Genomic DNA, 56,997 nt, shown 5'->3' with positions numbered 1-56,997 from the left:
ACTCTCCCTCGCATCAGATGGAGCGGCACCGCTGGCGCGCGCCGGACGTCTCCATATCACTCACCTGCATAACAGAGGTCGGGAGCCTGCCGACAACCCAAAACTCAGGTCGGCCACAATGCTGCTGCCATAGGCAGCGCCCGTGGTGATATTCAACAAAGGCGGAAAAAGTGGTGAGCCGTTCCGGGTTCGAACCGGAGACCTACTGATTAAAAGTCAGTTGCTCTACCAACTGAGCTAACGGCCCACTTTTTCGAAGCGATCGGATCGCTTCCGTGTCGCTCTTTAAGCCAATTGATCTAAGAAGATCAAGAGCTTAATTCGCTCCCAAGTCAGCTTGAAGATCTCATTCAAACCGTCCTGATAGGCGCTTCTCTAGGGCTAGCTAGGCAAGCGGTCAAGCGCTTTCTTCAACTTTTTCGGGCCAAGGGTAGATTCATTCCGGGGGCGGGGCTATATGCCCGACATGAGCACCAATTCCATCACCGAACTGCCGTTTATGAAGATGCACGGGCTGGGCAATGACTTTGTCGTTGTCGATGCCCGTGCGAATCCCGTGGTTATCACCCCTGCGCTGGCGCGCGGCATTGGCCACCGCCGGTTTGGGGTTGGCTTTGATCAGCTTGCGGTGATCGAACGGGGGCCCGGTGATGCCCATCTGACCTTTTACAACTCAGACGGCTCGACCTCGGCGGCCTGCGGCAACGCCACCCGCTGCATCGCCCGCTGGCTGATGGAGGAAAGTGGCAACAGCGAGCTGCACCTGACCACCGACCGCGGCGATCTGTTCGCGCGTGATGCAGGCAACGGGCTGACCTCGGTCAACATGGGACAGCCGCAATTGCTGTGGCACCAGATTCCGCTGGCCGAGGAATTGGACACGCTGGAACTGCCAATCGAGGGCGCTCCGACGGCAACCGGTATGGGCAATCCCCATTGCACCTTTTTCGTCGAGGATGCCGAGCAGGTGCGGCTGGAAGAATTTGGCAGCCGCTGCGAGCATCACCCGCTATACCCCGAGCGCACCAATGTGCAGGTGGCGCATCTGGTGGCCCCTGATCGCCTGCGCATGCGGGTCTGGGAGCGCGGTGTGGGCATCACCCTTGCCTCAGGCTCGTCGTCCTGCGCTACCGCTGTGGCGGCGGCCCGTCGTGGACTGACAGGGCGCAAGGTGCAGATCGATCTGGACGGCGGCAGCTTGTGGATTGACTGGCGCGACGACGGCGTCTGGATGACCGGCGCCACCAAACATGTGCTGAGCGGCGTATTGACCCGTGACTTCCTGGAAGGCCTGACATGAATACTCCCAAATTCGCGACCCTCGGCTGTCGGCTGAACGCCTATGAAACCGAAGCCATGAAGGAATTGTCGCAACAGGCTGGGCTGGAAAACGCCGTGGTGGTCAACACCTGTGCGGTCACCGCCGAGGCGGTGCGCAAGGCGCGCCAGGAGATCCGCAAGCTGCGCCGGGAACACCCGGACGCCCGGCTGATCGTCACCGGCTGCGCGGCGCAGACAGAGCCCGAAACCTTTGCCGCCATGGCCGAGGTAGACGTGGTCATCGGCAATACCGAAAAGATGCGCCCCGAGACCTGGAATGGCATGGCGGCTGACTTTATCGGCGACAGCGAAGCGGTGCAGGTGGATGACATCATGTCCGTCACCGAGACCGCAGGCCATCTGATCGACGGCTTCGGCAGCCGCAGCCGCGCCTATGTGCAGGTACAGAACGGCTGCGACCACCGCTGCACCTTTTGCATCATCCCCTATGGCCGCGGCAACTCGCGCTCAGTTCCGGCCGGCGTGGTGGTGGACCAGATCAAACGCCTGGTCGATAAGGGCTATAACGAGGTGGTGCTGACCGGAGTTGACCTGACCTCCTGGGGCGCTGATCTGCCTGCGGCGCCCAAATTTGGTGATCTGGTGATGCGGATCCTGCGGCTGGTGCCGGACCTGCCCCGGCTGCGGATCTCATCTATCGATTCGATCGAGGTGGACGACAACCTGATGCGGGCCATCGCCAGTGAGCCGCGGCTGATGCCGCACCTGCACCTCAGCCTGCAGCACGGCGACGACCTGATTCTGAAACGCATGAAACGCCGCCATCTGCGTGATGACGCCATCCGCTTTACGGAAGAGGCCAAAAAGCTGCGCCCGGACATAACCTTTGGCGCCGATATCATCGCTGGCTTCCCAACCGAAACCGAAGCGCATTTTGACAACTCGCTGAAACTGGTGAGGGATTGCCAGCTGACCTGGCTGCATGTTTTCCCCTACTCCAAGCGAGAGGGCACCCCGGCCGCCAAGATCCCGGATCAGGTGAATGGCAAGGTGATCAAGGACCGCGCCGCCCGCCTGCGTGCAGCAGGCGCGGACCAGGTGCAGCGGCACCTGCAGGCGCAAATTGGTCAGATACATCACATCCTGATGGAAAACGCCCATATGGGCCGCACCGAACAGTTCACCGAAGTGCAATTTGCCGCGCCGCAAAGCGAAGGCGAGATTGTCACAGCTAAAATCACTGGCTCCGTAAACAATCAGTTGACCGCCTGATCGTTACTGTCGATTCAATCGAGCGCCTAACGGCGCACCTGTTTGTCTCACCACCGGTCGTGACCGGTGCCTCAGGATGCCTCCGGCGGGAGTAGTTTAAGCAAAAAGAAACCTGGCGCGGCCCTGCTGCTTCTTTTTGCTCAAACTACTCCGGGGGAAGCGTGCAGACCTGCACGCTGGGGGCTGGCCCCCAAACACCGCTTCTGGCAAAGAAAAACCCCCGCGCCAAAGCACGGGGGTTTTCATTTTTTCAATCACACCAGCGTTCAGCTGTTTTTGCGGCCCTTGATCGGCGCCCAGATGCGTTTGTTGGTCAGATACAACAAAACCGACAGGATCGTCAGCATCAGCACACCGACAAATCCAACCTGTTTGCGCGCCATCATCTTGGGCTCGGCGCTCCACATCAGATAGGCTGAAACGTCCTGTGACATACTGTGCAGGCTAGTGTCGTGGCCATCGGCAAACTCTACGTAGTCATCTTCCAGTGGCGGCGCCATTGAGATCCAGCCGCCCGGAAAGGCGGTGTTCTCGTAGTAGGTGCTGCCAGCCTCTTCTTTTTCTTCACCGGTATAGCCGTTCAGCAGCGAGGCGATATAGTCGGGACCGCCTTTGCGGGCCTTGGCCATCAGGCTCAGGTCAGGCGCGCCAGCTGCGGTATTGGCGGGGAAGTGATCCACCGGTTTGGCGGGCACGTCCTCGTCCAGTTCTGCGTCATAGACGGTAAAGTTTTCAGCCGCATATGCGACCACCTGCTCGGGTGACAGGCCGGGGCCTCCCGCGTCAGCCAGGGTGCGCAGAGGCACAAACTTCAGCCCATGACAGGACGAGCAGACCTCGGTGTAGATCTGCAAGCCGCGTTGCAGCTGGTTCTGATCGTAGGTGCCAAAGGCACCGTTGAACGAGAAGTCGTACGACTCGATGTGCTGCTCGCCACCCGCCGCCAATGCGGCGACGGGGGCCAAAGCAAGAGCGGCACCGATTACAAGTTTCTTCAACATGGTTTTTCGGTCCCTTTTCTTATTCAGCCGCTGTGGCATCAGTCGAAGCATCGTCCGATTTGCCATAGTGCGCGTTGAAGTCATCTTCGATGGTGTCAGGCGTAGCGACTGGCTTTTCGATCACACCCAGAAGCGGCAGGATCACCAGGAAGTAGCCAAACCAGTAAGCCGAGGCGATCAGTGCGAAGGAGGCATAGGGCTCCTCGGCGGGTTTTGCGCCCAGCCAGGTCAGGACAAAGAAGTCGACGACCAGTAGCAGGAACCACCACTTGAACATTGGCCGGTACAGACCCGAACGCACGCGGCTGGTGTCCAGCCATGGTGCCAGAGCCATCACAGCGATAGCGCCAAACATCGCCATCACACCAAAGAACTTAGCGTCGATGATGCCACCGGTGATGAAAGAGGTGAACTGAACCACCCAGACTTCGGCAGTGAAGGCCCGCAGGATTGCGTAGAACGGCAGGAAGTACCACTCGGGAACGATGTGGGCTGGGGTGACCAGCGGGTTCGCCTCGATGTAGTTATCCGGTTCGCCCAGCATGTTTGGCAGGAAGCCAACAATCGCCCAGAAGATCACCAGCACAATTGCGAGACCGAGGAAATCCTTGATCACGAAGTAAGGCCAGAACGGCAGGGTGTCTTTCTTGACTTCTTCTTTCGACCCTTTGCGCACATCAACACCGGTTGGGTTGTTGTTGCCCGTGGTGTGGAAGGCCCAGATGTGCACGATAACCAGCGCCGCGATGATAAACGGCAGCAGATAGTGCAGCGAGAAGAAGCGGTTCAGTGTGGCGTTGCCCACTGCAGGTCCGCCCAGCAGCCAAGTTTGCAGCGCTTCACCGATAAAGGGAATTGCACCAAACAGGCCGGTGATCACGGTGGCCCCCCAGAAGGACATCTGGCCCCAGGGCAGAACATAGCCCATGAAACCGGCGCCCATCATCATCAGGAAGATCAGCATGCCGACGATCCAGGTGATTTCACGTGGTGCCTTGTAAGAGCCGTAGAACAAGCCGCGGAAGATGTGGATATAGACGGCGACAAAGAACAGCGAGGCGCCGTTGGCGTGCAGATACCGCAGCATATAGCCGCCGTTGACGTCGCGCATGATGTGTTCAACGCTGGCAAAGGCCAGGTCCACATGCGGCGTGTAATGCATCGCCAGGATAATACCGGTGACAATTTGCAGCACCAGGCAGAACGCCAGTACAATGCCCCAGATCCACCACCAGTTGAGGTTCTTGGGGGTGGGAATCATAATTGTGTCATACAGCAACCCAACAATTGGCAGGCGGCTGTGCAGCCACTTTTCGGCACCAGTTTTGGGTTCGTAATGATCGTGCGGAATTCCGGACATACGTCGCTTCCTTATCCCAGTTTGATCGTTGTTGCGTCGAGGAACTCGGCCATGGGAACCGGCAGGTTCTCAGGCGCGGGACCTTTGCGGATACGACCGGCAGTGTCGTAGTGCGATCCGTGGCAGGGGCAGAACCAGCCTTCGAAATCGCCAGCGCCGTCACCCAATGGCACACAGCCAAGGTGGGTACAGACACCCATCATCACCAGCCATTCGCCAGCGTCATCCATGGTCCGGTTTTCATCCGAAGCATCCAGGCCAGGCTTGTTGGCGTTGCGGACCAGCTGATCTGGCAGATCGTCCAGTACCACGGCGCGCGCCTTGTCGATCTCTTCCTGGCTGCGGCGGCGAATGAACACCGGCTTGCCCAGGAACATGACCCGCAACTGCGTGCCAACTTCGACGCCGCTGATGTCGACGGTAATCGACGACAGGGCTTTTACGTCCGCCGAGGGATTCATCTGATTGACCAGCGGCCAGACTGCGGCCCCTGTAACGACGACACCGGCACCGCCGGTGGCATAGTAGAGGAAGTCTCTCCGGGTGCCTTCGTTGTCTTCTGCGTGGGACACGAGGTTTTCTCCAATTCCAGCGCCCGTTTCGGGCAAACATGCGCATGCTACCGCGAAAATTCGTGGTGGCTCAGGCGGGTATCTACCGAGGAGAATGGCTTACGTCCAGCGGTCAAAGCCGCGCATAAGGCCGCATGGACCTTTTTTCTGGCAGGCGGCGCTCGCAAAGCAAGTCACATATAGGGGGCGCCGCCCGATTTTCAAGAGTTTGGTTACCCGGCAGGAGGCTGGGTTGCCAGCATGCTGGGCCGCGATTCGAAATCAGCGAACCAATCCGCAAGCGCCTCGTTGCCGTGACGCCAGTTGCTGTCTGGCTGACGGAAATCAACATAACCCAAGGCACAGCCGACGGCGATGTGACCGATATCCAGCGGCCCCTTCAGGTGGCTGATCCAGCGCGCATTCAGCGCCGCACAGGCGCCCAGAACCTTGCCCATCTGCGCTGCTTCCCAATCGTCCCACTGTTTGTCCAGCGGGCGCATCCGGCGTTCATAGACGGCTGACACGGCGGCATCCATGATGCCATCTGCGGTTGCTTCCAGCACTTTGCTGTCCCAGCCGCCAGCGTAGAGCCCGCTGCCCGCTCGGTCATCCAGATAGGCACAGATCACCCGACTGTCATACAGCGCTGGACCATCATCACGGACCAGCGCCGGGATCTTGGCCAATGGATTGGCGGTTTTTGCATCGTCGGCGGGCGATAGCGGTGTGGTGGCCACCGGCTGGATCTCAACATCGTCCAACTGGCCAGTTTCATGCAAAAGCACCATTACCTTGCGCACAAAGGGCGAGGTCGGGGCGTAAATCAGTTTCATGATATTCTCCTCTTTGTTGCACCTTAGGTATCGGACCCACAAAGAAAAGGCGGAAATGACCGCGCCGTGTCCGGCTTTGCGCAGGAAACGGGTCGCGCCCATGGGGCTGCGGCAGTTATGGGTCGGCCATTCAACAGGATGCCCCCATGACCCAGATCAGCCTCGCACTCATCGTGTTTCTGTTTCCCCTCGCCTACAGCCCCGGCCCCGGCAATATGTTCTTTGCCGCCAATGGCGCCCGTTTTGGGCTGATGGCGACCCTAAGGGCGAATTTAGGCTATCATCTGGCAACATGGCTGGTGACGCTGGCCATTGGGCTGGGCTTTGTGACGGCACTGGACCGCTACCCCAATGGCTTTTTAATCCTGAAGGCCGCCGGGTCGCTCTATGTTCTGTGGCTGGCGTGGAAACTGTTCCGGTCGGGCATCTTGCAGGACAGTGAGACCGCCCGCCCTGCCAGCTTTTGGGATGGCGCTACCTTGCTGGTGCTAAACCCCAAGGCCTATGTGATCATTGCGCTGATGTTCACCCAGTTTCTGCCCAAGAGCGATACCACCAAGATGATTGCGGTGCTGCTGATCACCACTGTGTTTACCCTGAACAATTTCATCGCCTTTCTGGTCTGGACGCTGATTGGTGACCAGATCGCCAGCCGGTTTAGGTCGCCAGACAGCGCCAGGCGGCTGAACACTCTGTTTGGCGCCATGCTGGCGCTGGTGGCCCTGTGGATGCTGGTGAATTGAGCCCCTTGCAAAGCGCAGCTAGTTTTGCCAATGTCCGCGCGTTCTCAGGGCGGGGCGAGATTCCCCACCGGCGGTAAGCAGGTCTATCCTGTAAGCCCGCGAGCGGCCCCAGTTAAACGGGGTGTCAGCAGATCTGGTGAGACTCCAGAGCCGACGGTCATAGTCCGGATGGAAGAGAACGTGCGATTTTGGGCTTGGGGAAACCTGCGCGCTCAATCGTTCGTTATCGCCTTGGGTGACGTGTCAGTAACCAAGGAGAGACCCATGACACCCACCCGCTATGCCTTTATCAAGGCGCAATGGCATGCCGATATCGTCGACCGCGCGCTCGACGGTTTTTTACAGCTTATCCCAGCAGATCAGGTTGACGTCTATGACGTGCCCGGTGCCTTTGAGATGCCGCTGCTGGCCCGCGATCTGGCGGCAACCGGACGCTATGGCGCCGTGACCTGCGCCGCCTTTGTCGTCGATGGCGGCATTTACCGGCATGATTTTGTCGCTCAGGCGGTGGTTGACGGATTGATGCGCGCCGGACTGGACACCGGGGTGCCGGTGCTGTCGGTGTCACTGACGCCGCATCACTATCAGGAAACCGATCACCACAACGCCATCTACCGCGAGCATTTTGTCGAAAAAGGCCGTGAGGCAGCAAATGCTGCGCTGATGATCAGCAAAACACGATCTGAGGTGCGCCAAGCGGCCTAGTGATCTGGGCTGCATCTGCCTGTATAGGTGCAGCCCGACGCAAGACCCCTAGCCTAAATAGGCCTTTAGCGCCGGCGGTGGATTGTCCAGCAGCGATGCGGTGTCCATTGGCGGATGCGCCTGCCCGTCAGCGACCAGCACCACCTGATCGGCAATCCGGCGGGCATCATTGGGGTCGTGGCTGACCATCAGCAGGGTGGCGCCACTCTCACCCACCAGTTCTGCCACCAGATCCAGCATCTCGGCCTTCAGGGCCGGCCCAAGTGCGGCAAAAGGCTCGTCCAGCAGCAGCAGATCCCGCCCCTGCACCAGCACCCGCGCCAGCGCCACCCGGCTTTGCTGCCCCCCCGACAGCGCGGCGGGTTTGCGGTCGGCCATACTATCCAACCCAACCCGGACCAAAGCGGCCTGCACCTGGGCACGCTGCGACGCATCCAGCCGTAGATTGGCGCGGATACCCAGGCCCACGTTCTGCGCCACGGTCAGATGGGGAAACAGATTGCCATCCTGAAACAGCATCGCCACCGGGCGCTTGCCCGGCTCGATCTGCGCCAGCGCGGCTTCACTCCAAAACATAGCCCCACGGCGCAGCGGGCGAAACCCGGCCACAGCCTCAATCAGGGTGGACTTGCCCGCGCCGGAGGGACCGATCACCGCAACCCGGCTGCCGGTGGCGATGGTCAGGTCGGCGTGCAAAGAGAAGCCGCCGTTCTCGATCAGACAGTTCTCAAGCCTCAGCATGCCAGCGGCCTCCACGATCCAAAATCCAAAACGCCGCCATCGACAGCGCCAGCAGCAGTAGCGCCGCCCCGGCCGCTGCCTCCATCCGGTAGGCGCCCATCAAGCGGTAAACCTGCAGTGGCAGGGTGGCAAATTCGGGGTCGGCGAACAGGGCAATCACCCCGAGGTCGCCCATCGACAGCGCCGCCGCCAGTCCAGCGGCAAAGCCAATCTGCGGGCGCATCCGTGGCAGCAGCACCCGCCAGACAAAGGCCAAGCCTCGCATATCAAGCGACAGCGCCAGGCGGCCATAACGCCCCACCACGGCCCGCGCCCGAGGCACCAGTATGCGCAGCGCAAAAGGCAACGCCATCACCGCATTGACCAGCGCCGTCACCGGCAGCGCCAGCGCAAACGGATCGGCAATGGGGTAGATCACGATGAACAGCCCGGTGCCGATCACTAGGGGCGAGGCCGCGAGGCCCAGGATGCCCGCCACCTCGATCATACCGCCGCGGCCCAGCGCCACGGCGGTGGCCATCGGTAGAGCCAGCAGTAGCAACACAACCGTGCTCAGCGCCGCCACCATGATCGAATTCAGCGCCGCCATCCAGACCGCCCCGGTCAAGGTCAGTATCCCCGGCAGCCCCGCCAGCACGATGGCCGACAAAGGGAGCAGCAGGAACCCGGCAGCCAGCACAATCCACAGCCCATCCACAAGACGCGCCGCAGCAGTGCTGCCATCCCAGCGTTGCAATGGGCGGTCCAGCCCGGTGCCAAACCCCTCACCCGCCGCGACCCTGACCGCCACCAGCGCCGCCGCGCCGGTCAGGATCAGTTGCAGGCCCGACAGCAGCGCGGCGCGGCCAAGGTCAAAGTCAAACCGAAACGCCTGATAGATTGCCAGCTCGATGGTGGTGGCCCGTGGCCCGCCACCCAGGGTCAGCGCCACCGCAAAGCTGGACAGGCAGATGGCAAACACCACCGCCAAAGCGCCGGGCACAATACGTTTCAGCATCGGATATTCCAACAGCTGCCGCATCGCCCGCGCATCGGCGCCCAGTTGCGCCGCCAGCCGGAACCGTTCGGCGGGGATTTCCTGCCAGCCCTGCAACACCAGCCGGGTTGCCAGTGGCAGGTTGAAAAACACATGTGCCAGAACCACACCGTGCAACCCGTAGATCTGCACCGGCTCCAGCCCCAGCAGCGCCAGCCCGCTGCTAAACCAGCCTGCCCGACCAAACACTGTCAACAGACCGAGGATCGCAACAATAACCGGCAGGATGAACGGCGCGCCCAGCAGTGATATCAGCAGCCGGCGACCCCTAAAGCGGCGCCGTGCCAGGGCGCGTGCAACCGGGATCGCCAGCGCCACACTCAGCCCTGCCGACAGGCAAGCCTGGATCAGGGTGAAGCGCAACGCCGCCCAATCACTGCTGCCCAAGCCGCGACCGGGTTCGGCGCGCAGGGCGACAGCCGCCAGAGTCCCAAGGATCAGCGCTGCCACCAAAATGGCGGCGCCAATCCCCAGTCTCGGGCTTACTGGCTGAGCGCAGTCAGCCATTCGTCCAATGCAACATCCCGAAGGGAGGCCGCCTCGTCTTCACTCAGCAGCAGTGATTTGCCCGGCTGCACCAGGGTTTCAAAACCAGCAGGCAGGCCCGCCGCAGGGGTCACCGCCGGATACATCCAGTTGGTGGTCGGGATGATCGACTGGAACGCATCGGAGACCATGAAGTCCAGGAACTGATCGGCCAGCTCGGGCTGATCACTGGCGGCCAGCTTACCGGCAACCTCAACCTGCACGTAATGCCCTTCGTCAAACAGCGCCGCAGCCTTGGAGGCGTCCTCCTCGGCGATCAGGTGATAGGCTGGCGAAGTGGTATAAGACAGCACCATGTCGGCCTCGCCCTCCAAGAACAGCCCATAGGCTTCGGACCAGCCTTTGGTGACGGTGACGATATTGTCCGACAGATCAGCCCAGATCGCCGGTGCATCGTCACCATAAGCCGCCTTGACCCACATCAGCAGGCCCAGACCAGGGGTGGAGGAGCGTGGATCCTGAATGACGATTTTCGCGTCACTTGCGGCAAGATCCTTGAAATTTGCAGGTGCGGCCGCATCGGCGTTATGCACAAATGAGAAATAGCCCCAGTCATAGGGCGCAAAGGTTTTGTCGTTCCACTCGATCGGCAACGTGTAGTCGGCGCTCACCGCATGGTCGGCAAACAGACCTGTTGCCTTGGCGGCGGCGGTCAGATTGGTATCCAGCCCCAGAACCACATCGGCATCCGAACGTGCGCCTTCCAGCCTGATCCGCGCCAGCAGGGCGGCGCCATCGCCGGCCCCGACCAGTTTCAAATCACAGCCACAGATCTTTTCAAAGGCCTCTTCCACCGCCGGGCCGGGGCCCCAATCGGAAACAAAGCTGTCATAGGTATAAACGGTCAGTTCGGGCACGTCGGCATTTGCCGCTGTGGTGCTCAACAGTCCCGCTGCAAGTACAAGATACTTCATGGCATCCTCCATTGCGGCGTTGGGCAAGGGGGATGTGTTCCCAGACCTTCCCTCCGCCGGTGTTAGCCGGTTCAGGTTCAACGGGTTTGATCTCAGCAGGTCTGACCTGCACCCCGAGGTGGGGCGAGACCTAGGCGGCATGGGGCATAAAGGCAAGCGGGATCACACGACAGACCACAAGACTTTGCCACCGGGCCGGACGGGGCCGTGACGGGGCAAAACCGCTTGGGTTTCGGTGATGGGGCGCAAGGGTCAGCCTCCGGATCGCCAAAACGGCGGATCTCAAACCGGGGAGAAAAAAATTGATGGTGGGGAATTCAATAGCTTGCCAATGATGTCCATACATCCTAATTGCCGTGGAGCAAAAAATTAAGAAAGCTCAATGATTAACAAGACCTTACTGGCTGTTGCCATCATCGGTTCCTCCAGTGGCCTTAGCGCCGCTGAGTTCAATGGCGCCGAGTTTACACTTGGTTACAGCCGCCTGTCCGAGGGTGGTTATTCTCTCAACACCAATGATCTCGGCGCATCTGGCAGCCTGTCATTCGGCGAAACATTCGTGCTGGATGGCGGTATTGCCTATTCCCGCGTGGGGTCTGGTTCGGATGATTTAGACCTGACCGTTCTGTCACTGTCTGGCGACTACACGGGCTTTGAAAATGCAACCGCCGGTGCGTTCCTGGATGTCTCCCGCCTGTCTGGTGATGGGGGTTCCTATGGGATTTATCACTACGGTGTGCAGGGAAGCTACAACGTTCAGAATGTTGTCTTCAGCGGATACCTGGGCCGCGGCGATTCAAGCGATATGGGTCTGAAAAGCACAGTTGGTGGCGTGACCGCCAACTACGCTTTTGCCAACGGGCTCGACATAGGCGCATATTTTGACCGTGAATACATTGATGACATTTTCGGCCTCAGCGACTATGGTGTTTCCTTTGGCTATGACCTGTCGGCAAATACCCCAGTCCCAGCATATCTGAATGCCAGCTTTGGACGGTATGAACTTGACGGCTACCCCAGGGATCAAATGCGCCTGTCGCTGACTGTTCCGCTGGGCCGCGAAGCCAGCAAGGGCCGCAAGCCCCTACACGGCCACTCGACCTTTTCGACTGTTATTGGCTCTTTGATGGGCGCTCTGACGATGGACCCTCCGCCCCCCCCCCCTTAATCCCGGTCCTTTCTTCAAAAACCATTTCCCCCGGCTTTCGGATGACCGCTTCTGTTCTTTCAGGAGCGGCCATTTTTTTGTGCAGGGTCCAGACTAGAATCGGAGGGTCAGCCAATACCCCTTGAGACAGCAGCGCAGCGAGGCTAAGCACGTCGGACAAAGGAGCCTGCCCCATGTCGATGAATAGCTTTGGCCATCTCTTCCGTTTCACCACCTGGGGCGAAAGCCACGGCCCGGCGCTGGGGGCCACGGTTGACGGATGCCCGCCCAATGTGCCGCTGGAGCCGGACATGCTGCAGGCATGGCTGGACAAGCGCCGCCCCGGTCAGAACAAGAACATGACCCAGCGCAACGAGCCCGATGCGGTGAAAATCCTGTCGGGGGTGTTTGAGGGCAAGACAACCGGCACCCCGATCCAGCTGATGATCGAAAACACCGACCAGCGCTCCAAGGATTATGGCGATATCGCCAATACCTTTCGGCCCGGCCACGCCGATATCACCTATTACCAGAAATACGGCAACCGCGACTATCGCGGTGGCGGCCGCAGCTCGGCCCGTGAAACAGCAGCCCGGGTTGCGGCTGGCGGGATTGCCCGCGAGGCAATCAAAGCCCTGATCCCCGGACTGGAGATCAAGGGCTATATGGTGGCGATGGGAGAGATGGAGATCGACCGCTCGCGGTTCGACTGGGACGCCATCGACAAAAACGATTTCTGGATCCCCGATGCGGCTGCGGTGCAGGGTTGGGAGGATTATCTGCAAGATCTGCGCAAGGACCATGATTCTGTCGGTGCCATTGTCGAGATTGTAGCCCGCGGCGTGCCTGCCGGCATCGGTGCGCCGATCTATAGCAAGCTCGACACTGAACTGGCGGCAGCGATGATGTCGATCAACGCTGTCAAAGGCGTCGAGATTGGCGAAGGCATGAATGCCGCGCGGCTGAAGGGCTCAGAAAACGCCGATGAAATCTTTCGTGGCAACGATGGCTCACCGGTCTATTCCTCGAACCATTCGGGCGGCATCCTGGGCGGGATCTCCAGCGGTCAGGACATTGTGGTGCGGTTTGCCGTCAAGCCAACCTCGTCGATCCTGACCCCGCGCCAGTCGATCCGCAAGGACGGCTCCTCGGCCGAGGTGATCACCAAGGGCCGCCACGACCCCTGCGTCGGCATCCGCGCGGTGCCGGTGGGAGAGGCGATGATGGCCTGTGTCATTCTGGACCATCTGTTGTTGCACCGGGGACAGATCGGCGAAAACCAAGGGGTAATCGGCTAGTCATGGCAACCATTCTGGCGATTACGTTCCCGATCTATGCCACCATCGGATTGGGCTACCTGATTGTCTATAAGGGATGGTTCAGCGCCGCTGAAATGCGCAGTTTCGGGCAATATGTGATGAATATTGCCCTGCCGGCGCTGCTGTTCAATGCGGTATCGTCGCGCGACATAAGCGACATATTTCAACCGGATTACATGCTGGTCTATGGCCTCGGCGGGCTGGCGACCATTGGGTTTTCCTATGCGCTGTTCAGCCTGGGAAACCTCGACCCAAAGCGGCGAGCACTTGGGGTCATGGGATCGACCTGCCCAAACAGTGCCTTCATCGGATTTCCAATCATGCTGTTGCTGTTTCCCGATCTGGCCAGCAGCGTCCTGACCCTGAACTTTCTGGTCGAAACCCTGCTGTTGGTTCCGATCTGCCTGGTGCTGATGGAGCTGGCCGACAGCGACAACACCCAGCCGGCGTACCAACAGTTTGGCACTGCCCTGCTGAAACTGCTCCGTATGCCGCTGATGATCGGTCTGTTGCTTGGGCTGGCGGCGTCGCTGATTGATCTGTCACTGCCCGCCCCGGTTGGCCGGTTTATCCAAATGCTGGCGGCCTCGGCCGGAGCGCTGTCACTGGTGGTCATCGGAGGGTCACTGGTTGGGCTGCCACTGCATGGCAACCGAAGTCTGGCGGCGCAGATCACCGGCATCAAACTCATTCTGCATCCGGCTCTGGTGGGGCTTGCGGTGATCATTCTGACGTTCTTTGGGCTGATCCAGCTTAGCCCGGAGATGCGCAGCGCGGTGATCATATCGGCCGCGATGCCAATGTTTGGCTCTTATACGGTGTTTGCCCAGAAGCTGAAACTGCAGGGGGCGGCCAGCCTTGCAGTGCTGGGCGCCACCACAGGCGCCTTTGTCACGCTCAGCCTGTTTCTACTCTGGCTGACCTGAGCCACGCCACAGTCTAGTCATGGGCGCTGGTGCATTGGCTGTGATCGCCCAGCGCCGTCAGCACCCGACACTGGCCACCGTTGCCACCGTCACACAGGTGACTGATCCGCTCCAGTTCAGTCGCCAATTGTTGCAGCTTGGCAATTCGGGCCTGAACATTGACCAACTGGCTGGCCGCAATACGGTCGGCCTCGGCGCAATCTGTGCCCAGATCGCCATTCAGCCGCATCAGAGCCCGGATATCGTCCAGCCCAAAACCCAGATCTCGGGCGTGTTTGATGAACCCCAATGTCTCTTTGCCGTGCTGATCATAGCGCCGCTGATTGCCCGCATTGCGCCCCGGAGCACGCAGCAAACCGATGTCTTCGTAATAGCGGATGGTCGGCACCTTAACCCCGGTGGCCTTGGACATTGCGCCAATGGAATACATTATTAAACCTCTTGAACCTCTAGGGACTAGAGCAATTACATTGACCTCGAATCAGACAAAAGGACAAGTGAAATGGCAGGATGCTGCGGCCATAACGCCCAATTTGATGGGGTTTCGGCGGATTATAAACGAAGGTTATGGCTGGTGATCGCCATCAATGCGGCCATGTTTGGGGTCGAGATGAGTGCCGGTCAGATGTCCGGCAGTCAGGCGCTCAAGGCGGATGCGCTGGATTTTCTCGGCGACGCGCTGACCTATGGTATTTCGCTGGCGGTGATCGGCGCCACCCTGCGCACCCGCTCGCTGGCCGCGATGGGCAAGGGCATCAGCCTGCTGCTGATGGGGCTGTGGGTGTTTGGCTCCACCGTCTATTCGGTGTTCTACATTGGGGTGCCGCAGGCGCAGATCATGGGCTCGATTGGCTTTATGGCACTCACCGCCAACCTTGCCTCGGTGATGATTCTAGCGCGCTACAAAGACGGTGACGCCAATGTGCGGTCGGTCTGGCTGTGTTCGCGCAATGACGCCATCGGCAACGTCGCGGTGATGATCGCGGCGCTGGGGGTCTGGGGCACCGCCTCTGGCTGGCCGGACCTGATAGTGGCCGGTATCATGGCTGGATTGTTCCTCAGTTCCGCCTTCCAAATTCTGCTGCAAGCGCTCAGGGAACAAAAGACAGAGGCCGCTCACGCCCATTAATCAGGCTCTAATAAGGTGATATCGTATATCAGAAGGGATCAATGGGATGAGCAGGCCCGGCTTATCGGGGTGAATTCAGCCCATTGATCTTTGCCGCCGCGGGGCGCAGGGTCGCGGCATGGTAAAATCGTTAACATCGCATCGACCACTGCTGGCCGTTGGCCTTAAGGTCGCCGCCATCGGGCTGTTCACCACCATGGCAGCGATCATCAAAGCCACCGCCGAACATGTCACCGCCGGTGAGGCGGTTTTCTTTCGGTCGCTGTTTGCTATTCCGATCATCGTGATCTGGCTGATGATGCGCGGGGAGTTGCGCCACGGGCTGATTGCGAAAAACCCTATGGGCCATGTCTGGCGCGGGGTGCTGGGGACATCTGCGATGGGCCTGACCTTTACCGGGTTGGGGATGCTGCCGCTGCCCGAAGTCACCGCAATCGGATTTGCAACACCCATTTTCACCCTGATCCTGGCGGCGGTGTTTCTCGGCGAGACCATCCGCCTGATCCGCATCAGCGCCGTTATCGTTGGTCTGGCCGGGGTGCTGGTGATGATCTGGCCACGGCTAAGCGGCGGAGTGGACACCGGCGACACCGCCACGCTGGGCGCTATTTTGATCCTGATTGCCACCATCGCGCGGGCCATGGTGCAGATCCATATCCGGCAATTGGTGCAGACCGAGCACACCGCCGCCATCGTGTTCTATTTTTCGATCACCGCCACCGGCCTGTCGCTGCTGACCCTGCCGTTTGGCTGGCAGGTGCCAAACTGGACCGTTCTTTCGATGCTGGTTGCCAGCGGATTTATCGGTGGAGTGGCGCAGATCCTGGTGACCTCGTCTTACCGCTTTGCCCCGGCGTCAATGCTGGCACCCTATGATTATGCCTCGATGCTGTTTGCCATCATCATCGGCTATGTCTGGTTCGCCGAGCTGCCAACTCTGGTGATGCTGGCCGGCGCCACATTGGTCATTGCGGGCAATGGGCTGGTGATCTGGCGCGAAAGCCGTCTGGGAGTGGTGCGTGGCAAAGCCCGGCCAATGATCGACCCCAAGGGGGGATAATCGGCTCTAATAAGGCCTAATGCAAAACGGGCACCACACCGGGCGCCCGTTTTCTATCTCTATTTCGACCAGGAATCAGGCCCGAACCAAAGCCTCGTAGGCCTCGGCGATCTCGCGGGTCAGGGTGCCAACCTCAAACATATACTCACCGATCTGCCCCACCGGGGTAACCTCGGCGGCGGTGCCGGTCAGCCAGCACTGCTCAAACCCGGCCATTTCCTCGGGCATGATGTGACGCTCGTGTACGGTGATGCCACGATCCTTGAGCATACCAATCACCGTCTGACGGGTGATGCCGTTGAGAAAGCAATCCGGCAGCGGTGTGTGCACTTCGCCGTCTTTGACGAAGAAGATATTGGCGCCGGTCGCCTCGGCCACATAGCCGCGGTAATCCATGAACAGAGCATCCGAGCAGCCCTTGGCCTCGGCCTTGTGCTTGGAGATGGTGCAGATCATGTAGAGACCCGCCGCCTTGGCGTGGACCGGAATGGTCGCCGGGCTGGGCCGTTGGTATTCAGCGATATCCAATTTGGCACCCTGCATTTTGGCGTCACCGTAATAGGCCCCCCAACCCCAAACCGCGATCGCCATGCGCACCGGGTTCTTGGCCGAGGCAACACCCATGTCCTCGCCGGAACCACGCCAGACCAATGCACGCACATATGCGTCCTGCAGCCCGCTGGCCTTCAGCGCCTCTTCCTTGGCCGCCTCGATCTGATCAACACTGTACGGCATCGGCATATCCAGCGCCTCGGCAGATTTGATCAACCGTTCCGAATGCAGCCGACTTTTGAAGATCTTACCGTTATAGGCGCGCTCGCCCTCAAAAACCGAGGAGGCATAATGCATAGCATGAGACAGCACATGCACCTGTGCGTCGCGCCACGGAACCATTTCGCCATCCAACCAGATCACGCCATCGCGATCATCATATCCCGACATGCTGTATCCTCCTAAGCACCATCATCTTTTCATTTATTGCGCCAATAATGACCGTATCGGACAGATTATTGCGCCAAAACTTAGATTCGATACCTCTTCACCCTTGGAATGTCAATAACGCTGACTTAAACTGGCGCAGCTGAGTTAAGGAGGCATATCATGTCGGACGGACGTTCAGGTCAGAGTTTTAGCGGCGAAAGCCTGCTTTTTCTAACTGACGAGCAGCTGCGGCAAGGGATTGAGGCGATGTTTTTTGCCTATCGCGGATTTACCGCCGACCCGGATCGCATTCTGTCAGAAATGGCCTATGGCCGCGCCCATCACCGCGCTGTCCATTTCATCAACCGCGCACCGGGCACCACGGTCAACAATCTGCTGACCATTCTGGGCGTCACCAAACAATCGCTGAACCGCGTCCTGCGGACATTGATCGGCGACGGGCTGGTCGAAAGCCGGGTGGGGACAGTTGATAAGCGCGAGCGGCATCTGTTCCTCACCGAACACGGGCATGCGCTTGAGGCCACCCTGTCGGACGCCCAGCGGGCGCGGATGCGGTCGGCCTATAAGGACGCAGGCCCAGAAGCGGTGCAGGGGTTCAAGCGGGTGCTGGAGGCGATGATGGATGCTGATATGCGCCGCGCCTATGGCAAAATGAGGGACACAGGGTCATGAGCCAGTTTGATGCCCATCTGTTGATTGTCGACGACGACGAGCGCATTCGCGATCTGCTGAAGAAGTTTCTGATGCGGGCCGGGTTTCTGGTCACCGCCGCCCGGGACGCCGCCCATGCGCGCCGAGTGCTTGCCGGATTGGATTTTGACCTGATTGTGATGGATGTAATGATGCCCGGCGAAGACGGGGTGTCCCTGACAAAACACCTGCGCGAAACCCGCAGCACGCCGATCATGTTGCTGACCGCGCGGGGGGACATCGAACATCGCATTGCCGGGCTGGAAGCCGGGGCGGACGACTACCTGTCCAAGCCGTTTGAGCCCAAAGAGCTATTGCTCAGAATCAACGCCATCCTGCGGCGGATGCCGGAAACTCCGGCCCGCGAAGCGGCGCCCAAAGTTCTGCATCTGGGGCCAATCCGCTATGATATGGACCGGGGAGAGATGTGGCGAGGCGATGAGTTGATCCGTTTGACCGGCACTGAAAGCCAGCTGATGAAGATATTCTCGGCCTGCCCCGGCGAACCGGTCAGCCGCTCTAAGCTGGTCGAAGATCTGGGCCGCGATCGGGGGCAGGCGCAGGAACGTGCGGTGGATGTGCAGATCACCCGCCTGCGCCGCAAGATCGAGCCGAACCCAAAACAGCCGCAATATCTGCAAACGGTGCGCGGTGCGGGGTATATGCTGGCCCCTGACTAAGTTTTGCAAAACCGGTCTCTCGGGCGATGCCCCGGACATCGGGAAACCGATGGGGCGCCTCGGCGAACGCCGCCTTGCGGCCTGTGCGGCTGGCGTCCTAAGGTCATGCCAAACATCCATTGAGTGAGTGCCCATGACCACAGCCCTGATCACCCATGCCGATTGCCTGACCCATGTAACCCCCGAAGGCCACCCCGAGCGGGTGGCCCGGCTGGAACACGTCCTGCACGCATTGGAACCGCTGGATCTGTTGCGGGTCGGGGCGCCGATGGCAGCCGAGGATGACATCCTGCGCATCCATCCGGCATCTTATGTGGCGGAGCTCCGCAAGGCCCGACCAAATGAGGGCTTTGGCCAGCTGGACGGAGACACGTTTCTGTCGCCCGGTTCGCTGGACGCCGCATTCAGGGGCGCCGGCGCCGTGCTGCGCGGCGTCGATATGGTGCTGAGCGGCGAGGCGCAGAACGTCTTTGCCGCCATCCGCCCGCCGGGGCATCACGCCGAAAGGGACACCGCCATGGGGTTTTGCCTGTTTGGCAACGCAGCGCTGGCGGCAAAACATGCGCTGGATCACCACGGGCTAAGCCGGGTGGCGGTGGTTGATTTTGATGTTCACCACGGCAATGGCACTCAGGATCTTCTGTGGGATGAAAAACGCGCGCTGCTGATCACCTCGCAGCAAATGCCGCTGTGGCCCGGATCTGGCCGCGCGGACGAGGATGGCGCCTTTGGCAACATCCTCAATATGCCGCTGCCACCTGAAAGTGGCGGAGTTGAAATGCGGGCGGCCTATCAGACCCAGGCCTTCCCGCGGCTGCGCGCCTTTAAACCCGAGTTGATCATCCTTTCGGCTGGCTTTGACGCCCACCGCGACGACCCTCTGGCCAACCTGAACTGGACGACCCAGGATTTCGCCTGGCTGACCGCCGAACTCTGTGCCCTTGCGCAGGATTTATGCGGCGGCCGTATCGTCTCGACTTTGGAAGGCGGGTATGATCTGAACGCGCTGAGCAGTGCCTGCAAGGCACACGTAGACGAATTGATAAAGGCATCGGCATGACCCAGACACCCGTTGAAGACATGAGCTTTGAGCTGGCGATGAAAGAGCTGGAAACCGTGGTGAGCAAACTGGAACGCGGTGACGTGGCACTGGATGCCTCGATTGCATTGTACGAACGGGGCGCGCTGTTGAAGAAACGCTGCGAGGACGAGCTGAAGCGGGCCGAGGAAAAGGTCGCGGCGATCACCCTGGACGCAGGCGGCACCGCAACCGGCACCACGCCGCTGGACGCGGGTTAAGACATTGGCCACCACAACTGCCGTCAAACCCCGGCCCTTTGCCGCGGCAATGGCCCGAACTCAGGATCTGATCTCTAACCGTGTGGACTGGGTTCTGGCGGGCGAAGACACATTGTCGGATGCGATGCGCTATGCCCTGACCGGCGGCAAGATGCTGCGTGGGTTTCTGGTTCTGGAGAGCGCCCGGCTGCACGGGGTCGATGAACAGGTGGCGCTGGACGCCGCACTGGCCATCGAATGCCTGCACGCCTATTCGCTGGTGCATGACGACCTGCCCTGCATGGATAATGACGACCTGCGCCGTGGCATGCCAACCCTGCACCGCCAATGGGACGAAGGCCTAGCCGTTCTGGCTGGCGACGCCCTGCAGTCGCTGGCGTTTGAGCTGCTGGCGGATGCAAAATTTGGGCCGCATGCGCTGGACTTGATCCGGGCGCTGGCACAGGCCGCCGGCAAAGAGGGCATGGTTTCAGGGCAGATGCTGGATATCGCCGCCGAATCCAGCCCCGAACCGCTGACTCTGGCGCAGATCATCCAGCTACAGAGCCGCAAGACCGGCTGCCTGATCTCGTGGTCTGCCATGGCCGGGGCGGTAATTGCCGGTGCCGACACCACGCCGTTGCGGCATTATGCCGATGCCCTCGGCCTTGCCTTTCAGATCGCCGATGACATTTTGGATGTTGAGGGCGACGCCGAAACGGTGGGCAAACGGGTGCGCAAAGATGCCGCGGCCGGTAAGGCCACGTTTGTCTCTCTGTTAGGGCTAGAGGCCGCCAAGGCCCGCGCCGTTGAACTCTGCGATCAGGCCTGCGCCGCGCTGGATGTTTACGGGGATCAGGGCGACACCTTGCGCGAAGCGGCCCGGTTCGTTATTTCGCGCGACAGCTAATTGCCGCCAAGGGAGGCGCCGCATGCCCGACCAGACCACAGATAGACCAAACACCCCGTTGCTGGATCAGATCAACCGCCCGGCGGACCTGAAAACGCTGAGCGATAGCCAGCTGACCCAGCTGGCCAGCGAATTGCGCTCGGAGACCATTTCGGCGGTCTCTGTCACCGGCGGCCATCTGGGCGCCGGTCTGGGCGTGGTCGAGCTGACAGTGGCGCTGCACGCTGTGTTTGACACCCCACGGGACAAGCTGATCTGGGACGTGTCGCACCAGTGTTATCCGCACAAGATCCTCACCGAACGCCGCGACCGCATCCGCACCCTGCGCACCAAGGGCGGCTTGTCGGGTTTCACCAAACGCTCGGAATCACCCTATGATCCCTTTGGCGCCGCCCATAGCTCGACCTCGATCAGCGCCGCATTGGGGTTCTCGGTGGCGCGGGATCTGGGCGGCGTGCTGCCCGAAGGTCAGGGCGACGCGATTGCGGTGATTGGCGATGGGGCGATGTCGGCAGGCATGGCGTTTGAGGCGATGAACAACGCCGGCCATCTGGACAAGCGGCTGTTTGTCATCCTCAACGACAATGAGATGAGCATTGCACCACCGGTGGGCGCCCTGTCGTCTTATCTGTCGCGGCTCTATGCCGAAGAACCGTTTCAAGAGCTGAAGGCCGCTGCCAAAGGCGCAGTGTCGCTGCTGCCGGAACCGTTCCGCCAGGGCGCCAAGCGCGCCAAGGACCTGCTGAAAGGCATAGCGGTGGGCGGCACTCTGTTTGAATCCTTTGGCTTCTCATATCTGGGGCCGATCGACGGTCACGATCTGGACCAGTTGCTGCCGGTCCTGCGCACGGTCAAGGCCCGCGCCACCGGCCCGGTGCTGATCCATGTGCTGACCAAAAAGGGCAAGGGATACGCCCCCGCCGAAGCCGCCCGCGACAAGGGCCACGCCACTGCCAAGTTTGATGTGGTCACCGGCGAGCAGAAAAAGACTCCGTCCAACGCGCCCAGCTATACCGGCGTGTTTGGCGACGAACTGGTGAAACATGCCGCCAGAGATGACAAGATCTGTGCGGTCACAGCCGCAATGCCGGATGGCACCGGGCTGAACCTGTTTGCCGAGCGTTATCCGTCGCGCTGTTTTGATGTGGGCATTGCCGAACAACACGGTGTCACCTTTGCCGCAGCACTGGCGGCGGGCGGCATGAAGCCGTTCTGCGCGATGTATTCGACCTTCCTGCAACGGGGCTACGACCAAGTGGTGCATGACGTTGCCATTCAGCGGCTGCCGGTGCGTTTCGCGATTGACCGGGCTGGTCTGGTGGGCGCCGATGGGGCCACCCATGCGGGCAGCTTTGACATCGGCTTCATGGCCAACCTGCCGGGCATGGTGGTGATGGCCGCCGCAGATGAGGGCGAGCTGGTGCATATGATTGCCACCGCCGCCGCCCATGACGACGGCCCGATTGCGTTCCGTTATCCGCGCGGCGAAGGCGAAGGCGTCGAAATGCCGGATGTGCCGCAGTTGCTGGAGATCGGCAAGGGTCGGATGATCCAGACCGGCGCGCGGGTGGCGCTGCTGTCGTTCGGTACCCGCTTGGGCGAGACCCGCAAGGCCGCCGAAGCACTGACCGCCAGAGGCATCACCCCGACCATCGCCGACGCCCGCTTTGCCAAACCGCTGGACCGCGAGATGATTCTGGATCTGGCCGCCAATCACGAGGCGCTGATCACCATTGAAGAAGGTGCTGTGGGCGGCTTTGGATCACACGTGGCGCAACTGCTGGCGGATGAGGGCGTGTTTGATGCGGGGCTGAAATACCGCTCCATGGTGCTGCCGGATATCTTTATCGACCAGGCCAGCCCCGAGGACATGTACCGGGTGGCCGGCATGGACGCGGCGCAGATCGAAGCCAAGGTGCTAGAGGTGCTGGGCGTGGCAAGTATTGGTGAAAAGCGGGCTTAAACCCCTGTCATAGGGTCTATCCAGCGCGGGCAGGTCGCTGCCGGACTGCTGGATAGACCGTCGTCGGCCCTCACAAGGCCGGTGGATCGGCCGGGGGGATAAATCTCTCCATGTCCTCGGCCTCGAACACTGCCTTTAGCCCGCTGCGATAGTCTGGGTATTGCAGCTTCACCCCCAGCTCCTGCTTGATCAGGGCATTGCTGACCCGCTTATTCTCGCTGTAGAAACTGCGCGCCATTGGCGTCATCGCCGCCTCTTCAAACGGCACTTCGGGCGGCATCGCCAAGCCCAACAGTTCAGCGGCATAGCTGAGCACGTCCTGCGGCGGCACCGGGACATCGTCACAGACATTGTAGATCACGCCGGGGTTGGGCTGGGCGATAGAGGCTGCCAGCACCTGGGCGATATCCTCCACATGAATGCGCGAGAACACCTGACCTGGCTTGATAATCAGCCGCGCCTTGCCCGTCATCAGCTTGGCAAACGGTCCCCGACCCGGCCCGTAGATGCCCGCCAGGCGAAAGATATGCAGCGGCAATCCGTCGATGGACTGCCAGTCCGCTTCTGCCTGCGCCCGCCATTTGCCCCGGTTGGCAGCCGGAGTAATCGGCGTGGTCTCATCCACCCAACCGCCGTCGTGATCGCCGTAGACCACCGTGGTTGACAGATAACCGACCCATTCCAGATCCTTGGCGGCGGCGATCTTGTCACGCAGACTGTCCAGCACCAGATCACCATCAGCGTTAGGGGCGATGGAGGACAGGATATGGGTCACACCGTCCAGCGACAGCTCGTCCCCCGGCCAAGTCAGCATCTCTATGCCATCCTCGGCCGCAGCCTCGCGAGAGGTTCCGATCACCCGCCAGCCATCAGCCGGCAGCTGCCGCGCCAAGGCGCGGGCCGAGTATCCATATCCAAGGCAGAGCAGTGTTTTTGTCATGGCGGTTTCATTCTGTGGCTGTGTTCTGGCTAGAAGGGGCGAATCTGGTCTTAGGCTACCGGGACATCAAACTGGCCAGCCAAATTGTCGTAATCGGTGACAAATCCGGATTTGACTGTCCGATGCCTCAATATTGATCGCTTGATGCCAATACCAGTGCAGATAAGCAGCAAAATCGGGCAAGTCGCACTGCGCCGCATCAAAAGCCGCCGCAACACCCAGATCGGCAACATTTGTCACGATGTGATGAAAATCAATCTGCGCAAACAGCACCGAAGCCTTGCCAAAGAACCCGGCATGAAAGGCGGCGCTTGAGTTTTGCGTCACCACAAGATTACAGTCGGCCAAAGCCTTGGCCATCGGCATTTCGACAAGTTGAAAACGGCTGTTTTGCTGTTGCAATGCGCTCACCGCGTCGAGCTCGGCCTGCGAATAGGTCTCGTTTGGGTGCAGGGTGGCAAGGATTGGCAAATTTGACTGCTGCAGGGTTGTCTCGATCATCTCTACCGGCGAACAGCACTGAAACGAGCGGCAGCTCAGCAGTTTGCCCTGCAATGGCATATAGATATAGCCCTGCTTGCTGGACGGCACCGCGATATCGCCATGAAGCTGTTGGCGCCAATGGGCAAAGAACGCATCGATATCACCCCGGGGAGTTTCATCCGGGGTGAAGACCTGCCGCGCAATCTGCCAGTTCCACCGCGCGCCGCTTTTATCAATCTGCCAGAACGGCCCGCCATAACAGTTGCGAAAGCTCAGCCCGCGCGCATTCAGCGGCGCCTCCATATGCACCAGAGAATACGCCTGCCCCCGGGCCGCGCTCTCTTTGGCCTGCGCCGTGTTGAGCAATAGCTCGACCCGCATCCCGGCCTGTTGGGCCACCGCAGAAACCGCGTTCACAATCTCATGGTCGCCATCTTCGGCGCGGGTCAGGCTGCGTTTGGTCAGATAGAACCGCGCCACATCCGGGGTGTTTTGGGTCTTGGTGTCGACATAGGCATTTCGGGCGATCGGGCGCAGCTGTTCCAGAAACCGCTGTTTACCGTGGCTCCGGTCGCGGCGGCGCTTTGGCACCAGCTTCAATTCTGACATCAGGCTGCTGAACAAAAGGAACCCAAGGCTGGGGTCATCAGATCCGGTCAGCTTGTAGCCGTCAAAAAACGCCTCGACCGCATCCGGTGGCACCACCTGCCCCGGCGGGATATCCTCAGCCGGGCGCATGAAGCGGGTGTAGTCCAGCAGGAATTTTGCAATATCATGCCCCACCGGTGCGGCGCCTGTTTTGGAGAAATCTATGCCGCCGATCGACTGCTCGGATACAATCAGATTGCGCATGTGAAAATCGCCGTGCTGTAGGCAAGACACCGTTTGCTGGCCCTCATACTGGGGCGCGATGGTCTCCATATGGGCGATACCGCGCAGGAACAGCGGTTTGGCGGGAACCTCACGTTGGCCTGACTCAATTTCCGCACGCAATTGGCGCAGATGCCGCAGGGTGAATTTTGGCTGAAATATCCGCCGCTCGTCCAGGTTGGCCCGGTGAAAATCATCCAGCCAAGCGCCGGCCCGTTTCAGCAGCTGCATCTGCGCCGGCAGGTCATCCACGGCGCGCAACATCGGCTCGGCCAGCGGTTCGCCGTCAAGATGGGACAGCAGGCAGGACTGGGTTTCGGCATCCAGATAGATCGGCTGCGGAACGCGGTGCTCGGGCGATTTGGGGAAGCTGTCAAAAACCAATTGATGGGCGTCGAATTGCCGCTTCACTGACCCGTTGTTTGTCGGTCTGAGCTGATGCTTGAAGATATAGCTGCCGCCGTCAGACGACACCGCGCGATAGACAATCCGGGCACTGTGGCGGTCGTCGCGCTTGGACAGCTGCTGCAACGTCCACCCTGTCGCTGGCAAATCGGCTTGATCCAGCAGAGACATCCAGGCCTGCTCGGCCGAGCGTTCAAGTTCTGTCAAAAACATAGTCAGTTTGATGTCCCTGGTTCCAAACTATTGCAAATCACCCGCCGCCGCCCGACGCGGTACCAAATGCCTAACACTCAATGCGGGTGCGAAACAAACAGAGCCGTGTATGGCTGGGCAATGTCACTGTCATCTTCTTGTCATCAAAGAGAGTGTATATGGAACTTCTAAACACGTCAGGGGCTTGCGCTCGGCTCGACAATCATAACAATTGGCACATGACAGACATTGCTTTCCCATCCTGGCCCGACGTCGCCCCCAAACTCATCTCAGTAGCCGCAGGGCGCTCTTTTGCGGATATGGTTATCCGTCAGGGTAAATGGGTCAATGTGCACACCCGCGAGGTGCTGCCCGATCATGACATCGCCATTGTTGCCGGGCGTATCGCCTATGTTGGCCCCGATGCGTCCTATTGCACCGGTCCCGACACCGAAGTGATCGAGGCCAAGGGCCGTTACATGATCCCCGGGTTGTGCGACGCCCATATGCATATCGAGAGCGGCATGCTGACACCGGCGGAATTTGCCCGCGCGGTGATCCCACATGGCACCACCAGCATGTTCACCGACCCGCATGAGATCGCCAATGTGCTGGGGTTAAGGGGCGTGAAATACATGCATGACGAGGCGCTGATGCAGCCGGTCAATATCTTCACCCAAATGCCCTCCTGCGCCCCCTCTGCCCCCGGATTAGAGACAACGGGCTATGAAATTTCCCCCGAGGACGTGGCTGAGGCGATGAGCTGGCCCGGTATTGTGGGCCTTGGTGAGATGATGAATTTCCCCGGTGTCGCCAATGCCGACCCCAAGATGCTGGCCGAGATAGCCGCCACTCAACGGGCTGGAAAGACCGTCGGCGGACACTATGCCTCGCCTGACCTGGGGCCCAATTTTGCAGCCTATGTGGCCGGTGGCCCGGCGGATGACCATGAGGGCACCTGCGAGGCCGACGCCATTGCGCGGGTGCGCCAGGGGATGCGGTCGATGATGCGGCTGGGATCAGCCTGGTATGACGTTGAAACCCAGATCACCGCGGTGACTGAAAAAGGGCTGGATCCGCGCAGTTTCATTCTTTGTACCGATGATTGCCATTCCGGCACGCTGGTCAACGACGGCCATATGAACCGGGTGGTGCGCCATGCCATCGCCTGTGGCTGTGATCCGGTGATTGCACTGCAGATGGCCACCATCAACACCGCCACCCATTTTGGTCTGGAACGCGACATTGGCTCAATCACGCCGGGTCGCCGTGCGGATGTTATCCTGACTTCGGATCTGACAGAGCTGCCGATTGAGCTGGTGATTGCACGCGGGCAGATTGTCGCGGAATCAGGCTCTATCAAGGTCGAATGCCCGCATCTGGACTGGCCCGACAGTGCCCGTGGTACGGTGCATCTGGGGCATGAACTGAGCGCGAAAGACTTTGAGCTTGCGGCGCCCGAAGGGGCCAACGCCGTCACCGTCAATGTCATCGGCGTGGTTGAAAATCAGGCCCCGACCAAGGCGCTCAAGGCGGATCTTCCGGTGCGCGATGGCTTGGTTGAGGGCGACGGCGACACCATCCAGATTGCGCTGGTCGAACGGCACCGCGGCACTGGCGGTGTGACCAATGCCTTTGTCTCGGGCTTTGGCTATCAGGGCAAAATGGCGATGGCATCAACCGTGGCGCATGACAGCCACCACATGATTGTGGTTGGTACTGACCGGGATCAGATGGCACTGGCCGCCAATCGTCTGGCCGAGGTCGGCGGCGGCGTCACCCTGTTCCGCGATGGCCAGGAACTGGCGCTGGTGGAACTGCCCATCGCCGGTCTGATGTCCGACCAGCCCGCCACCGAAGTCGCCGCCAAGGCAGAGGCCCTGGGCGCGGCCATGCAGGCCTGTGGCTGTTCGTTGAACAACGCCTATATGCAGCACTCGCTGCTGGCACTGGTGGTGATCCCCGAGTTGCGGATTTCCGATCTTGGCCTGGTCGACGTGCGCACATTCCAGAAAATTCCAATTATCGAGTCTGTTTCATGATTTCCATATCGTTACCCAAACACCCCGAATCCGAAGATTTCAACGATGCCACAGCGGCGGTCGAGCGGCTGCAATTGCTGTACCGGCAGGCCACCGATTTCCTGTGTGAAGGCTTTGCCAAGGCGATGACCGAAGGCGCGACGGGCGATCAGCGCATCCGCGCCTTTTATCCGGAAATCCGCGTCGCCACTTCCAGCTTTGCCCAGGTCGATAGCCGTCTCAGCTTTGGCCATGTCGCCGCGCCGGGAGAATATGCCACCACGGTGACCCGGCCCGACCTGTTTGAGAACTATCTGATCCAGCAGATTGGCCTGCTGATCCGCAACTATGGCCAACCGATCACCATTGGGGTGTCTGACACCCCGATGCCGGTTCACTTTGCCGTTGCTGCCCGCCCCGGCATGACAATCCCCCATGAAGGGGCGGCTGGTTTCACCCTGCGCGATGTCTTTGATGTGCCGGATCTGGCCACCACCAACGATGATATCGTGAATGGCACCCATAGCCCGACCAACGGAACTGGTCCGCTGGCGCTGTTCACCGCCCAGCGTGTGGATTATTCCCTGGCCCGACTGTCACATTACACCGCCACCGACCCAGAGCATTTCCAGAACCACGTGTTGTTCACCAACTACCAGTTCTACGTGGCTGAGTTTGAATCTTATGCCCGCAGCCAACTGGCAGATCCCGACTCGGGCTACACCAGCTTTGTCAGCACCGGAAATCACCAGATCACCTCGGCCGATGCAAAGATCCCCGAGACCGCCAAACAGCCGCAAATGCCCACCTATCACCTGACCCGCGAAGACGGCAGCGGCATCACCCTGGTCAACATCGGCGTCGGGCCCTCAAATGCCAAGACCGCAACCGACCATATCGCGGTGCTGCGGCCGCATGCCTGGTTGATGGTTGGCCACTGTGCCGGGTTGCGCAACACCCAAGCCCTGGGTGATTTTGTGCTGGCCCATGCCTATCTGCGCGAGGATCACGTGCTGGACGACGACCTGCCGGTCTGGACCCCGATCCCGGCGCTGGCCGAGATCCAGATCGCGCTGGAACAGGCGGTGGAAGAGGTGACCGAGCTAGAGGGCTATGACCTGAAGCGGATCATGCGCACCGGCACCGTCGCCACCATCGACAATCGCAACTGGGAGTTGCGTGACCAATCTGGCCCGGTGCAGCGCCTCAGCCAATCCCGGGCGGTTGCACTGGACATGGAGAGCGCGACAATTGCCGCCAATGGCTATCGGTTTCGGGTTCCATATGGCACCTTGCTATGCGTTTCAGACAAACCGCTGCATGGTGAATTGAAGCTCCCCGGCATGGCCTCTGACTTCTACCGGACCCAAGTGGCGCGCCATTTGATGATCGGAATACGAGCAATGGAAGGCCTGCGCGGCATGCCATTGGAGCGGTTGCACAGCCGAAAACTACGCTCTTTCGACGAAACGGCCTTCCTGTAGGGCTGTTTTCTGCGGAATTCAGCCGAAAATCACTGGTTTTCCCCATATTTCGTTATACCAATCGTTGTGTTGACCCACAACATAACGCTAAGATTACGCAATGAGGCCCCATAAGTCGGGCAGACGTAAGGAGACAAAGAATGTCCAAACCAATGACAAAAACCCAGCTCGTTGCCGCTCTGGCTGAAGACATGGGCAGTGATAAAAAAGCCGCAGGCGCCGCTCTGGAAGCCGTTTGCACACTGATCACCCGTGAAGTTTCCGGTGGGGGTGCTGTGACACTGCCCGGTGTTGGCAAAATCTATTGCCGCGAACGCCCCGAGCGCGAAGTGCGCAACCCGGCTACAGGCGAAAAATTCATGAAAGAAGCCGACAAAGTGGTCAAAATGACCATCGCCAAAGCGCTGAAAGACAGCGTCAACGGCTAAGCTTGAAATCGCTTGAGAATTAGGAAAGGGTCGCCCAAAAGGCGGCCCTTTTTTTGTGGCCGCAGGTTTGAGGATGACAAAGATGGACGCACGCGCAATTGCCATGGGGCTTACCTTTGCCCTGATGTGGTCTTCGGCCTTTACCTCGGCGCGGATCATCGTCGCCGATGCCTCGCCGCTGTTTTCACTGGCGCTGCGGTTTCTGGTCTCCGGGCTGATCGGCGTCGCGATTGCCCGCTGCCTAGGGCAGACTTGGCGCCTGAACCGCCTGCAGTGGCGCGCCACCATCATTTTTGGAGTCTGTCAGAACGCGCTGTATCTGGGGTTCAACTTTGTCGCCATGCAAACGATCCAGGCCTCGCTTGCCGCCATTATCGCCGCCACTATGCCACTGCTGGTGGCGCTGGCCTCCTGGCTGTTGTTCAAGGAACGGCTGAAACCGCTGGGTATCGCCGGGCTGATGGCAGGCGTGCTGGGGGTAGGTTTGATCATGGGAACCCGGATCAGCGCCGGAGTGGACCTGTATGGTGTGATGTTATGCGGGTTTGGCGTGCTGGCGCTTACCGTGGCCACACTGGCGCTGCGCGGTGCCACATCAGGCGGCAATTTCATGATGGTGGTGGGGCTGCAAATGCTGATCGGCTCAGCCTTGCTGTTTGTAGCGGCCCTGCTGTTCGAGGACATCTTTATCAATCCGACCCTGTCGCTGGCGCTGGCCTTTGCCTATACCACGCTGGTGCCCGGCCTGATCGCCACCTTTATCTGGGTGCTGCTGCTGAACCGCATCGGACCGCTGCGCGCGGCGACCTTTCACTTTCTCAACCCGGTGTTCGGGGTTGCTGTCGCCTCGGTGCTGTTGGGGGAACGCCTTGGGGTGATGGATATGGTGGGCGTGCTGATCGTCACCATCGGTATCCTGGCCGTGCAGCTGTCACGCCAACCTGCCGCAGCCACAGAACCTGCCGTTGCCGAATGACTGGTCTTCTCGAGTGCAGATCATCGTCTTTTGCAGTAGCATCACCGCAAGTAATGGGGAGCCGATATGTCTGAAAAATTGAACCAAGTCCTGCAAGCCATCGATGTGGCCAATGCTGCAGATCCCAAGCGTGAGGACGGCCAGCCGGCCTCGCAGCTCTATGGCACCCGCATGAGCGATGAACTGGCCCGACTGTTCCCGGGTGCAAGTGAGCCACTTCAGATCGCCGCCCGTGGTCAGCATGTTGAACGCTGGAAGCTAAAGCGCGACAGCTATCCCGCAGGCCGCGTCGGCTATCTCAACTGGCGCAGGGACCAGGCCCGCCATCACGGAGATGTTGTCGCCGCGCTGATGGTGGAGGCAGGCTATGCGGCCTCCGACATCGAGATCGCTGGCCAGATGCTGCGCAAGGAAGGCCTGAAACGCAACCCCGGCGTGCAGGCCCTGGAGGACGTGATCTGCCTGGTGTTCCTGAAATGGTATTTCACCCCCTTTGCTGCCAAACATTCAGCCGAGAAAATCCAAAGCATCGTGGAAAAGACCGCGCGCAAAATGTCCCCCGAGGGGCGCGCCCGTGTGCTGCAAGAGTTCGACCTGCCCGCAGATCTGGCCGCAGCATTCGCCAGCTAGCCCTCCCGCCCGTCGGCAGGATCTTGCGATCCCTTCTCCCGTTGGGCGTGGCCGCGCCTGCGGCGCGGCTGAACCGCCCAGTCCTGATGTTGCACAATAGCGCGAGTGGGCTGAAATATTGCTTTGCATAGGCTCCAAAACTTCCCATGTATTGGCTCAACGCGAACAACTGGAGATCCCGATGTCAAAATACAGCAAGAACCCGGACGTCATCGCCACTCTGTCGCCTGAGGAATACCACGTCACCCAGAATGCGGGCACCGAACGGCCCGGGACCGGCAAGCTACTCGGCAACAAGGAGCCTGGTCTTTACGTGGATATCGTCTCGGGCGAGCCGCTGTTTGCCTCATCCGACAAATACGAATCGGGCTGCGGCTGGCCCAGCTTTACCAAGCCCATTGAACCTGCCTATATGCAGGAAGTGCAGGATCAGACCCTGGGCATGGCCCGCACCGAGGTGCGATCCACCCATGGCGACAGCCACCTTGGGCATGTCTTCCCTGACGGACCCGCCGATCGCGGCGGCCTGCGCTACTGCATCAATTCGGCCTCGCTGCGCTTTGTCCACCGCGATGACATGGCAGCCGAGGGCTATGGCGACTACATTGACCAAGTGGAGGACATAACATGAGCACCACAGAACGCGCCGTTTTAGCCGGAGGCTGCTTCTGGGGCATGCAGGACCTGATCCGCAAACGCCCTGGGGTGATCCACACCCGTGTTGGCTATACCGGCGGCGATGTACAGAACGCCACCTATAGCAATCATGGCACCCATGCTGAGGCGATCGAGATCACCTTTGATCCCTCAGTGACATCTTTCCGCGAGATGCTGGCGTTTTTCTTTCAGATCCACGACCCCACCACCAGCAACCGCCAGGGCAACGACATGGGGATGAGCTATCGCTCGGCGATTTACGTCACCAGTGAGGGTCAGAAAACCGTGGCCGAGGACACCATTGCCGATGTCGATGCCTCGGGTCTGTGGCCGGGAAAAGTGGTTACAGAGGTCGCCCCGGCAAGTGACTTTTGGCAGGCCGAACCGGAACATCAGGATTATCTGCAAAACCGCCCCGACGGCTATACCTGTCATTTTGCCCGCCCGGGCTGGGTGCTGCCAAAACGCGCCATCGCCTCGTAGGGCGGGCCCTACGCCAACCGCTGTGCCGCCCAGCGCGCGGCATCAGCCACGGTAGCATCCGCATCATCGGCCAAGGCCTGCGCCACCGGGCGCAAGCTGGCGTCCTGCGAATTGCCAATTGCATATAAGACATTGCGGACAAATCGATCCCGACCAATGCGCTTGATCGGCGAGCCTGAAAACATTGCGCGAAACCCGGCGTCATCCAGCACCGCCAGCTCCGCCAATTTCGGCGCCATCAGGTCCGCGCGCGCGGCATAGCGCATGTCGCTGGCCGCAACTGCGAATTTGTTCCAGGGGCAGGCCGCCAGACAATCATCACAGCCATAGATGCGATTGCCCAGCTTGGCGCGCAGCTCTTCGTCAACCGGCCCCTTATACTCGATCGACAGGTAGGAAATGCAGCGCCGCGCGTCGAGCTGATAGGGCGCCACAAAGGCATCGGTCGGGCAGGCATCCAGACAGGAGCGGCAAGAGCCGCAGCGATCGGGTTCCGCCAAGTCCACCGGCAGCTCAAGCGTGGTGAAAACAGACCCTATAAAGGCCCAGTTCCCCCAATCCCGGCTTACCAGATTACTATGTTTGCCCTGCCACCCTAGCCCCGCAGCCTGGCCCAGCGCCTTTTCCGGCACCGGCGCCGTGTCGACGAACACCTTGACCTCCGCCTCAGAACCCTGCGCCTTGGCCGCCTCGATCAGCCATCGGGCCAACCGCTTCAGCCGTTTTTTGACCAGGTCATGATAGTCCTTGTTCTGCGCATAAACCGAGATCGCCCCCCGCTCGCGATGTCGCAAAATCTCGGTCGGATCATGCTCGGGGGCATAGCTTTCGGCCAACATGATCACCGAGCGCGCCTCCGGCCACAGCAGCGCCGGATCGCCGCGCCAATGGGTGCGCTCCGCCATCCAGCCCATCTGACCGTGATACTCGGCGTCAATATAGGCCGCCAGCCGACCGGGCACCTCTGGCACATCCCACGGGCGGCAGATCCGGCAGGACACAAAGCCCTCTTCCAGAGCGCGCTCCACCAGAGCCTGTTTCAACAAAGATCCCATATTCATCTGGCCCTAAATATCCTCGGGGGGAGCCGACAGGCGATGGGGGCAGACAGCCCCCACCTTATCCTATCAGAAATCCAAATCGGCGTAATGGGGTGGCGGGCGGAAGCCTGGCACCTGATCGGCCAGGATAGACCGGAACGCAGGTCGCGATTTGATTTTGGCGTACCAGTCCTTGACCACAGCAGACCGGTTCCAGTCCACATCCGAGATATAATCAAGGCAGGACAAATGTGCGGCCGCGGCAAAATCAGCCAGCGTCATCACATCCCCCGCCAGCCAGCGCCGCTGATCCAGCAGCCAGGCCATATAATCCAGATGATACTTGATCGCCTTGGCCCCATCCTTGACGTTGCGGCTGTCCGGGTAACCCTGGCCGGTGATCTTCTTGTTCACCCGCTCATACAAAAGCTTCGAGGTCACATCATGGTGAAACTTGTCGTCGAACCAGGACACCAACCGGCGCACCTCAAAGCGCGCCTCGGGGTCTTTTGGCATCAGCGGAGGCTCGGGGCGGGTTTCTTCCAGATATTCACAGATCGCAGCACTTTCAGACATCGTCTTGCCGTCCAACCGAACCACCGGCACCTTGCCGGCCGGGTTGCGGCGCAGAAAATCGGCATCCGCCTCCCAATAGCGTTCTTCAACCAGTTCCACCTCGATCTTCTTTTCCGCCAATGACAGGCGGACTTTGCGACAAAATGGAGAGAGCGGTACGTGGTGCAAGCGGGCCATAGGGGTCAGAGGCGTCCTGAAACAAGAGAAAGGTGCCGTCCAGCAATGCCCCGCGCCGACGGGAAATTCAATCCTCGAAACACGCCGCGCGACCATCTGCGCGGATGGTGGCCGCCCCATCTGCGATATGGCGCGCTCTCGTTGTCAGCTTTCGGCTGGGGGCCTTTGCAGATCGGCTTTTGGGCGCAGGCAATACCGCCGCCAGCAAAGACGCCTGTTTTGCATTAAGCTGATCCGGCGCCACATCAAAGCTGGTCCGCGCCGCCGCCTTTACACCAAATACGCCCTCTCCCATTTCGGCGACATTCAAATAGATCTCCAGAATGCGCCGCTTGCTCCAGACCGCCTCAACCGCCGGCGTAATCAGGGTTTCCAGCGCCTTGCGCAGCCAGCTGCGGCCCTGCCACAGGAACACATTCTTCACCACCTGTTGTGAAATCGTAGAGCCGCCACGTTGGCTGCCTTCGTCCAGCACCGCCCGCACTGCCCGCACATCAATGCCCCAATGCTGGCAAAACCGGGCATCCTCGGCGGCCACAACGGCGCGCGCCATAACCGGAGCGATATCCTCTATAGCCACCCAGTCCTGATCAATTCGACCTAACCGGCTGCCCTCGGTCCACATAGTATGCGTGGTGGGCGGGTTCACAACCGTATACAAAAGGATAAAAAATCCAACAAGCGCCACAAATGCCAGCACGCCGCGCAGCAGCCAGCGCCGCAGCCATTGCATGGGAGCGATCTTCTTTTTGCTTTTGGATTTCTTCTTTTTTGCCATGCCCCTCTATAGGCCGGCATCACCCTGCGTACCAACAGCAAAAATCACCGCCGTCTGGACCAGGTCCAGCTATCGATGCGAAACCTCGGGGTGCAAATGCTTAAAAATGCAGCCCCGCAGGCGACCAGCCTGCGGGACCGTTTGACAACAGTTTACTCGGCCGGAACCGCAGCCTTCTCGAGCGACAGCGGCTGTGGCAGATGCACCAGCATCTCAATCGGGCAGACCTGCAGGAAGTTGCGCTTTTCACTGTCCCAGTGCTGCAGAATATCAGCGGCCTTGCGGCTGCCGGTTTCCTCCAGATGGCGCTCGATCAGATCTTTCAGCTGTTTTTCCCAATGCGGCACAGTCACCGGGTTTGTCACCAGAGTTTCCATATTCATCATCGGCGCCGCTTCACCCTCGGGGTCATAGAGATAGGCCATGCCGCCGGTCATTCCGGCGCCAAAGTTGGCACCGATGGAGCCCAGGATAACCGCAAGTCCGCCGGTCATATATTCACAGCCACAGGCGCCACAGCCCTCGATCACCACTTTGGCACCCGAGTTACGCACCGCAAACCGTTCGCCGGCGCGACCCGCTGCAAACAGATATCCATCGGTGGCTCCGTATAGAACCGTGTTGCCGATGATGGTGTTATCCGACGCGGTCAGCGGGCTGACCTGCGGCGGCCGTACCACGATGGTACCGCCGGACAGGCCCTTGCCAACATAGTCATTGGCATCGCCCGACACTTCCAGTTTTAGCCCCGGCACCGCAAAGGCGCCCAGCGACTGACCCGCAGAGCCCTGCAGTTTCACCGTCAGGTGATCCGCCTGGAACGCATTGCGCATGCCAAAGTTGCGCACAATATGGCTGGATGTCCGGGTCCCCACAGTCCGGTGCGTGTTCTGCACCGTGTAGGACAGCTGCATCTTTTCGCCGTCTTCCAGGAACCGGGCCGCATCGCGAACGATTTCGGCGTCCAGCGTATCGGGCACCACATTGCGGTCTTTGTCCCGGTTGTAAACGATATCAGCCGAGCCATCGACGGTGATCAACAGCGGGTTCAGGTCCAGATCGTCCAGATGCGCCGAACCGCGGCTGACCTGCGCCAGCAGATCCGCACGGCCGATCACCTCATCCATGCTGCGCGCCCCGATCGAGGCCAGCAGTTCGCGGACTTCCTGCGCATAGAAGGTGATCAGGTTCACAACCTTGTCCGCAGCATTGTCTACAAACTTGGCCCGCAGCTCTTCATCCTGGGTACAAATGCCAACTGGGCAGGTGTTGGACTGGCACTGACGCACCATGATACAGCCCATCGAGATCAGTGCCGCAGTGCCGATGCCGTATTCCTCGGCCCCCAGCATCGCCGCCATCAGAACGTCACGACCGGTGCGCAATCCCCCATCGGTCCGCAGGGTGACCCGCTCGCGCAGGTTGTTCATCGCGAGAACCTGATGGGCTTCGGTCAGACCCATTTCCCACGGCAAGCCGCAGTATTTGATCGAGGTCGCAGGCGACGCCCCTGTGCCGCCATTGTGGCCCGAGATCAGGATAATGTCGGCCTTGGCCTTGGCCACACCAGCCGCAATGGTGCCAACACCCGACGAGGCTACCAGTTTCACCGTCACCTTGCAGCGCGGGTTGATCTGCTTGAGATCATAAATCAGCTGCGCCAGATCCTCGATCGAATAGATATCGTGGTGCGGCGGCGGCGAGATCAGGGTCACCCCTTTGGTCGAGTGACGCAGACGCGCAATCAGTTCAGTGACCTTGATGCCCGGCAACTGGCCGCCCTCACCGGGCTTGGCCCCCTGCGCCACCTTGATCTCCAGCTCTTCGCACTGATTCAGGTATTCGGCAGTTACGCCAAAGCGGCCCGAGGCCACCTGTTTGATCTTGGCCGAGGGGTTATCGCCGTTTGGTTCCGGCACAAAATGCGCCGGATCTTCACCGCCCTCGCCTGAATCCGACTTGGCGCCAATACGGTTCATTGCGACGTTCAGGGATTTATGCGCCTCGGGCGACAGTGCCCCCAGCGACATGCCCGGAGTGACAAAGCGTTTGCGGATCGAGGTGATGCTTTCGACCTCTTCAATCGGCACCGCCTTACCCAGTGGTTTGACGTCCAGTAGATCCCGCAGGTGGATCGGCGGGTTGCTCTGCATCTTGGCCGAATACTGCTTCCACAGCTCAAACGAAGCCTGCTTGCAGGCCATCTGCAGCAGCTTCATCGAGCTGGCTTCCCAGGCATGGGTCTCGCCCGATTTGCGCGCCTTGTAAAACCCGCCCACCGGCAGCACGTCCAGGCCGTCAATCCAGCCCTTGGCATGAATCTCTACCGCCTTGGTTTGAATGCCGGTCACCCCGATACCAGAAATCCGGCTGGTCATGCCGGGGAAGAACTCGGCACACATCGCGCGCGACAGGCCCACCGCCTCAAAGTTCAACCCACCACGGTATGAGGAAATCACCGAGATACCCATCTTGGCCATGATTTTCAGCAGGCCCTGATCAATCGCCTCGCGATAGCGGCTGACGTTTTCGGTCAGGGTGCCATCCAGCAGCCCGCGCTCGACCCGTTCGGCCAGCGAGTCCTGCGCCAGATAGGCGTTCACCACGGTTGCACCACAGCCGATCAGTACCGCAAAGTAATGCGGGTCGATGCATTCTGCCGACCGCACGTTCAGTGAGCAGAATGTGCGCAGGCCCTTGCGTGTCAGATGCGAATGCACCGCACTGGTGGCCAGAATCATCGGCATCGCCACCCGGTCAGCATTTGAGTGCTGATCAGTCAGGACCAGATGGCCTGCGCCGGAGCGCACCGCCTCTTCTGTTTCGGCCCGAACACGCGCCAAGGCAGCGCTAAGGGCGCCGTCACCGGGGACAAAGGTACAGTCGATCTCGGCCAGCGGTGCGTTGAACTCCGCCGTCAGCTTGTCCCACTGGGCATTGCCCACAAAGGGGCTCTCCAGCACAATGATCTCGGTCTGGCTGCTGCTTTCTTCCAACACGTTCTTGAGATTGCCAAAGCGGGTTTTCAGGCTCATCACCCGGAATTCGCGCAGCGAATCAATTGGCGGGTTGGTCACCTGGCTAAAGTTCTGCCGGAAGAAATGGCTGAGTGGGCGGTACATCTTGGACAGAACCGCGCTGGGGGTGTCATCGCCCATCGAGGCCAGGGTCTCTTTGCCGTCCTCAGCCATCGGATGCAGAATCTGCTCCAGCTCCTCCATTGTGTAACCTGCGGCGCTCTGGCGCTTGTGCAGCTCGTCACCGGCGAACAGGGCCTGCTCGCTGACACCTGACAGGCTGTCTTCCAGGTTGTTGATCTTGCCGACCCATTCGCCAAACGGACGCGCGGCGGCCAGTTGGTCCTTGATCTCGGCGTCGCGGAACAGCTTGCCCTCTTTCATATCGACAGCAATCATCTGCCCCGGACCCAAGGCGCCCTTTTCGACCACCGAACCCTCATTGATTGGAACCATGCCGGCCTCAGAGCCAGCAATCAGCAGCCCGTCACCGGTGATGACATAGCGCATCGGCCGCAGCCCGTTGCGGTCCAGGCCGGCGCAGACCCAGCGACCATCCGTCATCGCCAGCGCCGCCGGGCCATCCCAGGGCTCCATCACCGAGTTGCAATAGGAATACATGTCAACCCAGGGCTGTGGCAGATCAACAGCCTGTTTTGACCAGCTTTCCGGCACCATCATGGTTTTGGCCATTGGCGCCGTCCGGCCCGCGCGCACCATCACTTCGAACACGCAATCCAGCGCCGCCGAATCCGAGGCCCCACCCGGAACGATCGGTTTGATATCCTCGGCCAGATCGCCAAAGAAGGCCGATGCCATGCGGATTTCATGGCTTTTCATCCAGTTCAGGTTGCCCTTCAGCGTGTTGATCTCGCCGTTATGCGCCAGCATCCGAAACGGCTGCGCCAGCCACCACTGCGGGAAGGTATTGGTGGAATAACGCTGGTGATAAATCGCAAAAGCCGATTCAAACCGCTCATCCATCAGGTCGGGGTAGAACACAGCAACCTGTTCAGCCAGCATCATCCCCTTGTAGATGATCGAGCGGCAGGACAGCGAGGCAATATAGAGTCCGTACACATGCGCAGCGGCAGCGGCTTTCTCAATTCGACGACGAATCACATAGAGCTCGCGCTCGAATGTTTCCTCGTCCACTCCCTTGGAATTGGAAATCAGAATCTGTTCGATCTCGGGACGGGTGGCGTTGGCCTTCTCCCCCAGACAAGTCACATCCACTGGCACATGGCGCCAACCATAGATGGAATAGCCCATGCGCAGCACTTCGGTTTCGACAATGGTCCGGCAAGTTTCCTGAGCGCCGAAATCGGTCCGCGGCAGGAACACCTGACCCACCGCCATCAACTGATCCATGCGCGGCTCATGACCTGTGCGTTCGATCTGGTCGTAGAAGAACTTGACCGGGATCTCGACGTGAATACCAGCGCCGTCACCAGTCTTGCCATCCGCATCCACCGCGCCGCGGTGCCAGATTGCCTTGAGCGCATCAATACCAGCCTCGACCACTTTGCGGCTTTTCTTGCCATCGATGGAAACCACCAGACCGACCCCACAGGAGGAATGCTCTTCCGCCTCGGAATAGAGCCCGTTTTCCGCCATATACTGGCGTTTGGTTTCTTCGGCACGCACCCATTCGGCATCATACTTGGTCATTGGTCTTCTCCTTCTTCGGGTGCAAACAGCGCGATTGTTTCCGCCGCTGTGAGCCGTTTATGGTCGCCGTGCAGACCCCTCGTGTCAGGGGCTGCAACATGTTGTTTCGATATCTGCTCAGTTGGTCGATTTTGGCTTTAGCAGCACGATGATCTGGTAGAAGTCTTCGCTTGAGATATTGGTCCCGACGATGTCCCAATCCTCGGCGATTTCCGCCAGTTTCTCCAACGACACGCTGGTGTCGCCGTAGGCGGGGATTTCGGTGGATGTGTTCAAAGCATGCGGTGCAAACGCCAGCCCCTTGGTCTGATGCGCAGCAATCATCGTCTCGGCCCGCTTGGCATATGTTGGATTGATGCTCCAATATTCCTCGGGCCGGATGGTGATGGCCAGCAGCCCATCCTGCTTGACCACAGGGCGCAGCGCCTTTAGCGCCGCATGCATCGCCTGACCAGAGGTGTGAGTGAAAACCGAAAAGGCAAACGCAAAATCAAATGTCTTGTCCGGATACGGCAGCGTTTCTGGTACGTAGTCCGACATTTCAATTGCATTGGGGATATCGCAGGACAGGCACTGGTCCAACGACGCCTCCATCGGATCGCAGCCATGCACCTTATCGGGATCCGAATAATAGGTCATCAACCGCAAAAACCGGCCATAGCCACAGCCAAAATCCAACATGGTTGCGCCAGCCAGAGAGCGGCCGGTCAGCCGGTTATAGTCATCGGCCACCGCGCGCAGGAAACTGATGCTTTGCACCATCAGTGGCAGCCCGCTTTGACCGGTCCATTTGGCCTGAACAGCCAGATCTGTCATTTTGGGCAGGCATTGTGACAGCTGCGGATAGCCCTCAAGCGGCAGGCTCCACATCAGCCGCGAAAAACCATCCAGCCCCAGCCGACGCAGAACCGACAGCACCGCAGGGATACCGCTCCCGACCATCGCCTCGGCCCTGTTCAGTATCTCCCGTTCAAACGAGAGAAATTTGATTTCTCGATCCGCGTTCTGTGGCCGGTCGGACATAAAGTCCCGAGAGGTCAACGCGGCCTTATGAGCCAGAGGCTTTTGTGCCAGAGCCTTTGGTGCCAGCGGTTTTGCTGGTTTCTCGCCGGAGAAAATACGTTTGATTGATGCCAATTCCATTAGTCACTCCTTGCGGCAGTGCCGAATATATTTTGGGTGTTTGAGGCACATTGTGTATCGCCAAAGGCGGTTGTGCCTGCGCAATTGCAGCTCCACAATTGCACAAATCCAGCGCCAACACCAATCCGCTTGCTGCTGCCTTCAAACACCCAGTTCATTCAAACCACTCGCATCAGAGTTACCACCTTAGGTAGACTGAACTTTCATTCAGCCGCCTGGATCATCGCTGCATCCATCTTTGCCAGAATCGCCTGCGCACAATCGCGGCCATCCTTGATCGCCCAGACAACCAGACTGGCACCGCGCACGATATCGCCCACCGCATAGACACCGTCCAGATCGGTCGCACCGGAGGTGAATTCGGCCTTGATGGTGCCCCAGCGGGTCACCGGCAATTGCGGCTGATTCCAAAGCGTTGGCAGGTCTTCCGGCTCAAAGCCCAACGCTTTGATCACCAAATCGGCCTCTTCAACATAATCGGAACCTTCGATCACTTCCGGCGCCTGGCGACCCGAGGCATCAGGTTGCCCCAGACGCATCTTCTGCACCATCACCCCCGAGACTTTGCCGCTGTCGTCGGTGAAGCCCTTGGGGGCGGACAGCCACTCAAAGATCACGCCTTCTTCTTCGGCGTTCTGGGTCTCACGTTGCGAACCCGGCATATTTGCCCGGTCCCGGCGATACAGACATTTAATCGAAATCGCACCCTGGCGAATCGAGGTCCGCACGCAGTCCATGGCAGTATCACCACCACCAATCACCACCACGCGCTTGCCCTTGGCATTCATCTGTCCACTGGTGAATTCGGCAACATCGTCACCAAAGCTTTTCTTGTTCGACGCGGTCAGGAAATCGATGGCTTTTTCAATGCCAGCGGCACCGCTGCCCGGCATCGCCAGGTCACGCGACTTGTAGACGCCAGTGGCAATGATCACCGCGTCGTGCTTGGCGCGCAGATCGTCAAACGAGATATCTTCGCCAATGGCGCAATTCAGTTCAAACTTGACGCCGCCCTCTGCCAGCAGATCATTGCGGCGCTGAACCACGTCTTTTTCCAGCTTGAAGCCCGGAATACCATACATCAGCAGCCCACCCGCCCGGTCCGAGCGGTCATATACGGTAACCTGTACGCCAGCCTGACGCAGCATGTCAGCCGCCGCCAGACCGCCGGGTCCAGCCCCAATGATGCCAACGCTTTCAACCCGTTCAATGGAGGGAGACGCCGGCTTGACCCAACCCCGATCCCAGGCCGTGTCGGTGATGTATTTCTCAACCGCGCCGATGGTCACGGTGCCGTGGCCAGACTGCTCGATGACACAATTGCCCTCGCACAGCCGGTCCTGCGGGCAGATCCGACCACAGATCTCGGGGAATGTATTGGTCGCCTGACTGATCTGATAGGCTTCCTCGAGCCGACCCGTCGCGGTCAGCCGCAACCAGTCGGGGATGTTGTTTTGCAAAGGGCAGTGATCCTGACAATATGGCACCCCACATTGGCTGCATCGGCTGGACTGCTCTTGCGCCTTGGCTGCTGCATATTCGGTATAGATTTCATCGAAATCTTCCCGGCGCGCATCGGCAGTGCGCTTGTCGGGCATATCGCGCTCGATTTGCACGAATTTGAGCATCGGTTGCTTGGCCACGGGTCAGACTCCCTGAATTGGCTGGCTGCGATCTAAAGATATTCAGAGCACGGCGGAATAAACGTCAGTAACGCTGACCTTAATCATCAGCACTTAATGTGTGATACCTGACGGCTGGGGAATGTACAGAGATTTTAGGTTACACATCGGACCTAAATCAAAGACTTTCATTTGAAACGCGACACTTATACAAACCGAGCGAGCGTTACGATTTCCCACCGCCCAACAGGATACCGAATTTATGCCGCTTTTTCAGCTCATTCTGGTTGCGCTCATCCAGGGTATAACCGAATTCCTGCCGATCTCCTCCTCTGGCCACCTGATTCTGCTGCCCGCCCTGACCGGCCTGCAAGATCAGGGGCAATTGATTGATGTGGCGGCTCATATTGGCACCCTGATAGCCGTTGTTGTGTTTTTCTGGAGCGACGTGCGGATTGGTTTGGGTGGCGTGCCACGACTGTTGAGCGGACGCGCCGACACCGCCGGATCACGCCTTGCGCTGGGGCTTCTGGTCGCCACAATTCCAACCATCATTCTCGGCGCCGTCCTGCATTTCACCGGCCTTAGCAGCGCGCTGCGATCGATGACAGTGATCGGCTGGACCATGCTGGGCTTTGGGCTTGTGCTCTATGTGGCCGACCAAAAGGGCCGCACCGGCAAAACAGCCTGTGACTGGGGGATGAAAGATGCGCTGATCATGGGGCTGTGGCAGATGCTGGCGCTGATCCCCGGCACCTCGAGGTCCGGGATCACCATCACAGGAGCCCGACAACTGGGCTACAACCGCACCGACAGCGCCCGCATCTCGATGCTGATGTCGATCCCCACGATCATTGCCTCGGGACTTCTTCTGGGCAGTGAAATGGCCGTCGATGCCAATGCCGCAGTGATCCGCGACGCGGCACTTGTGGCGCTGCTATCGATGCTCTCTGCGCTGGTCGCGCTGAGCCTGATGATGCGACTGCTGCGCCGCGTCAGCTTTACACCATATGTCATCTACCGGGTCATTCTTGGCGTCGTGCTGCTCAGCATCGCCTACAGCAGCTGACCCGCAGCAGTGCGGTTGGCGTAGGGTGCGTGCTGGCACGCACCGCTACTGCTTCTATCAACCGTCGTGGCGCAGATTGCGGGCTGATCCGGTGATCGCATCATATTGGCCGGACGGACGGAACTTCCAAAGATAGTCTGGCAGCACCGAACCCAGAGTCACCGGCTGCACATCCAGATCCGCAAAGCCCTTGGCACCCTCGGACACCACAGAATCACGGGCCAACCCGCGCAGCTGATCCCGGGTCAGCACTCCATTTGAGATGAGCTGAAAACTGGCCGCCTGCATCATGTCAAAGCCAAAGGCCATCATCCAGGCCGCAAACCCGGGCAGCGAGACCACCAGACGGCGACGGTGGATCACCGTCAGCATCTCATCCATCAGCGCCCGGAAGCTCTTGACCTCTGGTCCGCCCAATTCATAGACACCGCCCTCGGCCTCACCCAGCAGCCCCTTGACCGCGGCCTTGGCCACATCGTCAACAAACACCGGCTGGAACAAAGTCTTGGCGCGGGCGATTGGCAGCACCGGACCCAATCGGGTCATGCCGGCAAAGCGGTTAAAGAAATTATCTTCGGTGCCAAACACAACCGAAGGGCGCAAGATCATTGCCTTTGACATATGCTTCAACACCGCCGCCTCGCCTGCCGCCTTGCTGCGGCCATAGGCACTGGGGGCCTGTGCATCCGCCCCAATCGCCGACAGATGCACCATAGTGGCAACGCCGTGATCTGCCGCGATGCGGGCAATCCGCTCAGCGCCGTCCACATGAATCGCCTGAAAGCTGTTTTTGCCCAGCTCGTTCAGCACACCGACGCAGTTCACCACCGCATCACATCCCTGCATCACCGCAGCCACCGAAGCATCGTCGCGGATATTGCAAAAGACCGGCTCAACCTGCCCCGGAACGCCATAGGGCCTTACGTGCATGGCCTCATTCGGGCGACGCACGGCAACCCGCACCCGCCAACCATCTTTGGCCATGCGGCGCGCAATGTAGCGGCCGACAAAACCAGACCCGCCATAGATCGTGACCAGTTTGGACATCATTTGGCTCCTAACTTTAGCTGTTGCTCCGATCTACCGCTCTACGGCCCTGCAAACAAGGCGCAAAACACCGCAGATTGTCTCCAGGTAGACCCTTTTCAGCGCCCTACCCACCAGACCCCGCAATCCTTCACCTAGGATAGATGGAAAAAACATCAAAAATCCGTTTGACGCCCTCAGCGCCCTGACCTATACGGCCTCCACTACCCCGTGCCCAGATGGCGGAATGGTAGACGCGCTGGCTTCAGGTGCCAGTGACCGCAAGGTCGTGGAGGTTCGAGTCCTCTTCTGGGCACCATATATTCCTGACATCAGCGGACCAATCGAAACCCGCGATCAACCCGCCCAATTTCATCCCGTTCGACACCCAACCTAGAAGATTGCCCCTGGTCTTAAACCAATCCCCCGGCCTGCAATTACCCCAACTTGGCCAGATTATATATGCTGTTTGGTCGTTGCGCCAAGCGTTCGGACAGTAACATCTCGGTTAGAGATTTGCTGGATGACCGCAAACCGGCTTCTAGCAAAGTGCGCTCGATTACATCACGTTGGGCATGGCTGCCCCCAAATCGGATCACCTGATCCCGGATTGGAACCAACATATCAACAACTTTTGCATACTCTTTTCTGCCATAACTTTTTAGCGCATGACAGATAGGCAATCCAACATCACGCGTCACTCCATAGTTGGATTCCGCCTGATTGGATGGGGCAACAATATAAGCATTTAGTGTATCAATCATCGCATCAGCGGCTTTATCGTCTCCGCTTGCCACAAAGGCCATCATCGCATGGACATCATTGAATGAATAGAACGCCTGATCAGCCGATGGATGCCAGTGATTGGCAAGTTCGAGCCAGCGGTCGCCCACATCGACGTCTTCGAGGAACAATCTCCAAAGAGCCGAAGACCCATCCACCAACCCCAAAAGCGCCGGCTTTTTTTCACATTTCGGCAGTACAAAAGTGTCAAATAATTGAACACAACGATCCAGCTGGCCTTGTTCCAAACGATACAAAATGGTGTGAATAGCGTTGTGAGAGACGAGGAAGTTGATTTCACTCCAATCATGCAACCTGTTCTCCATGAAGTCAGCCCCTCTATCGAAACGGCCCAGCATCTCTAAAGCATGCGCAACTGCGTGGATACTCCAGACATCTTCAGGATTGCTTTCAAGTGCCGCCATGCCCACGTCTTCAGCTTTTTCAAATTCATGTGCTTCTTCAAGCCCGAAAGAATACATTCCCATTACAAAGCTGTACAAGGGGTGCTCCGGATCCCAATATGGTATGCAACTTGCAATACGGTCTCGGATATTTTTTGAATCCCCCAGATAAAAGTCGATCTGGTGCCCCATCCAAAGTGCCAGGATATCGGTCGGAAATTTCTCCAAAAGCTCATCCAGCGCTTTGCTTACTTTCCACAAATCACCACCAAGCCAAATTTTCAGAGCTTGAAAATGCAGTTTTTCACGACGGTTACACGGGCGCATGGCCATAATTTCATCAATGATTTTCAGGCGTTTCTTGGCGCCCTTGGCATAACGCCGATCAGTTGAGACCAAATCCATATGGGTTTTGAAAATATGGGCCATTACAAAATCAGGATCGATGCCTGTCGCACGATATGCAATGAATTGTCATATATACCAGTAAGTTCAGACCAATTGTTCTTCAGCACTCGACGCCGCAAAACATGGATCAGGGGATTGATGATAAACCTATCCGCAAAGCCTATGAGGCGGGGTATTTTCGCTTAGACCCCTACAAGGGCGATCACAGCAAGGCGGCAACCACCCGTGACACTCCTATTGACTTCAAGGTTGCTATCGAAGGGTTTCGACCTGAAGAATTGACCCGGCGCGAACGCCAGATCCTTGACTTCTCTGCAAACAGAGAGCCGGTTTGGGGAATTCATTGGACCGTTTTGCACCCGCAGCCAAGGTCAGATTCCCGCCCGAATTGACGGTTATGCTGTATTGTAGCGAAAGTCCGCCCCCCCCAATTATGCCATTTCTCCAGTCAACTCCTGAGGTCGGCAATCAGTAAGTTCGAAGAAACCTATCACATTGCCATCGCCAAGAAATGGCGCACGTGTATTACACTTTATAATTCAATGCGTTATGGGAAACCTGCGAGTCCTCTTCTGGCACCATATATCCCTGACATCAGCAGACCAATCGAATCCCGCGATCAACCCGCAAAGCCGCAGCCCCAATCCCTGCCACATAGGGACAGTGATAAGCGGTCGATGTTCCGCGATGTCGCCCATGATCGTTACTCCGGCCTCTGTAGGCGCCACCAGACATTCTGCCGCTGCAGGTCTCATTGATGGCGGCCTGTGGGCAAGGGCGAGAAAACCAAGCGGTTCGATCCTCAGCGTCTTCATGGCGCTGTGTATTCCCGGGCTCACCCTATGACAGCAGCTCCCGAGCCCCAAGGCCCCCTCCAATACCTGCCGGGACTGGCAGGTTTCCCGGATCTTGCTGCACATTTCTGCACTGCGCTTTTTTCGTTTGACGCCCACATCACCCTGACCTATACGGCCCCCACTACCCCGTGCCCAGATGGCGGAATGGTAGACGCGCTGGCTTCAGGTGCCAGTGACCGCAAGGTCGTGGAGGTTCGAGTCCTCTTCTGGGCACCATTAAATCCAAAATATATACTGGTCCACGACATCACCCGTGCCATCCCGCAGCAGGCGGGAGTTGGCCGATTATTGCCTCTATTGCACGCGCCCGGTATGCGCTTAATGCAGCGCAGTTGAGTTTGCAGGCCAAAGCGCCTATTTCCAGCTCAAGACGCCCAATAGCGGCAGCAACAAAGGACAATCCCAGTGGCCAATACCCTGTATCAAAATGACCTGCCCGACGGGCTTGACCTTGGCCCGATTGTTGCCATCGACTGTGAAACCATGGGGTTGAACCCGCACCGCGACCGGCTCTGTGTGATCCAGATGTCCGGCGGCGACGGCAATGCCCATATTGTTCAGGTCGCCAAGGGCCAGACCGAGGCCCCCAATCTGTGCCGGATGCTGGAAGATCCAGAGGTGCTGAAACTGTTCCACTTTGGCCGCTTCGACATCGCCGCCATGTTCAACGCCTTTGGCGCGCTGACGGCACCGGTCTATTGCACCAAGATCGCCAGCCGACTGATCCGCACCTATACCGACCGGCACGGGCTGAAAAACCTGACGCAGGAATTGATCGGCGTCGATATTTCCAAGCAGCAGCAGATGAGCGACTGGGGAGCACCTAAATTGACCAAGGCCCAGCTGGACTATGCCGCCTCGGACGTATTGCACCTGCACCAGCTGCGCAGCGAGCTGGACAAACGTCTGGCCCGCGAAGGCCGCACAGAAATGGCGCAGGCTTGTTTCGACTTCCTGCCCATGCGCGCCCAGCTGGACCTGGCCGGCTGGCCCGAAACCGATATCTTTGCCCACTCATGAGCAATTTTCAGGAAATAGCCCGCCGCGTCATCACCATCGAATCGCAGGCACTGCAGCAACTGGCCGACGGGCTGGATGACAGCTTTGACCGCGCCGTTGAGACATTGCTGAACGCCACTGGCCGAGTGATCATCTCGGGCATGGGCAAATCGGGCCATATTGCCCGCAAGATCGCCGCCACCCTGGCCTCCACCGGCACCCCGGCGCATTTTGTCCACCCGGCCGAGGCCAGCCACGGCGATCTGGGGATGATGGCACAGGGCGACGTGGTGTTGATGCTGTCCAATTCCGGCGAGACACCCGAGTTGGCCGATATGATCGCCTATACCCGCCGCTTTAGTATTCCGTTGATCGGGGTCGCCAGCCGGGCCCAATCCACCCTGCTGAAACAGTCCGATGTGGCGCTGCTGCTGCCCGCCGCCCCCGAGGCCTGCGGATCTGGTATCGTGCCGACGACCTCGACGACCATGACCCTCGCCCTTGGCGACGCGCTGGCCGTTGCCCTGATGGAGCATCGCGACTTCACCCCCGAAAATTTCCGGGATTTCCATCCCGGTGGCAAACTGGGTGCGCGCCTGTCCAAGGTACGCGACCTGATGCATGGCGGCGACGCCCTGCCAACTGTCGCGTTGAGCGCCCCGATGTCTGACACGCTGATCGAAATCAGCCAAAAAGGCTTTGGTGTGGTTGGCGTTACCGATCTGGACGGACGGCTCGCCGGGATTATCACCGACGGTGACCTGCGGCGCCACATGGACGGGTTGCTGTCCCTTACCGCGGCAGAAGTGATGACCGCCGCTCCCACCACGATCGCGCCCGGAGCCCTGGCCGAGGAAGCTGTGGCGATCATGAACCAGCGCAAGATCACCTGTCTGTTTGTGGTGGATCCCGACAGCCAGCAACCCGCCGAAGGCCTGCTGCACATTCACGACTGCCTGCGCGTCGGTCTGGGCTAGACCGCAGGGGGAGGAGCAGGACATGGACCGCTATTCACGCATGGTCACCTTTCTTAAGGTGCTGCTACCGCTGGCAGCACTGGCCCTCTTGTCCACCCTGTTTCTCATTTCGCGGAGCGTCAACACCAAGGCCACGATCCCCTTTGCCGCGCATGAAATCGAAGAACGTATGCGCGGCCAGCAGATCACCGCGCCCTATTTTTCCGGCACCACCTCACAGGGGGACGCAATCACGGTAACGGCCAGCATAGCGCGCCCCGGCGGGCCGACCTCACCTGCGGTGGCAACCGATTTGGTGGCCGTCATCAGCATGGCCGATGGTGGCCAGCTGACACTCAGCTCGGACAGCGGCGCAGTGCAGCTGGAAAATGACCTTGCAAGCTTCTCTGGCCATGTCGAAATCACTTCGGCTGCGGGGCTACTGGTGACAACCGATCTGCTAAATGCCACCCTCAGCGGTCTGTCAGCCGACAGCCCCGGCCCGGTGCAAGCCACTGGCCCCATAGGCACCCTAAACGCCGGATCCATGCAATTGCAGACAAAAACCGAAGGCGGTCCCTTGCATATGCTATTCAATAACGGGGTAAAACTGGTATACGTTCCTAGAACATCAGAAAGATAGCTTGTGTCATATTTTCGTGCCTTGATAGTCTGCCTGCCGCTGGTCCTTATTTCGGGCATCGCCTCGGCCCAGTCCGCCTCGATCGCCTTTGGCACCATCAAGGGTGATCCCTCATTGCCGGTGGAAGTCACCGCCGACACGCTAGAAGTCAACCAGATCGACGGATCAGCCCAGTTTGAGGGCAATGTTCTGGTCATCCAGGGCGTGATGCGCCTGTCTGCCGACAAAGTTCTGGTGTCCTATAAGCCCGAGCAAAAGGGCATCGAGCAGCTGGAGGCGATTGGCAACGTGATCCTGGTCAACGGCCCGGACGCCGCCGAAGCCGAGCACGCCGAATATTCCATCGACAGTGGCACCGTCGTGATGACCGGCAATGTCTTGCTCAGCCAAGGCAACAGCACCCTCACCTCCACTCGGATGGTGGTGAACCTGAGTGATGGGACGGCCCAGATGTCTGGCCGTGTCAAAACCATCCTCAACCCCGACGGCGGCAATTGAATGGCCAAGCCTAAACTGACTGTCACCGCGGGATCCTCCGGTCTCCGCATCGAAAAGCTGCGCAAATCTTACCGCAAGAAAGTGGTGATCCGTGACGTCAGCATGACGCTGGACCGGGGCGAGGTCACTGCGCTGCTCGGCCCAAACGGATCGGGAAAAACCACCACGTTCTACGCCATCGCCGGTCTGGTGTTCCCCGAGGCGGGCAAAGTCACCATCGACGGACAGAACGTCACCACCCTGCCAATGTACCGCCGCGCCCGGTTGGGGATCGGCTATCTGCCGCAGGAAATGTCGATTTTTCGCGGCCTTTCGGTCGAAGACAACATCTCAGCAGTGCTCGACATCGCCGTGCCCCATGCCCACATGCGCCGCGAGCGGCTCGAAGAACTGCTGTCGGATTTCTCCATCGAGCACCTGCGCCGCGCACCGGCGCTGGCGCTGTCCGGTGGCGAGCGGCGCCGGGTTGAAATCGCCCGGTGTCTGGCCGCTGACCCCAAATACCTGTTGCTCGACGAACCCTTTGCCGGCGTTGATCCGATTTCGGTTGGCGATATCCGCCACCTGGTCTCCGATCTTAAAAAACGCGGCATCGGGGTGTTGATCACCGACCACAACGTGCGCGAAACACTGGAAATTGTCGATCGCGCCTATATCCTGCACGATGGCCAGGTGCTGATGTCCGGCACCCCGGAGGAAGTGGTCGAAAACGAAAACGTGCGCCGGGTTTACCTGGGCGACAATTTCCGCATCTCCTGATTGATAATGGGCCCTCTTTGATCGGCCAGAACACGCCGAAGCCGATTATGTGCCCCGGGGGTAATGTCAGGTTTTCCATTGACTCTTCCGCCATCTTGGCATCGAATTGACCTATGGCAAAAGTCCCGTTTGACGCATCTCCGGTTCAGACCTTGGAAACAAGGCCCGGTCGGATGCAACCATCGGTTTTGCCTATTCCCCGCGTCCTGAGCTAGTTTTGCCTGTCGGACCCGGTCCGATTGGAGCTTTGGATGTCAATTCGTGAAGGAGATCACATGCGTTACCAAATCAGCGGAAAACAGATCGACATTGGCACGGCCCTGCAGACTCATGTGCAGACCGTACTCGGCGCGGCAGTGGCAAAATACGCCCAGCGCCCGACCGACGCCAATGTGGTCTTTTCCCGTTCGGCGCATGAATATGTGTGCGAAGCAACTGTGCATCTGTCGACCGGGCTCACCGCCCAGGCCAAGGCGCACGAAACTGAGATCTATGCTGCGTTTGATAGCTGCTGCGAAAAAATGGAGAAGCAACTTCGCCGCTACAAACGCCGTCTCAAGGATCATCACCGTGATCGCAGCGAGCCGGTTGAACTTTCAGCCGCCAACTCCTATATCCTCGCTTCAGAGGACGCTCATACAGACGAGGAGCCTTCTTCGCTGCAACCAATCATTGTGGCCGAGATGGAAACTAAAATCCCCTCTTTGTCGGTTGGAGAAGCGGTGATGCAGATGGAGCTGGCAGGCGCTCCAGTGCTGATTTTCCGCCCAGAAGGACAGAATGGACTCAATGTGGTCTATCGACGGGACGATGGAAATATCGGCTGGATCGATCCATAAACTTAGATAACCCTAGGTGCCCTTCGGGGCACCCAAGCGGAGCACAGGGCAATGCAACTTTCCAACATCCTCAAGCCAGAGGCCGTGCGTGTTATCGGCTCGGTCTCCAGCAAAAAACGACTGTTTCAGGAAATTGCTGACGTCGCAAACTCGGCCTATGCCCTACAGGCGCCCTCAACAGTCGAGGCCTTGCTGGATCGCGAGAGCCTCGGCCCCACTGGGGTTGGCCACGGGGTTGCCCTGCCTCACGCCCGGATCAGCGGTGTCCAAGATGTCGTCGGCGTTTTTGTCATCCTGGAAAAACCGCTCGACTTTGGCTCGGTTGACCGGCAGCCTGTGGACATTGCCTTTTCACTGTTTGCCCCCGAGGACGCCGGCGTCGAACACCTCAAGGCGCTGGCGCTGGTCTCGCGCACCCTGCGCGAGCAGAGCTTCTGCACCAAGCTGCGCGCCAACCCGGATGCCGCAACACTCTACACAATCCTCACTGAAAACCAGTCGGTCCAGGCCGCTTGACGCGACGCCCAGGATCCGCATTTCATCTGGCTAAAAATATCCCGGGGGGCGAGCAGGCATCTTGAAAACCATCTGGGGGATGGTTTTGTCTGCGAGCGGGCGGAGCCCAAGGGGGCTGGCCCCCAACTTAAACTCTGGCCCCACCTTAAACTCTGGCCCCAACTTAAACTAACGTCTTTAGATGCCGGTTACCGCCAGGGGCCAAATCCAAACATCACATAATCGCGCTGATAGATCTTGGCGATTTTATCCTCCAAAGCAGCGTCGTAAATTTCATCCAAAGCATAGGGTTGGTCTGCCGCAGCCAAGGCCAGTTCAGTCGGCTGCATGCGGCCTATACGGCGGGCCAAATGGGGTAGCTCCTCACCCATCTCATCCTCACGCAGCACCAGGTCCGGTGAGCCCAGCTCGACAAATCCCGACAGCACCTGTGACTGGCTGGCCCAGGCGGCATCCACCCGAATGGCGGTCTGCCCAGCCAGGTTTGCCCGCAGGAAATCCAGAAAACACTCAAAGGCAGCCCGGTGATCCGCCTTACTATAATTCTGGTTCGGACCCTCCTTGGGAATCGGCAGCTTGAATCGCTTGCGCAGCGTTTCACGGATCTTGCTGAATTTTCCCGGACCCGCAGGTAAAATGTTCTCGCAAAACACAGCATGCGCCCGCGCTACCGGGTGGCGCAACACGGTAAAGCTCCGATAGCCGGGATTGCCGCGGCGCCACAATCGTAACTGCTTTTGGTTCATTTTGGTCAACAGCCCGTCTGCCTCAACGTGATCCAACCCGGCCAGCCAGTCCACCACCTCTGTCACCGGGCCGCCCTTGATAGGCATGTATAACAAGGGCGTCACCACCCCGGCCACATAGCCTGGCACCGAAGGTCCGCGACGGGGTTCGAAATTTGGTGTCCGGGTCAGGTTGAACCGGTCCATCCCGGATAGGGCCACCGACATCTCCTCCCCGTTGGCAACTTTCGACAGGACCGGGGCCGGGTTCTGCCGCTTCAAACTGTCATCCAGGGCCTCCAGCGTCTCATTCACCCCCAGCCAACGCGCCAAGCCATTCATCACCTCGACACTCTGCAGATCTTCATATGAGACATAGAACGCCGCCTGCCCACTTTTCTGCAACCGGTTCAGCAGCAGCACCTGAAAATCCTGCAGCGCCTCAACATGGCCAGAAAATTCGGCGCCATCAAAATCGGCCAGCGCCTCCCGGCGGCGCGTCACATTGGTCAGTTTCCACTGGCCAGTCGCCTTGGCAATTTTCCACGACACGTAGCTGTCCAGCGGGTTGCGGGTCAGGATGATCTTGGCACAGCGGGGATCTTCCAGTGCGATGTCCAGAACCCGTGCATCATGATCGTGAAAGTAGCGAAACCCTGCCAGACTGCCGGTCTGTGATTTGATCTCATCAATCAGTCGCGCAGGGTCACTGTCACGGTCATCCTGAGTGACACCCAGGATCTCATTCTTGTTGGGGTAGCCGATGAAATGGGGATTGAACGCCTCGCCATGACACAAAATACCGTCAAAGGCGTTCAGGTTCACCTCCAGGAAATTGGATCCGGTGCGCATTTCGGCAAACACTATGAAGTAGTCAAATTGGTCAGTCATATGGGATCATCGCACCAAATAGGGTTTACGCGGCGGTTTTGGCATATTGATCGGCCCCTGTTCCACCGGGAAATCCCCCATCAGATAGGGATGCATGCCCTGATTCTTGAGGTTCTGCAAAAATTGGCCAAACCCTGCGAGGTCAACCATCGTCGGGGCCTCACTTAACCGGCGTTGATGGGACATACCGATTTCATCAACGATGGTCTGAATGGGTTCCATTGGCGCCTCAATGAACTCAGCCATCGTCCAAATTCGAACCCGCGCCTTGGCAAACTGGGAACGGAAAATTTTCAATTGCTCGCTTTCAATACGCTGCAGGCGCGCCGCCTCTTTGCGCAGGTCAGAGAAGTTTCGGTTCGACCTGAAAAGGGGCACCGCCCAGGCCCCTGAAATCACCGAGACCTGCGCATTGGGATCGCACGCCACCAGCCAATTGGTGTCTTGGTTGTCGCGCGGGCCAAACTGAAAACACTGCCGTTCCCCCCGGGTGTTCCAGATCAGACTGGTCAGGAAACTTTCGGCATTGTAATCTCTGGACTTCGCATTGTCGCTCAGCGCGCCGTTTATCAACATCTGCCCATCTGCAAATTCAGCCCGTTCCGGCGCAAACAGGTGCCCATGCACCCGGGCGCCGGTGGCCTGGGCCAGCCAGGGTTCAAAATTCTCAAACAGCTCAGCAAAGCCCTGAAATACCGAATACGGGTTTGAGGTGATACCATTCTCGGCCCCGTGGCGTGGCATCCGGCTCTGCATATACAGCCCCGGTCGCCCCCGTGTGCGCCGCTCAACCGCCTTGGCAAATATGCGGTCAATCTTGCCGGGGTTGGGTTCGGTCTTTTTCATCGCCCCCGCCTGATCCGTCAGGAAGGCCTGATAAAGCCGATCCGCATGGGGCCAGATTTTACGGGCAACAAAACAGTCCGAGCGCCGCAGAAGCTGCAGATGATCATCGTAAAAAATATGCGGTTTGCCCTGAAAATCGAACTTTGACAGCGTCAGCGAGCGGCTCTCAATATTGCCGGAGTATTGCCGCACCAGCGTCTGGAAATAGCTTTCATCCGGAATCCACACCTTGCGAAAATAGCGATCATAGGCCGGTCGCTCGGGATCTTGCAGAATTGCCGACAGGGTTTGCCGCGTCAGGCACCACCACTGGCTGCCCATATGCGGCACCAATCCGGTGGGAATCCGCCGTTTCATCCGCAGTTTGCGTTGCAGTTCGACATATTGGTCAAACAATTGCCGGTGTCTTTTCCACGAAAACGGGAACCGCAGGGTAAAGCGTTCGGCATCCAGACCACCAACCGTCCAGGGCACATCTGCGGTGGTGGCGCTTTCGATAAAATCGGTGCGCGGCCGGGCGGCAAGGTAATCAATCAGTTCCTGCACCGGTCGCAACGGCAGGCAGGACCCCGAGGCCAGGTAAACGTGCCGCACATCGGCAAAGTCGGCCATCATCAGTTCCGAGGCGCTTTGCGATGCGGCCACAATGCCCCAGGTGCCCCATTCACAGCGATGACGCTGGGAAAACCGCACCATTGGATCATCAACCAGCGATGCAACAAAGGCGCGGTAGGTTTTCTGCGGCACGTTGCCATCCACATGCACAACCACCGGGCAGCCACCGGAAGTCCAATGGCGGGCCACCTGTTCGGCCCGGTCCAGGGCCGTGTGCACCAACATGACAATGCCAACTGTGCTCATGCCCAGTTTCCCTTGGACATCAATCCCAGGATCTCAAGCTGGCGCCAGTTGATATATTTTTCGCTCCATTTGCACCACAGATCCGGCTGCCCCTGCTGGGTGTCGGCATAGGCCTTATATTCAGCGGAGCCAGAAAAATGCTGCTTGCGGGTCATTTCCTCAGTGGCCTTGGCGGTGAAGGTATCAAGGAACTTGGCGTGCAACAGCGCGCCACTGGCCTTTTCACCACCGTCAGTCTCATAGACCTGGTTCAGACCGCGCGGCAAAAGCGCATGTGTTGAGCTGACGTAAGCATAGCGTCGATCCCATTTCACCAGCGGGATTTTGTTCAGCGCCGGGGCCTTTTTCGGCTGATCGGCAAAGAACACCCGACGCCGGGGCCCCCCTTGGATCCACAGGTTGCCCCAGGTTGGGTTTTTCTTGACCGAGTAATTGCCACTGTCAAACCACGGCGCAATTTCCAGCGGGTTTTGCCCGGCGCGGTACGGCACCTCATCAATGCGGCCTTTGGGGTACACATCAATCAGCATCGCCGAGAAACTGCGGATGGCCGAGTTGTCCAGCCAATCGGTCAGCGCCCGGATCGGCCGGGTATCGCAGAATGGGTAGATAAAGAATTCGTCCGGGTCGACCACCAGAACCCAATGCCCATGGGCATATTTGCGTTTCAAGTAGTTCATCCAGTCAACACCAAAGGTGGCGCGCTTATAGCTGCCGGTGGTATGCCACAGCGAAACATCCTGTTGCCCACGCAGATAGCTTTCGGTGCCATCGGTGCTGCCATTGTCCACGATCAGGAAATGATTGACCCCCAGGCCACGATAGTAATTGAGGAAATACGGCAGCCGGATTTTTTCATTTCGCACCGTGGACACCAGCAAAATGTCAGTCGGCTGGATCCGGCCGGTGTTGTTTTGCACCGCGCGCAATTCGTCGGATTTGCGCAACGCGCGTACAATGCACCGCTTACGCCGCAGTCGCATCCGATAAGAATCCCAAAGGCTCAAACTTAAATCCAGTCCCGGTTCACAGCAAGCGGCCCAGATCACCTCGATCCGCTCCGCTTCAGCAATTTAAGGCATTATGTCATGGATTTCTTTCTGGAATCAATGGATTTAGAAAGCGTTTCGACAACCTAAATAAACTTATAAATTACCGCAAAAACAGGCGTTTCCCGGAGCGTCACCAGTCGAGCCGCCGCATCAGCCCCAAGGCCTCCAATTGGCGGGTGCCCTGCAGTTTCACCGACCCCGGATGCCACATGTCCGGCGCAGTGCTAAGCCTGTCGTAGTAG

Annotated in this window: 54 protein-coding genes, 3 tRNA genes and 2 riboswitches (1 of these 59 only partly in view); of the genes, 33 read left to right on the top strand and 24 right to left on the bottom strand. The window is 59.1% G+C overall.

All coding sequences use genetic code 11. The features are described 5' to 3' along the window. Positions 1–171 precede the first annotated feature (171 nt). Positions 172–247: transfer RNA gene (locus tag QPJ95_RS08465), tRNA-Lys, on the bottom strand. Positions 248–457: 210 nt separating this feature from the next. Between QPJ95_RS08465 and dapF the strand changes: the two genes are divergently transcribed. Beyond that, positions 458–1,300 carry a diaminopimelate epimerase gene (gene dapF, locus QPJ95_RS08460; protein ID WP_270917371.1) on the top strand — a complete coding sequence of 281 codons (843 nt, stop codon included), beginning with the start codon at positions 458–460 and terminating at the stop codon, positions 1,298–1,300. Beyond that, positions 1,297–2,553 carry a tRNA (N(6)-L-threonylcarbamoyladenosine(37)-C(2))-methylthiotransferase MtaB gene (mtaB, locus tag QPJ95_RS08455; protein WP_270917370.1) on the top strand — a complete coding sequence of 419 codons (1,257 nt, stop codon included), beginning with the start codon at positions 1,297–1,299 and terminating at the stop codon, positions 2,551–2,553. Before dapF ends, mtaB begins: the two co-directional genes overlap by 4 nt. Positions 2,554–2,819: 266 nt before the next feature. Here the strand turns inward: mtaB and QPJ95_RS08450 are convergent, their stop codons facing one another. The 4 genes from QPJ95_RS08450 to QPJ95_RS08435 form a co-directional block, all read right to left on the bottom strand. Then, positions 2,820–3,554 carry a cytochrome c1 gene (locus tag QPJ95_RS08450; RefSeq protein ID WP_270917369.1) on the bottom strand — a complete coding sequence of 245 codons (735 nt, stop codon included), beginning with the start codon at positions 3,552–3,554 and terminating at the stop codon, positions 2,820–2,822. 19 nt (positions 3,555–3,573) lie between these two features. Further along, positions 3,574–4,914 (bottom strand): cytochrome b, encoded by a 1,341-nt coding sequence (locus QPJ95_RS08445; RefSeq protein ID WP_270917368.1) that lies wholly within the window; start codon positions 4,912–4,914, stop codon positions 3,574–3,576. An 11-nt stretch (positions 4,915–4,925) separates the two neighbouring features. Then, the gene (gene petA, locus QPJ95_RS08440) at positions 4,926–5,486 is read right to left on the bottom strand and encodes a ubiquinol-cytochrome c reductase iron-sulfur subunit (RefSeq protein ID WP_270917367.1); all 561 of its coding nucleotides are present in this window, start codon (positions 5,484–5,486) and stop codon (positions 4,926–4,928) included. 212 nt (positions 5,487–5,698) lie between these two features. Then, a complete protein-coding gene (locus QPJ95_RS08435; RefSeq protein WP_270917366.1) occupies positions 5,699–6,301 on the bottom strand; it encodes a glutathione S-transferase in 603 nt (200 codons plus the stop codon). A 146-nt stretch (positions 6,302–6,447) separates the two neighbouring features. On the opposite strand from QPJ95_RS08435, the gene QPJ95_RS08430 reads away from it, so the two are divergent. Then, a complete protein-coding gene (locus QPJ95_RS08430) occupies positions 6,448–7,044 on the top strand; it encodes a LysE family translocator (RefSeq protein WP_270917365.1) in 597 nt (198 codons plus the stop codon). Positions 7,045–7,080: 36 nt separating this feature from the next. Continuing rightward, positions 7,081–7,228, top strand: a riboswitch (FMN riboswitch). Positions 7,229–7,308: 80 nt separating this feature from the next. After that, on the top strand, positions 7,309–7,749 hold the full coding sequence (locus QPJ95_RS08425) for a 6,7-dimethyl-8-ribityllumazine synthase (protein WP_270917364.1): 441 nt from the start codon (positions 7,309–7,311) through the stop codon (positions 7,747–7,749). Between the two features lie 48 nt (positions 7,750–7,797). Here the strand turns inward: QPJ95_RS08425 and QPJ95_RS08420 are convergent, their stop codons facing one another. Genes QPJ95_RS08420 through thiB form a run of 3 tightly spaced genes read right to left on the bottom strand, consistent with a single transcriptional unit; the run spans position 7,798 to position 10,986 of the window. After that, positions 7,798–8,490: a thiamine ABC transporter ATP-binding protein gene (locus tag QPJ95_RS08420; RefSeq protein ID WP_270917363.1), complete on the bottom strand. Its 693-nt coding sequence runs from the start codon at positions 8,488–8,490 to the stop codon at positions 7,798–7,800. Further along, positions 8,477–10,033 carry a thiamine/thiamine pyrophosphate ABC transporter permease ThiP gene (locus tag QPJ95_RS08415; protein ID WP_270917362.1) on the bottom strand — a complete coding sequence of 519 codons (1,557 nt, stop codon included), beginning with the start codon at positions 10,031–10,033 and terminating at the stop codon, positions 8,477–8,479. Before QPJ95_RS08415 ends, QPJ95_RS08420 begins: the two co-directional genes overlap by 14 nt. After that, entirely contained in the window at positions 10,009–10,986 is a 978-nt protein-coding gene (gene thiB, locus QPJ95_RS08410) for a thiamine ABC transporter substrate binding subunit (RefSeq protein ID WP_270917361.1), read from the bottom strand. Before thiB ends, QPJ95_RS08415 begins: the two co-directional genes overlap by 25 nt. Positions 10,987–11,017: 31 nt before the next feature. Further along, positions 11,018–11,112: riboswitch (TPP riboswitch) on the bottom strand. A 256-nt stretch (positions 11,113–11,368) separates the two neighbouring features. Here thiB and QPJ95_RS08405 point away from each other — a divergent pair. The 3 genes from QPJ95_RS08405 (at position 11,369) to QPJ95_RS08395 (ending at position 14,378) form a co-directional block, all read left to right on the top strand. Further along, on the top strand, positions 11,369–12,154 hold the full coding sequence (locus tag QPJ95_RS08405) for a hypothetical protein (RefSeq protein WP_270917360.1): 786 nt from the start codon (positions 11,369–11,371) through the stop codon (positions 12,152–12,154). A 173-nt stretch (positions 12,155–12,327) separates the two neighbouring features. Next, complete coding sequence (gene aroC, locus QPJ95_RS08400; RefSeq protein ID WP_270917359.1) at positions 12,328–13,431, top strand: chorismate synthase; 1,104 nt, start codon at positions 12,328–12,330, stop codon at positions 13,429–13,431. Positions 13,432–13,433: 2 nt separating this feature from the next. Then, positions 13,434–14,378 (top strand): AEC family transporter, encoded by a 945-nt coding sequence (locus QPJ95_RS08395; protein WP_270917358.1) that lies wholly within the window; start codon positions 13,434–13,436, stop codon positions 14,376–14,378. A gap of 13 nt (positions 14,379–14,391) precedes the next feature. Here QPJ95_RS08395 and QPJ95_RS08390 read toward each other — a convergent pair whose 3' ends face one another. Beyond that, the gene (locus QPJ95_RS08390) at positions 14,392–14,808 is read right to left on the bottom strand and encodes a MerR family transcriptional regulator (RefSeq protein WP_270917357.1); all 417 of its coding nucleotides are present in this window, start codon (positions 14,806–14,808) and stop codon (positions 14,392–14,394) included. A gap of 72 nt (positions 14,809–14,880) precedes the next feature. On the opposite strand from QPJ95_RS08390, the gene QPJ95_RS08385 reads away from it, so the two are divergent. Together QPJ95_RS08385 and QPJ95_RS08380 are read left to right on the top strand one after the other, a co-directional pair. After that, positions 14,881–15,507 (top strand): cation transporter, encoded by a 627-nt coding sequence (locus QPJ95_RS08385; RefSeq protein ID WP_270917356.1) that lies wholly within the window; start codon positions 14,881–14,883, stop codon positions 15,505–15,507. 118 nt (positions 15,508–15,625) lie between these two features. Beyond that, positions 15,626–16,567: a DMT family transporter gene (locus QPJ95_RS08380; protein ID WP_270917355.1), complete on the top strand. Its 942-nt coding sequence runs from the start codon at positions 15,626–15,628 to the stop codon at positions 16,565–16,567. Positions 16,568–16,642: 75 nt separating this feature from the next. On the opposite strand, the gene QPJ95_RS08375 is transcribed toward QPJ95_RS08380, so the two are convergent. Then, positions 16,643–17,509 carry a branched-chain amino acid aminotransferase gene (locus tag QPJ95_RS08375; protein WP_270917354.1) on the bottom strand — a complete coding sequence of 289 codons (867 nt, stop codon included), beginning with the start codon at positions 17,507–17,509 and terminating at the stop codon, positions 16,643–16,645. Between the two features lie 159 nt (positions 17,510–17,668). On the opposite strand from QPJ95_RS08375, the gene QPJ95_RS08370 reads away from it, so the two are divergent. The 6 genes from QPJ95_RS08370 (at position 17,669) to dxs (ending at position 23,030) form a co-directional block, all read left to right on the top strand. Continuing rightward, positions 17,669–18,181: a MarR family winged helix-turn-helix transcriptional regulator gene (locus QPJ95_RS08370; protein ID WP_270917353.1), complete on the top strand. Its 513-nt coding sequence runs from the start codon at positions 17,669–17,671 to the stop codon at positions 18,179–18,181. After that, complete coding sequence (locus QPJ95_RS08365; RefSeq protein ID WP_270917352.1) at positions 18,178–18,879, top strand: response regulator; 702 nt, start codon at positions 18,178–18,180, stop codon at positions 18,877–18,879. The genes QPJ95_RS08370 and QPJ95_RS08365 overlap by 4 nt, the downstream gene beginning before the upstream one ends. 133 nt (positions 18,880–19,012) lie before the next feature. Continuing rightward, a complete protein-coding gene (locus QPJ95_RS08360; RefSeq protein ID WP_270917351.1) occupies positions 19,013–19,939 on the top strand; it encodes a histone deacetylase family protein in 927 nt (308 codons plus the stop codon). Further along, positions 19,936–20,178, top strand: coding sequence for an exodeoxyribonuclease VII small subunit (locus QPJ95_RS08355; RefSeq protein WP_270917350.1), 243 nt, complete (start codon positions 19,936–19,938; stop codon positions 20,176–20,178). Before QPJ95_RS08360 ends, QPJ95_RS08355 begins: the two co-directional genes overlap by 4 nt. Before the next feature lie 49 nt (positions 20,179–20,227). Continuing rightward, on the top strand, positions 20,228–21,067 hold the full coding sequence (locus tag QPJ95_RS08350; protein ID WP_270917521.1) for a polyprenyl synthetase family protein: 840 nt from the start codon (positions 20,228–20,230) through the stop codon (positions 21,065–21,067). Between the two features lie 22 nt (positions 21,068–21,089). Then, on the top strand, positions 21,090–23,030 hold the full coding sequence (gene dxs, locus QPJ95_RS08345) for a 1-deoxy-D-xylulose-5-phosphate synthase (protein WP_270917349.1): 1,941 nt from the start codon (positions 21,090–21,092) through the stop codon (positions 23,028–23,030). 70 nt (positions 23,031–23,100) lie between these two features. On the opposite strand, the gene QPJ95_RS08340 is transcribed toward dxs, so the two are convergent. Further along, entirely contained in the window at positions 23,101–23,970 is an 870-nt protein-coding gene (locus QPJ95_RS08340) for an SDR family oxidoreductase (protein ID WP_270917348.1), read from the bottom strand. A 66-nt stretch (positions 23,971–24,036) separates the two neighbouring features. Next, entirely contained in the window at positions 24,037–25,941 is a 1,905-nt protein-coding gene (locus QPJ95_RS08335) for an aminoglycoside phosphotransferase family protein (protein WP_270917347.1), read from the bottom strand. 218 nt (positions 25,942–26,159) lie between these two features. On the opposite strand from QPJ95_RS08335, the gene ade reads away from it, so the two are divergent. From ade to msrA, 7 genes are all read left to right on the top strand, one after another. Next, complete coding sequence (gene ade, locus QPJ95_RS08330) at positions 26,160–27,962, top strand: adenine deaminase (protein WP_270917346.1); 1,803 nt, start codon at positions 26,160–26,162, stop codon at positions 27,960–27,962. After that, positions 27,959–29,425, top strand: coding sequence for an AMP nucleosidase (locus QPJ95_RS08325; protein ID WP_270917345.1), 1,467 nt, complete (start codon positions 27,959–27,961; stop codon positions 29,423–29,425). The genes ade and QPJ95_RS08325 overlap by 4 nt, the downstream gene beginning before the upstream one ends. A gap of 140 nt (positions 29,426–29,565) precedes the next feature. Then, positions 29,566–29,853 (top strand): HU family DNA-binding protein, encoded by a 288-nt coding sequence (locus QPJ95_RS08320; protein ID WP_270917344.1) that lies wholly within the window; start codon positions 29,566–29,568, stop codon positions 29,851–29,853. 82 nt (positions 29,854–29,935) lie between these two features. After that, positions 29,936–30,829 carry a DMT family transporter gene (locus QPJ95_RS08315; protein WP_270917343.1) on the top strand — a complete coding sequence of 298 codons (894 nt, stop codon included), beginning with the start codon at positions 29,936–29,938 and terminating at the stop codon, positions 30,827–30,829. Positions 30,830–30,895: 66 nt separating this feature from the next. Beyond that, positions 30,896–31,459, top strand: a complete 564-nt coding sequence (locus tag QPJ95_RS08310) for a DUF4202 domain-containing protein (RefSeq protein WP_270917342.1) — start codon at positions 30,896–30,898, stop codon at positions 31,457–31,459. Between the two features lie 181 nt (positions 31,460–31,640). Then, on the top strand, positions 31,641–32,090 hold the full coding sequence (msrB, locus tag QPJ95_RS08305) for a peptide-methionine (R)-S-oxide reductase MsrB (protein WP_270917341.1): 450 nt from the start codon (positions 31,641–31,643) through the stop codon (positions 32,088–32,090). Next, on the top strand, positions 32,087–32,599 hold the full coding sequence (msrA, locus tag QPJ95_RS08300) for a peptide-methionine (S)-S-oxide reductase MsrA (RefSeq protein ID WP_270917340.1): 513 nt from the start codon (positions 32,087–32,089) through the stop codon (positions 32,597–32,599). Before msrB ends, msrA begins: the two co-directional genes overlap by 4 nt. Positions 32,600–32,607: 8 nt before the next feature. Here msrA and queG read toward each other — a convergent pair whose 3' ends face one another. From queG to QPJ95_RS08270, 6 genes are all read right to left on the bottom strand, one after another. Continuing rightward, the gene (gene queG / locus QPJ95_RS08295) at positions 32,608–33,660 is read right to left on the bottom strand and encodes a tRNA epoxyqueuosine(34) reductase QueG (RefSeq protein WP_270917339.1); all 1,053 of its coding nucleotides are present in this window, start codon (positions 33,658–33,660) and stop codon (positions 32,608–32,610) included. Between the two features lie 66 nt (positions 33,661–33,726). After that, complete coding sequence (gene fzlA, locus QPJ95_RS08290; RefSeq protein ID WP_270917338.1) at positions 33,727–34,392, bottom strand: FtsZ-binding protein FzlA; 666 nt, start codon at positions 34,390–34,392, stop codon at positions 33,727–33,729. Positions 34,393–34,459: 67 nt separating this feature from the next. Then, positions 34,460–35,170, bottom strand: a complete 711-nt coding sequence (gene mtgA / locus QPJ95_RS08285) for a monofunctional biosynthetic peptidoglycan transglycosylase (protein ID WP_270917337.1) — start codon at positions 35,168–35,170, stop codon at positions 34,460–34,462. 152 nt (positions 35,171–35,322) lie between these two features. Then, positions 35,323–39,858, bottom strand: a complete 4,536-nt coding sequence (gene gltB / locus QPJ95_RS08280; RefSeq protein WP_270917336.1) for a glutamate synthase large subunit — start codon at positions 39,856–39,858, stop codon at positions 35,323–35,325. Between the two features lie 117 nt (positions 39,859–39,975). After that, positions 39,976–41,001 carry a class I SAM-dependent methyltransferase gene (locus QPJ95_RS08275; RefSeq protein WP_270917335.1) on the bottom strand — a complete coding sequence of 342 codons (1,026 nt, stop codon included), beginning with the start codon at positions 40,999–41,001 and terminating at the stop codon, positions 39,976–39,978. Positions 41,002–41,204: 203 nt separating this feature from the next. Further along, a complete protein-coding gene (locus tag QPJ95_RS08270) occupies positions 41,205–42,644 on the bottom strand; it encodes an NAD(P)-dependent oxidoreductase (RefSeq protein ID WP_270917334.1) in 1,440 nt (479 codons plus the stop codon). Between the two features lie 241 nt (positions 42,645–42,885). Between QPJ95_RS08270 and QPJ95_RS08265 the strand changes: the two genes are divergently transcribed. Continuing rightward, positions 42,886–43,692 carry an undecaprenyl-diphosphate phosphatase gene (locus tag QPJ95_RS08265; protein WP_270917333.1) on the top strand — a complete coding sequence of 269 codons (807 nt, stop codon included), beginning with the start codon at positions 42,886–42,888 and terminating at the stop codon, positions 43,690–43,692. A 57-nt stretch (positions 43,693–43,749) separates the two neighbouring features. Here QPJ95_RS08265 and QPJ95_RS08260 read toward each other — a convergent pair whose 3' ends face one another. After that, a complete protein-coding gene (locus QPJ95_RS08260) occupies positions 43,750–44,739 on the bottom strand; it encodes a complex I NDUFA9 subunit family protein (RefSeq protein ID WP_270917332.1) in 990 nt (329 codons plus the stop codon). A 212-nt stretch (positions 44,740–44,951) separates the two neighbouring features. On the opposite strand from QPJ95_RS08260, the gene QPJ95_RS08255 reads away from it, so the two are divergent. Next, positions 44,952–45,037 (top strand) — tRNA-Leu (locus tag QPJ95_RS08255). A gap of 118 nt (positions 45,038–45,155) precedes the next feature. Here the strand turns inward: QPJ95_RS08255 and QPJ95_RS08250 are convergent. Continuing rightward, complete coding sequence (locus tag QPJ95_RS08250) at positions 45,156–46,334, bottom strand: tetratricopeptide repeat protein (RefSeq protein ID WP_270917331.1); 1,179 nt, start codon at positions 46,332–46,334, stop codon at positions 45,156–45,158. A gap of 101 nt (positions 46,335–46,435) precedes the next feature. Between QPJ95_RS08250 and QPJ95_RS08245 the strand changes: the two genes are divergently transcribed. The 9 genes from QPJ95_RS08245 to QPJ95_RS08205 all read left to right on the top strand — a co-directional run bounded on the left by QPJ95_RS08245 (position 46,436) and on the right by QPJ95_RS08205 (position 52,380). Continuing rightward, complete coding sequence (locus tag QPJ95_RS08245) at positions 46,436–46,705, top strand: hypothetical protein (protein WP_270917330.1); 270 nt, start codon at positions 46,436–46,438, stop codon at positions 46,703–46,705. 595 nt (positions 46,706–47,300) lie between these two features. Then, a tRNA-Leu gene (locus QPJ95_RS08240) sits at positions 47,301–47,386 on the top strand. 189 nt (positions 47,387–47,575) lie between these two features. Further along, positions 47,576–48,190: a ribonuclease D gene (locus tag QPJ95_RS08235; RefSeq protein ID WP_270917329.1), complete on the top strand. Its 615-nt coding sequence runs from the start codon at positions 47,576–47,578 to the stop codon at positions 48,188–48,190. Further along, positions 48,187–49,146, top strand: a complete 960-nt coding sequence (locus tag QPJ95_RS08230; protein WP_270917328.1) for a KpsF/GutQ family sugar-phosphate isomerase — start codon at positions 48,187–48,189, stop codon at positions 49,144–49,146. The genes QPJ95_RS08235 and QPJ95_RS08230 overlap by 4 nt, the downstream gene beginning before the upstream one ends. Positions 49,147–49,168: 22 nt before the next feature. Continuing rightward, a complete protein-coding gene (lptC, locus tag QPJ95_RS08225; protein WP_270917327.1) occupies positions 49,169–49,768 on the top strand; it encodes an LPS export ABC transporter periplasmic protein LptC in 600 nt (199 codons plus the stop codon). A gap of 3 nt (positions 49,769–49,771) precedes the next feature. Next, the gene (lptA, locus tag QPJ95_RS08220) at positions 49,772–50,266 is read left to right on the top strand and encodes a lipopolysaccharide transport periplasmic protein LptA (RefSeq protein WP_270917326.1); all 495 of its coding nucleotides are present in this window, start codon (positions 49,772–49,774) and stop codon (positions 50,264–50,266) included. Beyond that, positions 50,267–51,025, top strand: coding sequence for an LPS export ABC transporter ATP-binding protein (gene lptB / locus QPJ95_RS08215; RefSeq protein ID WP_270917325.1), 759 nt, complete (start codon positions 50,267–50,269; stop codon positions 51,023–51,025). Between the two features lie 275 nt (positions 51,026–51,300). After that, positions 51,301–51,864 carry a ribosome hibernation-promoting factor, HPF/YfiA family gene (gene hpf / locus QPJ95_RS08210; RefSeq protein WP_270917520.1) on the top strand — a complete coding sequence of 188 codons (564 nt, stop codon included), beginning with the start codon at positions 51,301–51,303 and terminating at the stop codon, positions 51,862–51,864. Between the two features lie 51 nt (positions 51,865–51,915). Further along, positions 51,916–52,380, top strand: a complete 465-nt coding sequence (locus QPJ95_RS08205; protein WP_270917324.1) for a PTS sugar transporter subunit IIA — start codon at positions 51,916–51,918, stop codon at positions 52,378–52,380. A gap of 188 nt (positions 52,381–52,568) precedes the next feature. Here QPJ95_RS08205 and QPJ95_RS08200 read toward each other — a convergent pair whose 3' ends face one another. From QPJ95_RS08200 to QPJ95_RS08185, 4 genes are all read right to left on the bottom strand, one after another. Further along, entirely contained in the window at positions 52,569–53,996 is a 1,428-nt protein-coding gene (locus QPJ95_RS08200; protein ID WP_270917323.1) for a sulfotransferase family 2 domain-containing protein, read from the bottom strand. A gap of 6 nt (positions 53,997–54,002) precedes the next feature. Then, positions 54,003–55,703, bottom strand: coding sequence for a DUF5927 domain-containing protein (locus tag QPJ95_RS08195; RefSeq protein WP_270917322.1), 1,701 nt, complete (start codon positions 55,701–55,703; stop codon positions 54,003–54,005). Next, complete coding sequence (locus QPJ95_RS08190; protein WP_270917519.1) at positions 55,700–56,686, bottom strand: glycosyltransferase family 2 protein; 987 nt, start codon at positions 56,684–56,686, stop codon at positions 55,700–55,702. Before QPJ95_RS08190 ends, QPJ95_RS08195 begins: the two co-directional genes overlap by 4 nt. Before the next feature lie 199 nt (positions 56,687–56,885). Continuing rightward, positions 56,886–56,997 carry the 3' end of a glycosyltransferase family 2 protein gene (locus QPJ95_RS08185; protein ID WP_270917321.1) on the bottom strand. Its footprint extends 926 nt past the window's final position, so the window shows 112 of its 1,038 coding nt (coding positions 927–1,038); its start codon lies beyond the right edge, outside the window; its stop codon occupies positions 56,886–56,888.

Origin of the sequence: Parasedimentitalea psychrophila (assembly GCF_030285785.1) — a bacterium.
In the GTDB taxonomy this organism is placed as follows: Bacteria; Pseudomonadota; Alphaproteobacteria; order Rhodobacterales; family Rhodobacteraceae; genus Parasedimentitalea; species Parasedimentitalea psychrophila.
This window is presented reverse-complemented; position numbering and strand designations above follow the sequence as displayed.

Coding starts and splice junctions, on each gene's coding strand:
- dapF (WP_270917371.1), top strand. CDS start 458: ATGCCCGACATGAGCACCAATTCCATCACCGAACTGCCGTTTATGAAG.
- mtaB (WP_270917370.1), top strand. CDS start 1,297: ATGAATACTCCCAAATTCGCGACCCTCGGCTGTCGGCTGAACGCCTAT.
- QPJ95_RS08450 (WP_270917369.1), bottom strand. CDS start 3,554: ATGTTGAAGAAACTTGTAATCGGTGCCGCTCTTGCTTTGGCCCCCGTC.
- QPJ95_RS08445 (WP_270917368.1), bottom strand. CDS start 4,914: ATGTCCGGAATTCCGCACGATCATTACGAACCCAAAACTGGTGCCGAA.
- QPJ95_RS08435 (WP_270917366.1), bottom strand. CDS start 6,301: ATGAAACTGATTTACGCCCCGACCTCGCCCTTTGTGCGCAAGGTAATG.
- QPJ95_RS08430 (WP_270917365.1), top strand. CDS start 6,448: ATGACCCAGATCAGCCTCGCACTCATCGTGTTTCTGTTTCCCCTCGCC.
- QPJ95_RS08425 (WP_270917364.1), top strand. CDS start 7,309: ATGACACCCACCCGCTATGCCTTTATCAAGGCGCAATGGCATGCCGAT.
- QPJ95_RS08420 (WP_270917363.1), bottom strand. CDS start 8,490: ATGCTGAGGCTTGAGAACTGTCTGATCGAGAACGGCGGCTTCTCTTTG.
- QPJ95_RS08415 (WP_270917362.1), bottom strand. CDS start 10,033: ATGGCTGACTGCGCTCAGCCAGTAAGCCCGAGACTGGGGATTGGCGCC.
- thiB (WP_270917361.1), bottom strand. CDS start 10,986: ATGAAGTATCTTGTACTTGCAGCGGGACTGTTGAGCACCACAGCGGCA.
- QPJ95_RS08405 (WP_270917360.1), top strand. CDS start 11,369: ATGATTAACAAGACCTTACTGGCTGTTGCCATCATCGGTTCCTCCAGT.
- aroC (WP_270917359.1), top strand. CDS start 12,328: ATGTCGATGAATAGCTTTGGCCATCTCTTCCGTTTCACCACCTGGGGC.
- QPJ95_RS08395 (WP_270917358.1), top strand. CDS start 13,434: ATGGCAACCATTCTGGCGATTACGTTCCCGATCTATGCCACCATCGGA.
- QPJ95_RS08390 (WP_270917357.1), bottom strand. CDS start 14,808: ATGTATTCCATTGGCGCAATGTCCAAGGCCACCGGGGTTAAGGTGCCG.
- QPJ95_RS08385 (WP_270917356.1), top strand. CDS start 14,881: ATGGCAGGATGCTGCGGCCATAACGCCCAATTTGATGGGGTTTCGGCG.
- QPJ95_RS08380 (WP_270917355.1), top strand. CDS start 15,626: ATGGTAAAATCGTTAACATCGCATCGACCACTGCTGGCCGTTGGCCTT.
- QPJ95_RS08375 (WP_270917354.1), bottom strand. CDS start 17,509: ATGTCGGGATATGATGATCGCGATGGCGTGATCTGGTTGGATGGCGAA.
- QPJ95_RS08370 (WP_270917353.1), top strand. CDS start 17,669: ATGTCGGACGGACGTTCAGGTCAGAGTTTTAGCGGCGAAAGCCTGCTT.
- QPJ95_RS08365 (WP_270917352.1), top strand. CDS start 18,178: ATGAGCCAGTTTGATGCCCATCTGTTGATTGTCGACGACGACGAGCGC.
- QPJ95_RS08360 (WP_270917351.1), top strand. CDS start 19,013: ATGACCACAGCCCTGATCACCCATGCCGATTGCCTGACCCATGTAACC.
- QPJ95_RS08355 (WP_270917350.1), top strand. CDS start 19,936: ATGACCCAGACACCCGTTGAAGACATGAGCTTTGAGCTGGCGATGAAA.
- QPJ95_RS08350 (WP_270917521.1), top strand. CDS start 20,228: ATGGCCCGAACTCAGGATCTGATCTCTAACCGTGTGGACTGGGTTCTG.
- dxs (WP_270917349.1), top strand. CDS start 21,090: ATGCCCGACCAGACCACAGATAGACCAAACACCCCGTTGCTGGATCAG.
- QPJ95_RS08340 (WP_270917348.1), bottom strand. CDS start 23,970: ATGACAAAAACACTGCTCTGCCTTGGATATGGATACTCGGCCCGCGCC.
- QPJ95_RS08335 (WP_270917347.1), bottom strand. CDS start 25,941: ATGTTTTTGACAGAACTTGAACGCTCGGCCGAGCAGGCCTGGATGTCT.
- ade (WP_270917346.1), top strand. CDS start 26,160: ATGACAGACATTGCTTTCCCATCCTGGCCCGACGTCGCCCCCAAACTC.
- QPJ95_RS08325 (WP_270917345.1), top strand. CDS start 27,959: ATGATTTCCATATCGTTACCCAAACACCCCGAATCCGAAGATTTCAAC.
- QPJ95_RS08320 (WP_270917344.1), top strand. CDS start 29,566: ATGTCCAAACCAATGACAAAAACCCAGCTCGTTGCCGCTCTGGCTGAA.
- QPJ95_RS08315 (WP_270917343.1), top strand. CDS start 29,936: ATGGACGCACGCGCAATTGCCATGGGGCTTACCTTTGCCCTGATGTGG.
- QPJ95_RS08310 (WP_270917342.1), top strand. CDS start 30,896: ATGTCTGAAAAATTGAACCAAGTCCTGCAAGCCATCGATGTGGCCAAT.
- msrB (WP_270917341.1), top strand. CDS start 31,641: ATGTCAAAATACAGCAAGAACCCGGACGTCATCGCCACTCTGTCGCCT.
- msrA (WP_270917340.1), top strand. CDS start 32,087: ATGAGCACCACAGAACGCGCCGTTTTAGCCGGAGGCTGCTTCTGGGGC.
- queG (WP_270917339.1), bottom strand. CDS start 33,660: ATGAATATGGGATCTTTGTTGAAACAGGCTCTGGTGGAGCGCGCTCTG.
- fzlA (WP_270917338.1), bottom strand. CDS start 34,392: ATGGCCCGCTTGCACCACGTACCGCTCTCTCCATTTTGTCGCAAAGTC.
- mtgA (WP_270917337.1), bottom strand. CDS start 35,170: ATGGCAAAAAAGAAGAAATCCAAAAGCAAAAAGAAGATCGCTCCCATG.
- gltB (WP_270917336.1), bottom strand. CDS start 39,858: ATGACCAAGTATGATGCCGAATGGGTGCGTGCCGAAGAAACCAAACGC.
- QPJ95_RS08275 (WP_270917335.1), bottom strand. CDS start 41,001: ATGGAATTGGCATCAATCAAACGTATTTTCTCCGGCGAGAAACCAGCA.
- QPJ95_RS08265 (WP_270917333.1), top strand. CDS start 42,886: ATGCCGCTTTTTCAGCTCATTCTGGTTGCGCTCATCCAGGGTATAACC.
- QPJ95_RS08260 (WP_270917332.1), bottom strand. CDS start 44,739: ATGTCCAAACTGGTCACGATCTATGGCGGGTCTGGTTTTGTCGGCCGC.
- QPJ95_RS08250 (WP_270917331.1), bottom strand. CDS start 46,334: ATGGCCCATATTTTCAAAACCCATATGGATTTGGTCTCAACTGATCGG.
- QPJ95_RS08245 (WP_270917330.1), top strand. CDS start 46,436: ATGGATCAGGGGATTGATGATAAACCTATCCGCAAAGCCTATGAGGCG.
- QPJ95_RS08230 (WP_270917328.1), top strand. CDS start 48,187: ATGAGCAATTTTCAGGAAATAGCCCGCCGCGTCATCACCATCGAATCG.
- lptC (WP_270917327.1), top strand. CDS start 49,169: ATGGACCGCTATTCACGCATGGTCACCTTTCTTAAGGTGCTGCTACCG.
- lptB (WP_270917325.1), top strand. CDS start 50,267: ATGGCCAAGCCTAAACTGACTGTCACCGCGGGATCCTCCGGTCTCCGC.
- hpf (WP_270917520.1), top strand. CDS start 51,301: ATGCGTTACCAAATCAGCGGAAAACAGATCGACATTGGCACGGCCCTG.
- QPJ95_RS08205 (WP_270917324.1), top strand. CDS start 51,916: ATGCAACTTTCCAACATCCTCAAGCCAGAGGCCGTGCGTGTTATCGGC.
- QPJ95_RS08200 (WP_270917323.1), bottom strand. CDS start 53,996: ATGACTGACCAATTTGACTACTTCATAGTGTTTGCCGAAATGCGCACC.
- QPJ95_RS08195 (WP_270917322.1), bottom strand. CDS start 55,703: ATGAGCACAGTTGGCATTGTCATGTTGGTGCACACGGCCCTGGACCGG.
- QPJ95_RS08190 (WP_270917519.1), bottom strand. CDS start 56,686: ATGCGACTGCGGCGTAAGCGGTGCATTGTACGCGCGTTGCGCAAATCC.